This is a genomic window from Rahnella sp. 1L-D-7-B-C2 (assembly GCF_057290995.1).
The window spans coordinates 1-57208 of record NZ_JBXAVQ010000013.1 but is presented as its reverse complement, the minus strand read 5'-3'; the positions used below and the strand labels follow the sequence as shown (position 1 = coordinate 57208).

The 57208-nt window shown below is 53.6% G+C and carries 52 protein-coding genes (1 of these 52 cut by a window edge); 38 read left to right on the top strand and 14 right to left on the bottom strand.

The genetic code is table 11. The annotated features are described in order from the left end of the window. On the top strand, positions 1-502 hold the 3' portion of the coding sequence (locus AC0Z7K_RS18275; RefSeq protein WP_485615419.1) for a LysR family transcriptional regulator. Its footprint begins 410 nt before the window's first position; 502 of the gene's 912 nt are visible here — the last part of the coding sequence; its start codon lies off the left edge, out of view; the stop codon is at positions 500-502. Between the two features lie 65 nt (positions 503-567). On the opposite strand, the gene AC0Z7K_RS18270 is transcribed toward AC0Z7K_RS18275, so the two are convergent. Further along, complete coding sequence (locus tag AC0Z7K_RS18270; RefSeq protein ID WP_413529101.1) at positions 568-840, bottom strand: hypothetical protein; 273 nt, start codon at positions 838-840, stop codon at positions 568-570. Positions 841-931: 91 nt separating this feature from the next. Beyond that, a complete protein-coding gene (locus AC0Z7K_RS18265; RefSeq protein WP_413529102.1) occupies positions 932-1657 on the bottom strand; it encodes a DUF3053 domain-containing protein in 726 nt (241 codons plus the stop codon). 134 nt (positions 1658-1791) lie between these two features. On the opposite strand from AC0Z7K_RS18265, the gene AC0Z7K_RS18260 reads away from it, so the two are divergent. The 3 genes from AC0Z7K_RS18260 (at position 1792) to AC0Z7K_RS18250 (ending at position 4122) form a co-directional block, all read left to right on the top strand. Then, on the top strand, positions 1792-2907 hold the full coding sequence (locus AC0Z7K_RS18260; protein WP_485615418.1) for a DUF1615 domain-containing protein: 1116 nt from the start codon (positions 1792-1794) through the stop codon (positions 2905-2907). A 374-nt stretch (positions 2908-3281) separates the two neighbouring features. After that, positions 3282-3494: a transcription antiterminator/RNA stability regulator CspE gene (gene cspE, locus AC0Z7K_RS18255; protein WP_101076387.1), complete on the top strand. Its 213-nt coding sequence runs from the start codon at positions 3282-3284 to the stop codon at positions 3492-3494. Positions 3495-3900: 406 nt separating this feature from the next. After that, on the top strand, positions 3901-4122 hold the full coding sequence (locus AC0Z7K_RS18250; RefSeq protein WP_485615416.1) for a hypothetical protein: 222 nt from the start codon (positions 3901-3903) through the stop codon (positions 4120-4122). 23 nt (positions 4123-4145) lie between these two features. On the opposite strand, the gene AC0Z7K_RS18245 is transcribed toward AC0Z7K_RS18250, so the two are convergent. Further along, positions 4146-4283: a hypothetical protein gene (locus AC0Z7K_RS18245; protein WP_167457518.1), complete on the bottom strand. Its 138-nt coding sequence runs from the start codon at positions 4281-4283 to the stop codon at positions 4146-4148. 689 nt (positions 4284-4972) lie between these two features. On the opposite strand from AC0Z7K_RS18245, the gene AC0Z7K_RS18240 reads away from it, so the two are divergent. Together AC0Z7K_RS18240 and AC0Z7K_RS18235 are read left to right on the top strand one after the other, a co-directional pair. After that, positions 4973-6310, top strand: coding sequence for an MFS transporter (locus tag AC0Z7K_RS18240; protein WP_485615415.1), 1338 nt, complete (start codon positions 4973-4975; stop codon positions 6308-6310). Beyond that, positions 6303-7649, top strand: a complete 1347-nt coding sequence (locus tag AC0Z7K_RS18235; protein ID WP_485615413.1) for an enolase C-terminal domain-like protein — start codon at positions 6303-6305, stop codon at positions 7647-7649. The genes AC0Z7K_RS18240 and AC0Z7K_RS18235 overlap by 8 nt, the downstream gene beginning before the upstream one ends. Here the strand turns inward: AC0Z7K_RS18235 and AC0Z7K_RS18230 are convergent, their stop codons facing one another. From AC0Z7K_RS18230 to AC0Z7K_RS18220, 3 genes are all read right to left on the bottom strand, one after another. Then, positions 7650-7850, bottom strand: coding sequence for a hypothetical protein (locus AC0Z7K_RS18230; protein ID WP_213052066.1), 201 nt, complete (start codon positions 7848-7850; stop codon positions 7650-7652). It lies immediately after the preceding gene. A 135-nt stretch (positions 7851-7985) separates the two neighbouring features. After that, a complete protein-coding gene (locus AC0Z7K_RS18225) occupies positions 7986-9236 on the bottom strand; it encodes an L-lactate MFS transporter (RefSeq protein WP_413529106.1) in 1251 nt (416 codons plus the stop codon). A gap of 316 nt (positions 9237-9552) precedes the next feature. Next, positions 9553-10329 carry an alpha/beta fold hydrolase gene (locus AC0Z7K_RS18220; protein ID WP_485615412.1) on the bottom strand — a complete coding sequence of 259 codons (777 nt, stop codon included), beginning with the start codon at positions 10327-10329 and terminating at the stop codon, positions 9553-9555. A gap of 191 nt (positions 10330-10520) precedes the next feature. Between AC0Z7K_RS18220 and AC0Z7K_RS18215 the strand changes: the two genes are divergently transcribed. The 6 genes from AC0Z7K_RS18215 (at position 10521) to glnB (ending at position 17698) form a co-directional block, all read left to right on the top strand. Further along, the gene (locus AC0Z7K_RS18215; RefSeq protein WP_413529108.1) at positions 10521-10919 is read left to right on the top strand and encodes a hypothetical protein; all 399 of its coding nucleotides are present in this window, start codon (positions 10521-10523) and stop codon (positions 10917-10919) included. A gap of 222 nt (positions 10920-11141) precedes the next feature. Further along, complete coding sequence (gene mrdA, locus AC0Z7K_RS18210) at positions 11142-13088, top strand: penicillin-binding protein 2 (RefSeq protein ID WP_485615411.1); 1947 nt, start codon at positions 11142-11144, stop codon at positions 13086-13088. Between the two features lie 566 nt (positions 13089-13654). Further along, a complete protein-coding gene (locus AC0Z7K_RS18205) occupies positions 13655-15094 on the top strand; it encodes a sensor histidine kinase (RefSeq protein ID WP_485615410.1) in 1440 nt (479 codons plus the stop codon). Between the two features lie 28 nt (positions 15095-15122). Next, positions 15123-15869 carry a two-component system QseEF-associated lipoprotein QseG gene (gene qseG, locus AC0Z7K_RS18200; protein WP_485615408.1) on the top strand — a complete coding sequence of 249 codons (747 nt, stop codon included), beginning with the start codon at positions 15123-15125 and terminating at the stop codon, positions 15867-15869. Then, positions 15866-17203 (top strand): two-component system response regulator GlrR, encoded by a 1338-nt coding sequence (gene glrR / locus AC0Z7K_RS18195; RefSeq protein ID WP_485615407.1) that lies wholly within the window; start codon positions 15866-15868, stop codon positions 17201-17203. Before qseG ends, glrR begins: the two co-directional genes overlap by 4 nt. Before the next feature lie 156 nt (positions 17204-17359). Continuing rightward, positions 17360-17698: a nitrogen regulatory protein P-II gene (glnB, locus tag AC0Z7K_RS18190; protein ID WP_013574351.1), complete on the top strand. Its 339-nt coding sequence runs from the start codon at positions 17360-17362 to the stop codon at positions 17696-17698. A gap of 70 nt (positions 17699-17768) precedes the next feature. On the opposite strand, the gene hmpA is transcribed toward glnB, so the two are convergent. Beyond that, positions 17769-18959 carry an NO-inducible flavohemoprotein gene (gene hmpA, locus AC0Z7K_RS18185; RefSeq protein ID WP_485615406.1) on the bottom strand — a complete coding sequence of 397 codons (1191 nt, stop codon included), beginning with the start codon at positions 18957-18959 and terminating at the stop codon, positions 17769-17771. 332 nt (positions 18960-19291) lie between these two features. On the opposite strand from hmpA, the gene glyA reads away from it, so the two are divergent. Both glyA and AC0Z7K_RS18175 read left to right on the top strand, forming a co-directional pair. Continuing rightward, positions 19292-20545: a serine hydroxymethyltransferase gene (gene glyA, locus AC0Z7K_RS18180; RefSeq protein WP_413529114.1), complete on the top strand. Its 1254-nt coding sequence runs from the start codon at positions 19292-19294 to the stop codon at positions 20543-20545. Between the two features lie 162 nt (positions 20546-20707). Next, positions 20708-21868 (top strand): 3-phenylpropionate MFS transporter, encoded by a 1161-nt coding sequence (locus tag AC0Z7K_RS18175; RefSeq protein WP_485615404.1) that lies wholly within the window; start codon positions 20708-20710, stop codon positions 21866-21868. Here AC0Z7K_RS18175 and csiE read toward each other — a convergent pair. Then, positions 21865-23160, bottom strand: a complete 1296-nt coding sequence (gene csiE, locus AC0Z7K_RS18170) for a stationary phase inducible protein CsiE (protein WP_485615402.1) — start codon at positions 23158-23160, stop codon at positions 21865-21867. The two genes, AC0Z7K_RS18175 and csiE, sit on opposite strands and share 4 nt — an antisense overlap. Positions 23161-23389: 229 nt before the next feature. Here csiE and AC0Z7K_RS18165 point away from each other — a divergent pair, with 229 nt between their 5' ends. Continuing rightward, a complete protein-coding gene (locus AC0Z7K_RS18165; RefSeq protein ID WP_485615457.1) occupies positions 23390-24013 on the top strand; it encodes a DUF1007 family protein in 624 nt (207 codons plus the stop codon). Next, complete coding sequence (locus AC0Z7K_RS18160) at positions 24004-25023, top strand: nickel/cobalt transporter (protein WP_485615401.1); 1020 nt, start codon at positions 24004-24006, stop codon at positions 25021-25023. The genes AC0Z7K_RS18165 and AC0Z7K_RS18160 overlap by 10 nt, the downstream gene beginning before the upstream one ends. 62 nt (positions 25024-25085) lie before the next feature. On the opposite strand, the gene suhB is transcribed toward AC0Z7K_RS18160, so the two are convergent. Continuing rightward, a complete protein-coding gene (gene suhB, locus AC0Z7K_RS18155) occupies positions 25086-25889 on the bottom strand; it encodes an inositol-1-monophosphatase (protein ID WP_112164805.1) in 804 nt (267 codons plus the stop codon). A 127-nt stretch (positions 25890-26016) separates the two neighbouring features. Between suhB and trmJ the strand changes: the two genes are divergently transcribed. The 16 genes from trmJ to AC0Z7K_RS18075 all read left to right on the top strand — a co-directional run bounded on the left by trmJ (position 26017) and on the right by AC0Z7K_RS18075 (position 42427). Continuing rightward, positions 26017-26754 (top strand): tRNA (cytosine(32)/uridine(32)-2'-O)-methyltransferase TrmJ, encoded by a 738-nt coding sequence (gene trmJ, locus AC0Z7K_RS18150; RefSeq protein ID WP_413529118.1) that lies wholly within the window; start codon positions 26017-26019, stop codon positions 26752-26754. A 202-nt stretch (positions 26755-26956) separates the two neighbouring features. Beyond that, on the top strand, positions 26957-27451 hold the full coding sequence (gene iscR / locus AC0Z7K_RS18145; protein WP_056781306.1) for a Fe-S cluster assembly transcriptional regulator IscR: 495 nt from the start codon (positions 26957-26959) through the stop codon (positions 27449-27451). 208 nt (positions 27452-27659) lie between these two features. Then, on the top strand, positions 27660-28829 hold the full coding sequence (locus AC0Z7K_RS18140; RefSeq protein WP_485615400.1) for an IscS subfamily cysteine desulfurase: 1170 nt from the start codon (positions 27660-27662) through the stop codon (positions 28827-28829). 66 nt (positions 28830-28895) lie between these two features. After that, positions 28896-30206 (top strand): aminopeptidase PepB, encoded by a 1311-nt coding sequence (pepB, locus tag AC0Z7K_RS18135; protein WP_485615399.1) that lies wholly within the window; start codon positions 28896-28898, stop codon positions 30204-30206. Between the two features lie 77 nt (positions 30207-30283). Continuing rightward, a complete protein-coding gene (gene sseB / locus AC0Z7K_RS18130) occupies positions 30284-31147 on the top strand; it encodes an enhanced serine sensitivity protein SseB (RefSeq protein WP_413529121.1) in 864 nt (287 codons plus the stop codon). A gap of 224 nt (positions 31148-31371) precedes the next feature. Then, entirely contained in the window at positions 31372-31797 is a 426-nt protein-coding gene (gene ndk / locus AC0Z7K_RS18125) for a nucleoside-diphosphate kinase (protein WP_112164814.1), read from the top strand. Positions 31798-32034: 237 nt separating this feature from the next. Next, positions 32035-33234 carry a dual-specificity RNA methyltransferase RlmN gene (rlmN, locus tag AC0Z7K_RS18120; protein WP_485615398.1) on the top strand — a complete coding sequence of 400 codons (1200 nt, stop codon included), beginning with the start codon at positions 32035-32037 and terminating at the stop codon, positions 33232-33234. Positions 33235-33342: 108 nt separating this feature from the next. After that, on the top strand, positions 33343-34080 hold the full coding sequence (gene pilW, locus AC0Z7K_RS18115) for a type IV pilus biogenesis/stability protein PilW (protein ID WP_485615456.1): 738 nt from the start codon (positions 33343-33345) through the stop codon (positions 34078-34080). After that, positions 34070-35068 carry a cytoskeleton protein RodZ gene (rodZ, locus tag AC0Z7K_RS18110; protein ID WP_485615397.1) on the top strand — a complete coding sequence of 333 codons (999 nt, stop codon included), beginning with the start codon at positions 34070-34072 and terminating at the stop codon, positions 35066-35068. Before pilW ends, rodZ begins: the two co-directional genes overlap by 11 nt. 42 nt (positions 35069-35110) lie before the next feature. Continuing rightward, entirely contained in the window at positions 35111-36232 is a 1122-nt protein-coding gene (gene ispG / locus AC0Z7K_RS18105) for a flavodoxin-dependent (E)-4-hydroxy-3-methylbut-2-enyl-diphosphate synthase (RefSeq protein ID WP_485615396.1), read from the top strand. A 133-nt stretch (positions 36233-36365) separates the two neighbouring features. Further along, positions 36366-37640, top strand: a complete 1275-nt coding sequence (hisS, locus tag AC0Z7K_RS18100; RefSeq protein WP_413529125.1) for a histidine--tRNA ligase — start codon at positions 36366-36368, stop codon at positions 37638-37640. 13 nt (positions 37641-37653) lie between these two features. Then, complete coding sequence (locus AC0Z7K_RS18095) at positions 37654-38274, top strand: YfgM family protein (RefSeq protein ID WP_413529126.1); 621 nt, start codon at positions 37654-37656, stop codon at positions 38272-38274. 11 nt (positions 38275-38285) lie between these two features. Beyond that, positions 38286-39467, top strand: coding sequence for an outer membrane protein assembly factor BamB (gene bamB / locus AC0Z7K_RS18090; protein WP_413529127.1), 1182 nt, complete (start codon positions 38286-38288; stop codon positions 39465-39467). A 209-nt stretch (positions 39468-39676) separates the two neighbouring features. Further along, a complete protein-coding gene (der, locus tag AC0Z7K_RS18085) occupies positions 39677-41161 on the top strand; it encodes a ribosome biogenesis GTPase Der (RefSeq protein ID WP_485615395.1) in 1485 nt (494 codons plus the stop codon). 66 nt (positions 41162-41227) lie between these two features. Further along, a complete protein-coding gene (locus AC0Z7K_RS18080; protein WP_413529128.1) occupies positions 41228-42184 on the top strand; it encodes an AEC family transporter in 957 nt (318 codons plus the stop codon). 12 nt (positions 42185-42196) lie between these two features. Then, positions 42197-42427, top strand: coding sequence for a zinc ribbon domain-containing protein (locus AC0Z7K_RS18075; protein ID WP_413529129.1), 231 nt, complete (start codon positions 42197-42199; stop codon positions 42425-42427). On the opposite strand, the gene AC0Z7K_RS18070 is transcribed toward AC0Z7K_RS18075, so the two are convergent. From AC0Z7K_RS18070 to AC0Z7K_RS18060, 3 genes are all read right to left on the bottom strand, one after another. Beyond that, positions 42412-42756 (bottom strand): protealysin inhibitor emfourin, encoded by a 345-nt coding sequence (locus AC0Z7K_RS18070; RefSeq protein ID WP_485615394.1) that lies wholly within the window; start codon positions 42754-42756, stop codon positions 42412-42414. The two genes, AC0Z7K_RS18075 and AC0Z7K_RS18070, sit on opposite strands and share 16 nt — an antisense overlap. Further along, the gene (locus AC0Z7K_RS18065; protein WP_485615455.1) at positions 42757-43797 is read right to left on the bottom strand and encodes a M4 family metallopeptidase; all 1041 of its coding nucleotides are present in this window, start codon (positions 43795-43797) and stop codon (positions 42757-42759) included. Between the two features lie 174 nt (positions 43798-43971). Further along, a complete protein-coding gene (locus tag AC0Z7K_RS18060; RefSeq protein WP_413529131.1) occupies positions 43972-45048 on the bottom strand; it encodes a LacI family DNA-binding transcriptional regulator in 1077 nt (358 codons plus the stop codon). Positions 45049-45263: 215 nt separating this feature from the next. Between AC0Z7K_RS18060 and AC0Z7K_RS18055 the strand changes: the two genes are divergently transcribed. Both AC0Z7K_RS18055 and AC0Z7K_RS18050 read left to right on the top strand, forming a co-directional pair. Next, on the top strand, positions 45264-46577 hold the full coding sequence (locus tag AC0Z7K_RS18055) for an MFS transporter (RefSeq protein WP_413529132.1): 1314 nt from the start codon (positions 45264-45266) through the stop codon (positions 46575-46577). Beyond that, a complete protein-coding gene (locus tag AC0Z7K_RS18050; RefSeq protein ID WP_485615393.1) occupies positions 46574-48937 on the top strand; it encodes a glycoside hydrolase family 31 protein in 2364 nt (787 codons plus the stop codon). Before AC0Z7K_RS18055 ends, AC0Z7K_RS18050 begins: the two co-directional genes overlap by 4 nt. A gap of 20 nt (positions 48938-48957) precedes the next feature. Here the strand turns inward: AC0Z7K_RS18050 and xseA are convergent, their stop codons facing one another. Beyond that, a complete protein-coding gene (gene xseA, locus AC0Z7K_RS18045) occupies positions 48958-50337 on the bottom strand; it encodes an exodeoxyribonuclease VII large subunit (RefSeq protein WP_485615392.1) in 1380 nt (459 codons plus the stop codon). A 168-nt stretch (positions 50338-50505) separates the two neighbouring features. Between xseA and guaB the strand changes: the two genes are divergently transcribed. The 3 genes from guaB (at position 50506) to AC0Z7K_RS18030 (ending at position 55240) form a co-directional block, all read left to right on the top strand. Next, positions 50506-51972 carry an IMP dehydrogenase gene (gene guaB / locus AC0Z7K_RS18040; RefSeq protein ID WP_413529135.1) on the top strand — a complete coding sequence of 489 codons (1467 nt, stop codon included), beginning with the start codon at positions 50506-50508 and terminating at the stop codon, positions 51970-51972. A gap of 105 nt (positions 51973-52077) precedes the next feature. Beyond that, complete coding sequence (guaA, locus tag AC0Z7K_RS18035) at positions 52078-53655, top strand: glutamine-hydrolyzing GMP synthase (protein ID WP_413529136.1); 1578 nt, start codon at positions 52078-52080, stop codon at positions 53653-53655. A 247-nt stretch (positions 53656-53902) separates the two neighbouring features. Continuing rightward, positions 53903-55240, top strand: coding sequence for a sensor domain-containing protein (locus AC0Z7K_RS18030; protein ID WP_413529137.1), 1338 nt, complete (start codon positions 53903-53905; stop codon positions 55238-55240). A 222-nt stretch (positions 55241-55462) separates the two neighbouring features. Here AC0Z7K_RS18030 and AC0Z7K_RS18025 read toward each other — a convergent pair whose 3' ends face one another. Then, complete coding sequence (locus AC0Z7K_RS18025) at positions 55463-56044, bottom strand: nuclear transport factor 2 family protein (protein ID WP_485615391.1); 582 nt, start codon at positions 56042-56044, stop codon at positions 55463-55465. 123 nt (positions 56045-56167) lie between these two features. Between AC0Z7K_RS18025 and AC0Z7K_RS18020 the strand changes: the two genes are divergently transcribed. Further along, positions 56168-57079: a LysR substrate-binding domain-containing protein gene (locus tag AC0Z7K_RS18020; protein ID WP_485615390.1), complete on the top strand. Its 912-nt coding sequence runs from the start codon at positions 56168-56170 to the stop codon at positions 57077-57079. Positions 57080-57208: the final 129 nt, after the last annotated feature.

Genomic DNA, 57208 nt, shown 5'->3' with positions numbered 1-57208 from the left:
TGATGCGGTAGTGCGCACCGGGCAGATGGTGGATTCACGGCTGTCGATGCGCAAGCTGGGCACGTTCCATCATCTGCTGGTCGGGTCTCCAGGCTATTTTGCAGAGCACGGCTGGCCGCGCGAGCCGCAGGATTTGCTTACGCATCGCTGCCTGCATTTTCGTTATCCCAACAGCGGTAAGCTGGAGCCGTGGCCGGTTCCGGCGCATGTAGATGTCGCGCTGCCAGTGTCGATGGTTTGCAATAACATTGAAACGCGTCTTTGTTTTTCGGTACAGGGACTGGGAATCACCTGCCTGCCGGATTTCAGCGTCCGCAAGGAACTGGCGCGCGGACAACTCGTGACCGTATTAGACGAGCACGTTAAACGCAGTGCAGATTTTTATATTCTGTGGCCGTCTGGCGGTTACATGACGCCGAAGCTTCGGGTCTTTATCGATTTTATCAGCGAAAGATTGTTCCCGGAAAAGGCGGAGCTGGCGCTGGTATGCCCGAATATCTAGAGGGGAGTCAGGGTGGGGGAATATAAGGCTCAGAGTGCGTCTGAGCCTTTTGATGTTTTCACCAATTAACGGCTGCCCGGCAGCAGAGATTCGGTGCATTTAAATACGTCTTCGCGGAATTTGCGGGAAGCGTCGTCCAGATCGGTCTGGTTTGCCACATCGGCGCGGTTAGCTTCAAGAGCCTGATTCACGGCTACCGTGAAGGCATTTTCCTGGCTGGCGTTCAGCACGTTGCCCACGCTGCCAAACAGCAGGCGCATGGCGGAAATTTGTACCAGAAGTTCACGGTTTACGCGCTCAAGCTGGTCCACGCGTTTGGCAAGAATTTCGTCACTCATCGGTGTCTCCTTAGTTAAGTGCCGCACACCATAACAAAAGCGCCGTCATGAAAAAACCGCCTTGCGGCGGTCTGAACGTTCGGCTGGTGGTTTAGCGTACCATTTGCTGCATCTGGCGGCTGAGCTGCATCAGCTGCGCATTCAGCGGCACCAGCTGTTGTTGGATCGCGTTGTATTTATCCAGTTGTTTCTGGTTGGAGAATTGCAGACGGTTTCCGGTAATGGTGACCTCTTTCCCCTGATTCTTGATGAAATCGGCTTTGGCGACGATTAGATTCAGCACCTGCGGCAGCAGATCGAAGACCTGTTCGGTGATTTCAGAGGGTTTGATCACTGTTTTCTCGTAAGCCTGATCGTAAACCTTTTTCAGATCATCCGGCTGTTTCAGCGCCGCGCGCTGGGTATCCGCCTGCGTTCTGAGCGTGATGATTTTCTCTTTCCAGTTCTGGCTGCTATCGGCCATCTTTTTGAGGTCATCGCGCTGTTCGACCAGCGCATTGACGCTGTTGACGCCGTTCATACCGGCAAACACGGGTACCAGCGAGGAATCGAGCTCAGTGTTCATCTGGTGATGGAAACCGGTGATGATCGCGTAATCTTTGCTGTAATCCCCGAACTGTTTTTTCTCCGCTTCCGACAGCTGCGGCACAGCCAGCACCTGTTTGTCGAGAATGCGCGACTGGAGGAAATCCATAAACGCTTTGCGCTGCGCAGGCTCTTTATCACCACAGCCGCTGACGGCAAAAATCATCATCAGCAGCATTAATGGCATCAGGAAAGTGCGGTTGAAGTGAGAGGTTTTGATCGCGTATTGCATAGATTCCTTGCTCCTTTTGCTCCATATTCAGAAGATTAACCTTAGCGTAAAAAGCTGAAATTTTAACTAGAAAGCCGCGCTTATCTTGGTTAACGTCACGAAAGTACACACGTAACTCCCTCTTCAGGAAATGTATGATTTTGAACGGTAAGCGATTTTCCACACCCTGCACGCTCGGTGCGTTAGCGATTTTGATCCTCGCCGGGTGTACGTCGAATAAAAAAAACGACGCGCCGGTGAAAAATCCGCAGGACACCAAAGCGGACATCATACGGCTGATGCCTTCCACAGCACCGGATCGCAAGGGCTGGGCGACGGATATTACCGCCGCGTTTTCTGCGCAGGGCATCGCGCCGACCACCGAGAATATCTGCTCTGTGCTGGCGGTGGCGCAGCAGGAATCTAACTTCAACGCCGACGCGCCGGTACCGGGGCTGGGTAAAATTGCGTGGAAAGAGATAGACCGCCGCGCAGATGCCGTCCATGTGCCGAATTTCCTGGTACACACCGCTCTGCTGCTGAAATCGCCGAACGGCAAATCCTACAGCGAGCGGCTGGATAATGTGAAAACAGAGAAGCAGCTGAGCGCGATTTTCGATGATTTCATCGATATGGTGCCGATGGGGCAGAAGCTGTTTGGCAATCTGAATCCGGTGCATACCGGCGGGCCGATGCAGGTCAGCATCGCGTTTGCCGAACAGAATGCCAAAGGGTATCCGTATCCGGTGGAGAGCTCGATTCGCAACGAAGTGTTTAGCCGTCGCGGCGGCGTCTATTTCGGCGTGAAACATCTGCTGGGATATCCGGCGAATTACACTCAGCCGCTGTATCGTTTCGCCGACTTCAATGCGGGCTGGTATGCCAGCCGTAATGCCGCGTTCCAGAGTGCGGTCAGTAAGGCCTCGGGTATTCCGCTGGCGCTCGATGGTGACCTTATCAACTATGGCACCGATAAGCCTGGCAGCACTGAGCTGGCGGTGCGCACGCTGAGCAAGCGTCTGGATATGAGCCACTCGGCAATCCGCAGGGCGCTGGAGAAGGGCGAACAGCTGGAATTCGAAGACACTAAACTCTACAAACAGGTGTTTACGCTGGCGGATAAAACCACCGGGAAGCGACAGCCGCGCGAGATGCTGCCGGGGATCACGCTGGAAAGTCCGAAGATTACCCGCACGCTGACCACCGCGTGGTTCGCCAAACGGGTAGACGGACGCCGCGCCGATTGTGTGAAAAGAGCCACGGCGCGCTGAGTTTGATTCATAACAAGGTGAGAATCGTCTTAATGCCTGCCTGAATTGGGCAGGCTTAATTATTGATTAATCAGGCTACAGCCGCCGCCCTGCGTGCCCTGCGGGTTATTCTTTTAACAAATATAAAGGCTATAAATAGAGTTGCTTTGAAATAAAGGCTTGCTTAATAAATCCTGCTGTGTGTAAATAGCGTCAACGGTTTGTGGTTAAGACCTATTTATGTAAGACATTTAGTAAAGCAGTTCCTGGTTCAAGTGATATAGCAAATCCTTTCTCCGACGAATTTCCTTCTCTGATGCATCCATAAGTATTTCAAATAAAAACAGACCTATATTGCCCTATGGCATCATAAAATAAAAAAGAAGGTATTTTCTATGTCTACTAAAATGACTGGTTTAGTAAAATGGTTCGACGCTGGTAAAGGTTTCGGTTTCATTAGCCCTGCAGACGGCAGCAAAGACGTGTTCGTACACTTCTCTGCAATCCAGAGCAATGATTTCAAAACCCTGGACGAAGGTCAGAACGTAGAGTTCACCATCGAACAAGGCCAGAAAGGCCCTTCAGCGGGTAACGTTGTCGTTCTGTAATGTCGCCTGATATTGAAGGCAAATCACCTGCAATAGCGAAGATGGGTTAAACCCGGAGCAGACAGGAATCGTTGTTTCAATATCGACATTATGAACCACAAAAATAAACCCTGGCCAACGCCGGGGTTTATTATTTAAAAGCTTCCAGAATTATTTCGGGAGCCACAACAGAAAAGCCGGTTTCTTTTTTCTCGTCATGTTTATCGAAATAAAAAAATAGATAATCAGGGAATAAAAAACTCAGCCGTTTTTTCTGTTGTGATAAGGCCGCGCTCAGGCCGCGTAATGTAGGAGTGTACGATGGACGCTTACGCCGCAATATGACGGCCGGGAAAGCACCGGCAAATTCCCTTCATACTTCGAGTTGCAGATGCGTTAGCTGCACTCAGTCACCCGAATCACTTTCTTGAGTAAGCTCATCGGGACTTTTTCCCTTGCCGCCTTCCTGCAACTCGAATTATTTCGGCAATTGGCTTCTGTGGACTTTTATCTGAAAAAAAACAAAAAAAAGCCCGCACGCGGCGGGCAAATAACAGGGTTCTACAGGGGTATTACACAGGGACATCACACAACATTTGATGGACTTACGATACCAAACGCTGTGTATGGTTTTGTCATCGCCCGGTAAGGTTACTCCAGCAGTTGTAAGCCTTATTTGTCTGCGTAATGACCAATCACCTGATCAATTTTGGCGTCCGCCATCGCAATTCCCTTCTTAATCAATGACTCCGAGCCGATGCTTGCCAGCAGAATAACGACAGCCACCACCAGTAATCCCTTGTATGTCATGTTTCTTATCTCAATAAGTGTGATGTTTGGATCAGGTTTTCAGGCAGGCATTATGCGGCGAGACCTTGTGTATCGCCACGGATTCTGAAGACAGGAAAACCTTAAACAGCCAGATGGCCGACGGTGAAGTAGGTCACCAGACCAACGATGACCAGCAGCGCAATGGCCGCAGCAGTATAAAGAATGATGCGCCTGGGGCTGTAAAATGCCATAGATATGTCCTTATCGAAAAGGGCGGAACGGCGTCAGACGTTACAATAGCTCCATCATCAGCGCCATCGCGTAGCCAATCGCTACGGAACCTCCGGCCATGATTAACCAAAATGCAGTTGCTTTCATTTCACACTCCTTGTGTCGGGACGGCGTGTCCCATTGATCAATTTCAAGGCGTAATTATAACAAACATATAAATCGCATGGATAATTACGTGTTCCTATTTTAAGCACTTTGTTTGAAAAAGACCTCCCGTAAACTGTGAACCGCCTCGCTATTCCATCTAAAAAGGGAAAAACCCCTTAATCATCAGTTGTGCTTATGCACATCATTCAATTCATTGATAATGTGAATTAATTGTTGTCGCCTGTCTTTGCGGGTGATCAAACATTGGGCGAGTGCACAATGGCAATTCACCGTGTTCGCTTCTTAAGTAGTGTTGCAGTTGTTCATTATTTCAACGCTAAGGGAACACCATGAACGGTCATGAAAACAAAGCGGTAAGAAGTGCAAACCGCAAATTCTTTGCCCGCACCATTCCGATGCTCATCCTGATGTTGATCATTAACCAAATCGATCGCACCAACGTCGGTTTCATCAAACACAGCCTGGAAACGGACGTCGGCATCAGTACCGCCGCCTTCGGTTTCGGTGCCGGTCTGTTTTTCGTCGGTTATGCGCTGTTTGAAATCCCCAGCAATATGCTGATGGATAAGTACGGCGCCCGCGTCTGGCTGACCCGCATTATGATCACCTGGGGCGCAGTGGTCTTTGCGATGGGTTTTGTTACCACACCAATGCAGTTCTACGTGCTGCGCTTTTTACTCGGCGTCGCCGAAGCAGGTTTCTTCCCGGGGATCTTATTTTATTTCCGCAAATGGGTGCCTAACGTCTATCGCGGGCGTGCCACAGCGCTGATCCTCACCGGTTCGGCGGCGGCCTATCTGTTATCCGGTCCGGTCACCGGCGGATTGCTGGAATTGCACGATTTTATGGGATTACCGGGCTGGCAGTGGGTGCTGTTCATTGAAGGCGCGCTGTCGGTGTTAGTTGGGATCGTGGCTGCATTTTTCCTGGTTTCAAAACCGGAGGAAGCCAAATGGCTGACCGTCGAAGAAAAGCAGGCGCTGAGCACCGCGCTGTTGGAAGAGGCGAGTTCGCGTGACGTCCATACGCAGGGACAGTCACGCTGGAAACTTATCACCGACGGCAAAATGGCCTATCTGTGCTTCCTGTTCTTCGTGATGTGCATGACCGGCTACACGCTGGTGTTCTGGCAGCCGGAAATCATCGGCCGCATTCCGGGGCTGTCATCGTTACAGATCGGCTTGCTGAATTCGGTACCGTGGATTTGCGCGATTATCGCCATCAATATACTTGGCCGCGTCAGCGACCGATTCCGTGGCAACCGGGAAACCCTTCTGGCGCTGGCGCTGATTGTCGCCGCCCTCGGTACCTGTTTGTGTACGCTCGGCAGCCCGTGGTTTGGCCTGTTTGCGCTGTGCGTGGTGTGCATCGGCACGAAATCCAGCGCTGTGCTGTTCTGGCCTATTCCGCAGAGCCAGCTGCCGTCTTCTATCGTCGCGCCGGGCATTGCGCTGATCAACTCGCTGGGTAATCTCGGCGGTTTCTTCGCACCTGCGGTGTTTGGCTATCTGCAACAGACGACCGGCAGTACGACTGCCGGGCTGTATATCCTCAGCGGCGCTTCCGTCTTCGCTGCAATCACACTGTTTTTCACCAAAAACCACCGCACGCCAACGCAACCTGACTATCATGCCCCGCAGGGATTGGAGCCAAAACGCCATGTCTGATACACCAAAAATTGTCGAAATGCAGGTCATCCCGGTTGCCGGTTACGACAGCATGTTGCTGAATATCGCCGGTGCGCATAATTGCTATTTCACCCGTATCCTGCTGGTGCTAAAAGACAGCCAAGGGCACATCGGCGTCGGCGAGTCGCCCGCAACAGGCGTCGTGCTGAAGATCCTCAATGAGGCGATCCCGCATATTGTCGGTCAGGAGATCGGCAAAATGAATCAGCTGGTCAGCGATTTGCATAAACGCGATCTGGAAGAAAACCGTGCGCCGCAGCCCGTCCTGCCCGGCTTTCGACCGTGGGATCTCGAGCGGCACCACAACGCGGTTGCCGTACTGGAAACGGCGCTGTTGGATCTGATGGGGCAACATCTTAATCAGCCGGTTGCACAGCTGCTTGGACCGGGTAAACAGCGCGATGAAGTGCCGGTACTCGGTTATCTGTTTTACATCGCCGACCGGCAAAAAACCGATCTGGCCTATCAGCAAGGGAAAGCACAGCCGGGGCAGCATCCGTGGTATCACCTGCGCCATCAGGAGGCGATGACACACGAGAAAGTTGTGCAACTGGCCGAAGCCGCGCAGGACAAATACGGTTTTAAGGATTTCAAACTCAAGGGGGGCGTGCTGGCAGGAGAAGCAGAGATTGATACCGTGCGGGCTCTGAAACAACGTTTTCCACAGGCGCGGATCACCGTTGATCCGAATGCGTCGTGGTCGCTGGATCAGGCGATTGCGCTGTGCAAAGACATGCACGGGATTTTGTCTTACGTCGAAGATCCGTGCGGAGCCGAGCAGGGATTTTCCGGGCGTGAAACGCTGGCTGAGTTTAAGCGCGCCACCGGATTACCGGTCGCGACGAATATGATCGCCAATGACTGGCGGCAGATGAGCCATGCGTTGCAGCTTAACGCCATCGATATTCCGCTGGCGGATCCGCATTACTGGTCGATGCGTGGCGCGAATACTATCGGAACGTTATGCAATGCGTGGGGGCTGACGCTCGGCTGTCATTCCAATAATCACTTTGACGTATCGCTGGCCATGCTGGCGCATCTCGGTGCGGCCGCGCCCGGTGACATTTCGCCGTTTGATACGCACTGGATCTGGCAGGAAGGCCAGCATCTGACGAAAAATCCGCTGCAAATTAAAGACGGTAAGCTGGCGCTTAACGAACTGCCGGGGCTCGGCGTGGAGCTGGATATGGACGCGGTAGGGATTGCCCATCAGCGCTACAACAATATGACGCAAAAAGACCGCGATGACGCGATCGCGATGCAGTATCTGATACAGGGATGGAAATTTGACGGCAAGCGCGCGACGCTGGTGCGCTGATTACAGGTAATCGCTGCCGGAAGTCAGCGTGCTGTGCGCGCTGGCATCAAGCGTCGTAGACGGCTGATTACTGCTTTCGCTGGCTTTACGGCTCAGTTCTGAAGCGACTTCCTGCGCACTGGAAGGATAGGCTACGGCAAAACTGTTAAAAGCGGTAAGGCTGAGCATCAGGCTGAAAAGAGCGAGGGTGGTGCGTTTCATGGTCGGGTGTCCGGTGTATTCACGTTTGGTCGTAAGTGTTGTGTGAATCAGCCACTGAACAGATATGCTTTACTCATAAGAAACGGGAGCTAATTACGCTCCCGTTCATCATTTATGATGCGCTCAAGTGCTGGTTTACACGTGCTGGAGCGTATTATGACCTGCTTCTGATTTATTCGGTAAGCGAATCGTGGCAGAAAGAACCAATGACACCATCAATAATACTGTGATGATACTGAAGGTCACTGCGAAACCACCGAACAGCGAAGCCACCAGAGAAGCGAAGATGCTGCCGATACCGAAACCGAGATACAGCAGACCGTAGTTTTTGGTCATGTTGTTCAGGCCGAAGAAATCGCTGACCAGTGACGGATACACGGTGATCGTCCCGCCGAAGCTGAAGGCGACACAGGCTACGGAGATAAAGAACATGGTTTCATTCATGTGAGTGAACAACATCATGCTCATCCCGGCCAGTGAGACGATCTGCGCGATGGAAATCACGCGGATACGCTGCATTTTGTCAGACAGTACGCCGAGCACCAGGCGGCCACTCAGGTTAGCAATCGCGATGACGGTGACGGCGTTGGCGGCGGTCAGGGCGTCCAGTTTCACCAGACTTTGTCCGATATCCTTTGCCACACCAATCACATACAAGCCGCTCATGCAGGCAGTCAGGAACATCAGCGCCAGCATCCAGTACTGCGGTGCGCGAACCGCTTCGGCCAGCGTGAATTCGCGGCTGTCTTTGCTGTTATCGTTCAGAGAGTTCTCTTCGCGAGTCACATCGGCGGTTTCCTGTTTTGGCGCATCTTTCATCATCAGTGCACCGGTAATCACCATCACCATCGCCACACCGCCCCAGATCATGAAGGTGTTTTGCAAACCTTCAGTCGCCAGCAGATGACCGCATACGAATTTGAACAGCAGGCTGCCTAAACCGTAGGCACCGATAGCGCAGGCTGAGATCATCCCTTTACGCTCAGGGAACCATTTTACGCAGTTGGAAAGCGTCAGCAGATAACCGGCACCGTCCGCCAGACCGACCAGCACACCGGCGCTGATATACAGCATGATGACGTTGTCAGAATGCGCAGTCAGGAAGAACCCGGCAGCCATCAGCACACCAGCGGCAATAGTGACGTTGCGAACGCCGAAACGTTCCTGAAGTTTCCCCGCGACGGAAGAAGAGATAGCCAGACACAGGCTGAGGATCCCGAAGGTCAGTGCGACGCGACTGACCGGCTCACCCAGTTTTTCAGAAAGCTGACCGTTGAACAGACTCCAGGTGTACACAGATCCCAGCGCGAGCTGAGTCAGAATTGTACCGGCCAGAGTCAGCCAGCGGGTACGGTTGTAGTTCGGCATACCAGATGTGTCACTCATAGTGGGTTCTCCCGAGCGAAGTAGATTCAATTAACTGTGGCTATGATAGTCCTCACGAATATGTGCGGTTCATTTGCGGCGTGAGATGCACGAGTTGCGGAATGAAATGCATTGCTGGCGGTATGAGACGCCATTTTTAACCCAAAAACGCCTCGAAATTCGACTTAAAACGCCTCTGCAGCCCTTGCGGGGCGCGGGGTTTAGTTGATCTGGATCACTAATCGGTTATTTAGTTTTTTGGGCAAGAACGTTCGGGGGGAAGAGGGGGCGCAAGGGGCAGGAAATTGCCCCCTGTTATTCATCCAAACTAAGTGACTCACACTACTTCGGCATTCAGCGCCGTGTTGATCGCCGCGGCCACGCCGGTTGGGTTTTCCCACATCATCGAATGGCCAGCCTGTGGGACAACCGCGGTGTGAATGCCGTGCTGCGGCAGAATCGCGACATCGGGCTCCGGCAGGGAGAACTCACCGAATAATACCGTGGCGGGCATTTCCAGCTGATAAAGCTGCTCACGCCACGAGCGTGCTTCTCCATTGACCAGACCGACGGCCTGACGATGGATTGCCAGCGGTGAAGCGACCGCCATCGAACCCGCCCAGACCTGATCATCACCACGCACCGCGATCTCAATCAGACGCGCATGCCCTTCGTCGAGATAGTCTTCTTCAGAATATTTCGCGACAGCGCGACTGAACGCGCCGCCACCGGCATCCAGATTTGGCTCGGCGACGATCAGCCGCTGAATGAGATCCGGACGCTGGGACGCGACCATGATCGCAATGCTGCCGCCCATGCTGTGGCCGATAAGATTCACCTGCGGTACGGCAAGATTTTCCAGCCAGGCGATTACGCAGTCAGCATGGGCCTGCAGGCTGTAGCTGAAACCCTGTGGTTTATCGCTGAAACCTGAACCGGCTAAATCGAGCAGGAAGGAACGGCGCGGGCGCAGTGATGCATCGGTCGCCACGCGTGGAAAATCGCAAGATGATGCGCAACCCAGACCGTGTATAAACACCAGCGGAACACCAAGCCCTGAGAGTTCGTGGTAACGCAAATAGAAGTTTGCCCCGGGTACTTTGAAAGATCTCATCTCAATCCTTTGTTTTTATAAGACAGTAATGTGCGGATTATAAGCAGGTTTTTTCTTAAACACTGTATAAAAAACGAGTCATTAGATGAGCGTTTAGAAACCCATTATTTATGAGAAGTAATTTGGCTTAAGACATTCTGCATATGAATATTTATTTGCAGGCTCTTCCCACTGGGCGGGCAAGTGTTAGCATGGCGTTCTTACTCACTTTATGGATTTATCTGATGGTCAGGTCAGGCGGTTGTGTGGCGGTGATGTTGGCGCTGGCGTCGTTTTCAGCATCGGCTGTTACGCAATATCAATGTGTTTTAACCCATCATACGCAGTCAGATGATGGCAGCGATGTCTCTGAAGTCGTGAATAAAAACGCGGCGGTTTATGATGCGGGCAATACGTTTAGCTTTTCACCGGATGGTAGCAAACTGATCACCAGCCCTGAACTGACCGACATTATCGGCCAAGACAATCAGCCGATGAAAGCGGGCGCGCAGGATAACCTGATGTATATCCACACGAAAGACAGCTTTGTCGTCGCTACCCAGACCGAAGGTTACGTCTACGGGGATTGTAAACTCAATACCGCCAAATAAATGGCGCTGGCTTTCAGGAAGCAAGTGCGTTGGCTGGATCCGCCACGCACTGCACGATGTCTGCAATAAGCCTGCAATAAATAGAAACACTCCTGCTACTTCATTAGCACACTTCTTATAGTCGCCTGTTGCAGGGCGGGCTATCCTTTCGCACTTTTCCAGACTCCACTCTTTTTCATTTCGCCCGCTTTAAAAGCAGACAATAAAGGTAGTTGCCCGATTATGGCCTTACTTAATGACGAAATTCGCGACCATACCGCCGAGTCCGTCCTTTTCGTCCGCCGCGCCGTGATTGCTTTTATGGTCGTGTTTCTGTTGTCCACCGTGCTGGTGCTCAATCTGTATCATTTACAGGTGGGAATGCATGATTTTTATCAGACCCGCTCCAATCAGAACGACATTAAAATGCTGCCGATTGCCCCCAGCCGCGGGCTGATTATGGATCGCAACGGCGTCATACTGGCGCAAAATATCACGCTGTATCAGTTGCAGATGATCCCCGGAAAAGTCCCGGATTTGCAGGCAACGCTGAATGCGCTTAAACCGATTGTCGATCTGACCCAGGACGATCTCGACAGTTTCCACGACGCGATGATCCACGGTCGCCGCTTTGCGCAGATCCCGCTGAAGCTGGCGCTGACCGATGTTGAAGTCGCGCGATTCTCAGTAAACCAGTTTAATTTCCCCGGCGTCTCGATCAGTACTTATCAGCAGCGACGTTATCCGTATGGCGCGGAACTGGCGCATGTGGTGGGTTATGTCTCGAAGATTAACGATAAAGATGAAAAGCGCCTCGACGCTGAAGGCATTTCCGAAAACTACGCGGCAGACCACGATATCGGCAAGCAGGGCGTGGAAAAGTATTACGAAAATATTTTGCATGGCCGAACCGGCTATCAGGAAGTGGAGGTCGATAACCACGGCCACGTGGTGCGTCTGCTGAAAGAAGTCCCTCCGCAGGCCGGGCAGAATATTTATCTGACGCTGGATCTCGGTTTGCAGCAGTACATCGAAAAAGTGCTGAAAGGCCAGCGTGCCGCGGTGGTGGTGATGGATCCACGCGACGGCGGCATCAAGGCGATGGTGTCCAGCCCAAGTTACGATCCGAATCCGTTTGTGAACGGTATCTCTCGTAAACAGTACAGCGCGCTGCTGAAAAATCCGGATCTGCCACTCATCAACCGCGTGACGCAGGGACTGTATCCACCGGCCTCGACGGTAAAACCGTTTATGGCGACGTCGGCGTTGTTTGAAGGTGTTATCACGCCACAAACCTCTTTCTTCGGCGCGCCGACCTGGACGCTGCCAGGCACGCAGCGCCATTACCGCGACTGGCTGAAAACCGGCCACGGTATGCTCAACGTCACCAAAGCTATTGAAGAATCAGCTGATACCTTCTTCTATCAGGTGGCATTTGAAATGGGCATCGACCGTATTCACACCTGGCTGTCCAAATTCGGCTACGGCAAATCTACCGGCATCGATCTGGACGAGCAATATAACGGCGTCCTGCCAAGCCGTGAGTGGAAAATGAAGGTTCACAAGAAGGGCTGGTATCAGGGCGATACGGTATCGGTGGGTATCGGGCAGGGTTATTGGGTCGCGACGCCGATTCAGATGGTGCGGGCGCTGAGTGCGCTGGTGAATAACGGTAAGCTGGAAACGCCACATCTGCTGTATTCGTCAAAAAGTGGCAAAACGATCACGCCGTATAAAATGCCGCCGACGCAGCAAATTGCCGATCCGAAATCGCCAATCTGGGGCATCGTCAAAAACGGCATGTTTGGTATGGCGAATCTGCCGAACGGCACTGGTTATAAGCTGTTCCACACCGCGCCTTATCAGATCGCAGCGAAATCCGGGACATCTCAGGTATTCAGCCTGCGCGAGAATCAGGTCTACAACGCCAAAATGACCCCGGTTCGACTGCGTGACCATATCTTCTATACCGCGTTCGCGCCGTATAAACATCCTTCGGTGGTGATGGCGCTGATTCTGGAAAATGGCGGAGGCGATGGCGTTGTCGCCGGGCCGACGGCGCGGGCGATCCTTGATCATATATTTATCCCGCAGCAGGCCACTCAGTGCGATCCGGCCAAAGTGGATAATCCGATCGACTGCGAACAGCCTGTGCCGACGCCAAACTCTCTCGGGTTTAGCGAACACTGATCCCAAACTGTCAGTAAATGACGACAATCGCGAAAAAGGGTGTCTCCATTTGGGGACATTTAAATCATTGATTTTAAATAAATATAATAATAAGTGTGGTTAGTGTTGTTTTCTGACGACACCTTGGTCGTTTTTACAACGACTTGCCGTGATTGCTTTTTAAGCATAAAAATCATTTTTAAATAAAAAACAATAATATTCAAAGTGATATGATTATTATTTAAATGTTGGCATGCTTCATGCTAGAATCATGTCAGTTGCTCATTCACCTGATTATGATTGGCTCACGCGAAAGCGTTGATATGCTCATAATGCCCGAATGACGCCTAAGAAACGGTGCCTATCGTTCACCAGACCGATAATCGTTGCGCAAGCACGTTATCAAGCATCGAACGACACGTTGAGTGAGGCACCACCTCTTCCGGTTTGCAGAACATCCTGATGGATGTTCTGCAATACCACCCCTCTGAAATTTCCTGTTTTCTTAAATCCTTAAAGACGATTCGCTGCGGCACTGGCTGTTCAAACCTTTGTCAGCTAGCATGACTTCATCTGTTGAAAATGAGATGAATGCGTTGAAAAGAGGACGTTTATTCCCCGGTTCTTTACGCCAGCTGGTATTGATGGCTTTCCTGTTAGTCCTGCTGCCATTGCTGGTGCTGGCTTATCAGGCCTATGACAGTCTCGACCAGCTCAGCCGTCAGGCTGCCCGGATTAACCGCACTACGCTAAGCGATGCCCGTCGCAGCGAAGCCATGTCCAGCATCGCGCTGGAAATGGAGCGCAGCTACCGTCAGTACTGTGTCCTAGACGATCCGACGCTTTCCCGCCTTTATCAAAATCAACGCAAACAATATTCGCAGTTACTGGATGCCCATTCTTCTGTGTTGCCGGATTTACGTTATTACCAGACGCTTCGCACGTTGCTGACCCAACTGACAACGCCGGTTTGCGACAACAACTCGCCGGATGACGATTCCTCAGCGCGGCTGGAGAATTTCTCGCGCACCAATGCTGAAATGGTACAGGCCACCCGCGAAGTGGTGTTTTCACGCGGTTTACAGTTGCAACGAGAAATTGCGGAGCGCGGCCAGTTCTTTGGTTGGCAGGCGCTGGTGTTATTCCTGCTCAGCGGCGCGCTGGTGGTGCTGTTTACCCGCATGATTATCGGTCCGGTGAAAGGGGTTGAACGTATGATCAACCGGCTGGGTGAGGGACGAAATTTGGGGGATGTTTCGCTTTTTAAAGGCCCGCGTGAAATCCGCTCGCTGGTGCAGCGTATTGTCTGGTTGAGTGAACGACTGGCGTGGCTGGAATCGCAGCGTCATGAATTCCTGCGCCATATCTCTCATGAGTTGAAAACCCCGCTCGCCAGTATGCGTGAAGGCACCGAACTGCTCGCCGATGAAGTCGCCGGACCGTTGACGCCGGATCAGAAAGAAGTGGTGGCGATCTTAAACAACAGCAGTCGCCATTTGCAGACGCTCATCGAACAGTTGCTCGATTACAACCGTAAACTGGCGGATGCGCCAACGCTCAGTGTGGCTGTCGATCTTAAAGCGCTGGTCACCGACGTGGTGGCAGCCAACAGTCTGCCTGCGCGCGCGAAGAAAATCCGCAGTGAAGTGATTATTGATGCGCCACAGTGTCTGGCCGAACCGACGCTGCTGCGGCGGGTGCTGGATAATCTCTATTCCAATGCGGTGCACTACGGGGCTGAATCCGGTACTATTTGGGTCCGCAGCCGGTATGGTGAAGAGCGGGTGATTATCGAGGTGGCGAACTCCGGAGCCCCGATCCCCGACGCCGAGCGCGCGATGATTTTTGAACCTTTTTATCAGGGTAGCCAGCAGAGAAAAGGGGCTGTAAAAGGCAGCGGTCTGGGGTTGAGCATTGCTCAGGACTGTATTCGTCGTATGCATGGAGAGCTGCAACTGGTTGCCGTTGAGGATGCGGACGTCTGTTTTCGTATCGAATTGCCCCTGACGGCTGAGAAGAAAAAATAATGACGATATTTGCTGGCGGGTGCGACCAATGAACGCATTCACCTTACTGACTAAATCTGTTCGCCGATTTTTGTCGATCGGTACCGCACTGGTACTGGCGGGCTGCGTGCAGCACACCGCCGACAACCGCTATTATCAGCAAGTTTCCAGTAGTGTTGTTCCTGAAAGCAAAGTGACTGATTTTCGTATTGCGCCCTGTGAGACCCTCTGGGCGTTGGACGATGACGACGCACTGACCAATTCACTCTACTGGTTGCGTGCGATGGATTGTGCCGATCGCTTGAGCGACGCGCAGGCGCGTTTTCAGGCGCAGCAGATCCCCGCCAGTAGCTGGGATCAGATTTTCAAGCAAAGCATTTTGTTAGCCAGTGCCGAACCTGATCTGCCGCAGCGCCGCGCCTTACTGAATAAAGTCAGTCAGAATCGCGGCCAGATGCCAGGATCGATCCGCCCGCTGGTACAGCTGTGGCGCGAACGTCAGAATTTGCAGGTGGTACTGGGGGATGAAAAAGCCCGCAATCTCCGCCAGCAGTCAGCAAATGAAGAAAAGCTTCAGGCGATGACTGCACAGCAGCAGACACTGGAAAATAGTCTGGCGGATACGCGTCGTAAGCTTGAAAACCTGACTGATATCGAACGTCAGCTCTCCTCGCGCAAACAAATTCAGGGTGATTTACCGGATAACGATCCCGCAACACCGGCGAAACCGGCTTCTGAATCCTCCGTAAAACCGGCTGAGACTTACACGCCGCCTAAGGATCCGAACGCAAAATGACGCTACGAAAAGCTGCCAGTTTATTGCTGGTCGATGACGATCCCAGCCTGTTAAAGCTGCTGGGCATGCGCCTGACCAGCGAGGGTTTCCGTGTCACCACCGCCGAAAGCGGTGCCGAAGCCCTGCGTGTGCTGCACCGTGAACGTATCGATCTGGTGCTGAGCGATTTGCGCATGGACGAAATGGACGGCATGGCACTGTTCGCGGAGATTCAAAAATTTCAGCCGGGTATGCCGGTGATCATTCTCACCGCGCACGGTTCGATCCCAGATGCGGTCGCCGCCACCCAGCAGGGCGTGTTCAGTTTCCTGACCAAGCCTGTCGATCGCGATGCGCTCTATAAAGCCATTGATGAGGCGCTGGCGCACTCCAGTCCGTCGGCGGATGAAAGCTGGCGGGAGGCAATTGTCACCCGCAGCCCGGTCATGCTGCGTCTGCTGGAACAGGCCAATATGGTCGCGCAGTCAGACGTGAGCGTGCTGATCAACGGCCAGAGCGGCACCGGAAAAGAAGTGCTGGCGCAGGCGATCCACGGTGCCAGCCCGCGCGGTAAGAAAGCGTTTATCGCCATCAACTGTGGTGCGCTGCCGGAACAGCTGCTGGAATCCGAGTTGTTCGGCCATGCCAAAGGCGCGTTTACCGGGGCGGTCAGCAGCCGGGAAGGGCTGTTTCAGGCGGCAACCGGCGGGACGTTATTTCTTGATGAAATTGGTGATATGCCGCTGTCATTACAGGTGAAATTGCTGCGCGTATTGCAGGAGCGCAAAGTGCGCCCGCTCGGCAGCAATCGTGATATTGATGTCGATGTCCGCATTATCTCTGCCACCCATCGTGATTTACCGAAAGCGATGGAGAAGGGCGAGTTTCGCGAAGATTTGTTTTACCGTCTGAATGTCGTCAGCCTGAAATTACCGACGCTCAGTGAAAGGGCGGAAGACATTCCGCTGCTCGCCAACCATTTGCTGCGCATCTCGGCGCAGCGGCACAAGCCGTTTGTGCGCAGTTTTTCCACCGATGCTCTGAGACGCCTGATGGCGGCCAGCTGGCCGGGGAACGTGCGTCAGTTGGTGAACGTGATCGAGCAATGTGTCGCGCTCACCTCTGCGCCGGTGATCAGTGAAGCGCTGGTTCAGCAGGCGCTTGAGGGGGAGAACACCGCATTGCCGACATTTGCCGATGCGCGTAATCAGTTCGAGCTGAATTATCTGCGTAAACTTTTACAGATCACCAAAGGTAACGTCACACAGGCGGCGCGTATCGCCGGGCGTAACCGCACCGAGTTCTATAAATTGCTGTCGCGCCACGAACTGGAAGCGACCGATTTTAAAGAGTAAAGACTGTAAAGAATATCAGCGCCATCGGGTACATCCCCGCCCCTGAACTATGATACCTTTAGCCCCTTCGTACGCCACGCGCCTGCGAAGCCAGATTGTGAACCATGCTGCCGCTCAGGAAGGCGGAGAGCAAACGAATGATAATAAGGGTCCGCCATGAAAAAGATCGATGCGATTATTAAGCCATTCAAACTCGACGACGTCCGTGAAGCACTGGCAGAAGTCGGGATTACCGGGATGACCGTCACCGAAGTGAAAGGTTTTGGCCGTCAGAAAGGTCACACCGAGCTGTACCGTGGTGCTGAATACATGGTCGATTTCCTGCCAAAAGTGAAAATCGAAATTGTGGTGGCGGATGACATCGTGGATACCTGCGTGGAAACCATCATGACTACCGCGCAGACCGGTAAAATCGGCGACGGTAAAATCTTCGTGTTTGACGTGGCGCGTGTGGTACGTATCCGTACCGGCGAGCAGGACGAAGAAGCGATCTGATCCGCCGTACGGAGCAGAAACGAAAAAGGCTGACATTGCGTCAGCCTTTTTGCTTTAAAGCCTTTCAGATTCAGATCACTTTGTGCGGGCCGAAACATTCATAGTGAATTCTGTCTTCGCTGATGTTCATCGCCAGCAACTGTTTCGCGGCGAATTGCATGAACCCGACCGGGCCGCACAGGTAAAAATGCATTGCCGGATCGGCCAGTTGCGCGCTGACTTTGCTTAAATCCATCAGTCCCCGATACTGGAAATCTTCGCCCGGGAGATCACTTTCCTGCGGCTGGTTATACCAGACGTGGTTTTCCAGCAGCGGCAGTCGCGCACCGGCACTTTTCACTTCACCGGCGAAAGCATGAACTGCGCCGTTTTCGGCAGCGTGCAGCCACTGGACAGAGGCGTTATGCCCGCGCAGCGCCAGTGTATTCAGCATTCCCAGCATCGGCGTCTGGCCGACACCGGCAGAAATCAGCGCGACCGGCGTGGTTTCGCCAATATCCATGAAGAAATCACCGTGCGGTGCGGCGAGGTGGATGATGTCACCAGGCTGAGCGTGGTTGTGCAGGAAGTTCGATACCGCGCCCTGATCTTCGCGTTTCACCGCGATACGATAGTTTTTTCTGTTTGGTGCCTGCGTCAGGGAATACTGACGAATTTCCTGATTCTCCAGCGAGGCGTCGCGGATATACACCGCCAGATATTGCCCCGGCTGGAAGTCAGCTACCGGCTGGCCATCGACCGGTTCGAGCAGGAAAGAGGTAATCAGACTGCTTTGCGGATGTTTCTCGGCGATACGGAATTCACGAGTGCCGCTCCATCCTCCGGTTTTCTCAGCGCTATCCTGATAGATTTCTGCTTCACGGTTGATGAACACGTTCGCCAGCACCCCGTAGGCTTTGCCCCACGCATCCAGCACTTCCTGACCCGGGCTGAACATTTCATCGAGCGTCGCCAGCAGATGTGTACCAACAATGTTGTACTGTTCCGGGCTGATAGTGAAACTGGTGTGCTTCTGCGCAATACGTTCTACCGCAGGCAGCAGTGCGGCGAGATTTTCGATGTTGGCGGCATAAGCGCAGATGGCGTCAAACAGCGCCTGACGCTGATCGCCATTGCGCTGATTGCTCATATTGAAGATGTCTTTCAGCTCAGGATTATGGGCGAACATACGATCATAGAAGTGCGTGGTGAGCTTCGGGCCGGTCGCGGCAAGCAAGGGAATTGTGGATTTAACGGTTGCGATAGTCTGGGCATCTAGCATAGTGAACTCCGTGTCATTTTGATTTAACTCTATAACATGCATTTTAAATGCATCTTATATAAACCCACAATTTCTGTAAACCCCCCTAAAGGAGTAGGTCTATTATCGGGTGAGGGATGGCTCACAAAGCTGAAATTTGTACATGATCATGTGAATAAAACTCCCTTGATTATGGACAGAGGTTCGCAGATCAAAGCCTTGCTGTATCTGGAGCCAATCGTTTGCCTAAAAACCTCAAACAGCCCCTATCCGAAGCCCGCTTAAACATTTACACTGTGGCGCAGAACCCGTGAGGGGCGTTTATTTTTAGTTTGTTGAGTCAGGAGATGCGGATGTTAAAGCGTGAAATGAACATTGCCGATTATGATGCTGAGCTGTGGGCAGCAATGGAAAAAGAAGTTGTTCGTCAGGAAGAACATATCGAGCTGATTGCGTCAGAAAACTACACCAGCCCGCGTGTTATGCAAGCTCAGGGCTCGCAGCTGACCAACAAATATGCCGAAGGTTACCCTGGCAAACGCTATTACGGCGGCTGTGAGTACGTCGATATCGTTGAACAACTGGCTATCGACCGTGCAAAAGAATTGTTCGGTGCTGATTTCGCTAACGTTCAGCCACACTCCGGCTCACAGGCGAACTTTGCGGTTTACACCGCACTGTTACAACCGGGCGACACCATTCTGGGGATGAACCTCGGTCACGGCGGTCACCTGACGCACGGCTCACCGGCAAACCTGTCCGGTAAACTGTACAACGTGGTGCCTTACGGTATCGACGAAAGTGGCGATATCGACTACGAAGATGTGAAACGTCAGGCCGAAGCGCACAAACCCAAAATGATCATCGGGGGCTTCTCCGCGTTCTCAGGTGTCGTTGACTGGGCCAAAATGCGTGAAATCGCTGACAGCGTTGGTGCCTATTTCTTCGTCGACATGGCACACGTTGCTGGTCTTATCGCCGCAGGCGTTTACCCTAATCCGCTTCCACACGCGCACATCGTCACCACAACCACACACAAAACGCTGGCTGGCCCACGCGGTGGTCTGATCCTGGCGAAAGGCGGCAGCGAAGAGTTCTATAAAAAACTGAACTCCGCCGTCTTCCCTGGTGGTCAGGGCGGCCCGCTGATGCACGTGATTGCCGGGAAAGCGGTAGCACTGAAAGAAGCGATGGAACCTGAATTCAAGGTCTACCAACAGCAGGTGGCGAAAAACGCACAGGCGATGGTTGCCGTGGTTCTGGAACGTGGTTACAAAGTGGTTTCCGGCGGTACGCACAACCACTTGTTCCTGATGGATCTGGTTGACAAAAACCTGACCGGTAAAGAAGCTGATGCCGCTCTGGGTCGCGCCAACATCACCGTGAACAAAAACAGCGTACCAAACGATCCGAAGAGCCCGTTTGTGACTTCTGGCGTACGCATCGGTACTCCGGCTGTGACCCGTCGCGGCTTCAAAGAAGCCGAAGTCCGTGAACTGGCTGGCTGGATCTGTGACGTGCTGGACAACGTGAACGATGAAGCAACTATCGAGCGCGTGAAAAACAAAGTTCTCGACATCTGTGCACGCTTCCCGGTTTACGCATAATATTGCGGTAACCGTCAGGTGCTAAAACCCGCTTCGGCGGGTTTTTTTATACGTATGAATCAGAATTTGTGAGCTGGCAGACATTCTTTTGTTATGGAGAGGTTTGCGGATTGCTAGCGATTGTGAGCTCTGTCAAAGTATTGGCCTCACACCGGAGGATCTATGGAATTGCGTTCCACACGCTGGCTGTCACTCAGTTATTTCACCTATTTTTTCAGTTACGGTATTTTTCTTCCCTTCTGGGGGTTATGGCTTAAAGGCGAGGGGATTTCTTCCGAAAATATCGGCCTGCTGCTCGGCGCAGGATTAGTCGCACGCTTCCTTGGCACGTTAATCATTTCTCCTTCCATCAAAGACCCCTCTCATTTGATAACCGGGCTGCGCATTCTGGCCTTGCTCACACTGGCTTTCGCCGTCGGCTTCTGGTTCGGCAACGGCTGGGCGTGGCTGATGATCAACATCGCCGGTTTCAGCCTGTTCTTCGGGCCGCTGGTGCCGCTGACCGACGCGCTGGCGGGCACGCTGCAACGTCAGATCAATATGGATTACGGCAAAGTGCGCGTCTGGGGCTCGATTGCGTTTGTGATTGGCTCGGCGCTGACCGGAAAACTGGTAGAAGTCTACGGCCATAACGCAATTTTATACACGCTGACCGCAGGCGTGGCGGCGATGCTGCTCGGGATGTTACTGCGTCCGAGCGTGAAGCCGGTGGGGGAGCCGCGCCAGAGCGGCGCGGCGACCATCACCTGGAAAGCGCTGCTGGGCGAAACGCCGGTCTGGCGATTCCTGCTATGCGTCACATTGTTGCAGGGGGCGCATGCAGCCTATTACGGCTTCAGCGCCATCTACTGGCAGGACGTCGGCTATTCTTCGACGACTATCGGCTATTTATGGTCGCTTGGCGTGGTGGCGGAAGTGCTGGTGTTTACCTTTAGCAAACAACTGTTCAGCCGCTGGTCGGCGCGCGATCTGCTGCTGCTGTCGGCGGTGTGCGGCGTGGTACGCTGGGGGCTGATGGGCGAATTTACCGCGCTGCCGTGGCTGATTGTGATTCAAATCCTGCACTGCGGCACGTTCACTGTCTGTCATCTGGCGGGAATGCGTTTTATTGCAGCACGGCCGCGCGATCAGGTGATTCGCTTACAGTCGGTGTATTCTGCACTGGCAATGGGCGGCGGGGTGGCGATTATGACGATGGTGTCCGGCTTCCTGTTTGAACACCTGCATGCCGGATTGTTCTGGGTGATGGCACTGCTGGCGGTGCCGGCGATTTTCCTGCGCCCTAAAGTCACGCCTTCCGCACCGGCCGCACCTGTCCGTTAAGGCGCTTCGAGCAGCGAGCGAATACGTTTTCGCTGCTCTTTCGCCAGCGGCAGCTGGGTGTGGATCACCAGCGGATCGGCGTCGGTGCTGCGGGTGGCGTAGGGGGTGACAATCATCGCCACGCCGCTCGGAGCACCGAATTTATAGAAATCAGCCAGCGTCTGATATTTGATGTTCAGCGGCAGCAGCGTTGCCTCACGGATTTGCTGCTCGACCGCCTCTTCCAGCGCCGGATTATCGTGCGTCAGTAACAGGATCTGCTTTTCCTGCAACGCATTACCCTGCATCAGCCAGGCACCAAACGTGATCGCGACCAGCCCGATTTCATCTTCAGAGAGCTGAATCAGATATTCCTGCTCAAACCCTTCCAGCGCTTCGCGGGTGGTTCGTACCAGACGCGGATACATCCGGTTCACTTCTTCCTGCATTAAATTGTCGATACCAATACCGAAATGACAGCGCTCGATGGCCGGGCCGAGATGGGCGAAAAGCTGGCCGACCAGACCTTCGTGACTGCTAAACTTCATGCCAGCGACATCCTGAAAGCGCGCCACCAGATTTTCGATTTGCAGCAGCAATCTCCGATCTTCAGTCGAGCCGGAACTCTGGTAGCTGTGCGTTTTCAGCATGCGTAGCATCAGCGTGAAAAACTCACACTCGCTGTCATCGAGCAGGCCGTGACTCAGGGTTTGCAACTGCGTAAACAGCGTTCGCGCCGCCGGATACTCCGCTTTTTCGCGCAGCCACCGACGCTGTTGTTCGGTGAACCGTAGGCCGCTGGACGGCGCGCTTTGCCATGCACCGTTCTGCCACAGACAATATTGCAAACAAATGCGTATCAGCTGGCAATCGTGCTCGCTCAGCCCTTTCGGCAACAGCGAGGCGCAATCTTCGATCATGATCCCCAGAATATCGGTGCGCAGTACCACCTTTGGGCAAGGCTGGCCTTCGAACGCAATATGTAACCAGGGCAGAAAATGACGCGGCACAAAATCTGGGGAAATCCGCAGGGTGCGGCGTAATCCCTGAAACAGACACAGGCGCTGGGCGAGGGTGTCACCCTGAATGCGGCACTCTTTTTCGCTGTATTGCAGCACGTCCAGCCGGTGTATCCGCTGGATCTCGCAGGTGACTTCCGCCAGATCGTCCCACGTCGTTTGCAGGTCAACCCGGTTGATTTCGCTGATAATCTCCAGTTGCACAGCCGTCAGCGGCGCGTACAGCATCAGCAACACGTGGCAGCGACGTTGCGAAGCGGAAAGCGCGGGAGCAGGTTGTGGATCCAGAGTCATATCACCTTCTGTAATGGTGTCACTTGAAATTATTAGTCAAGCATAGCAAACCGCCCGCCCGCGACAGGTCGCGGCCATCGGGTTTTACTCCGGCTTACAACTCAGATCACAGATATTTTTGACGACCGCTTAAATGCACAGCAAAATACTGTTACTAAGTAACAATTTAATGATGCTTTACAGGAGAGTGACGTTGCAAAAAACCAGGGACAGGCTCTCAGGACTCAGTATGCGCTGGCTGGCGCTGGCGCTTTTTTGCCTGCCGGGCACGGCGTCTGCGCACCCGCACAGCTTTATTGATATGCAGACTACGCTGGTCGCCGACGAGACTTCGTTAACCGGTCTGAAAATGGTCTGGACGATGGATGAAATCACCTCGGCAGATTTGTTGTATGACGCGCAAAATGCCAAAACCGGTTCAGATATCTGGAAGAAGCTGGCAGCAGAAGTGATGGCGCGCGTGCTCAGTCAGCATTATTTCACCAACTTTTATCGTGAGGGAAAACCGGTGAAATATCTGGACTTACCGAGTGAATATCAGCTTTCCCGAAAAGGCGATCAGGCGGTGCTCGAGTTTGTTCTCCCGCTCGCCCGACCTCAGCCACTGACCGGGAAACCGATGGAGTTTATGACGTTTGACCCGTCCTATTTTGTCGATATGACCTACAAAGATAAAACCGCGCTGCATTTGCCGCCGGCGCTGGAAAATCGCTGCACGCTGGTGCTGTTTACGCCAAAGCCAAATGCCTCGCTGCAAAGCTACGCGCTGTCGCTCGATAAAGCCGATGCGCCGCCGGAAAGCATGGATCTCGGTCAGCAGTTCGCTCAGAAGGTCACGCTGGAATGTCATTGATCTCAACGTCGTCGAAAACGATTTCCTGGCGCGATCTGTGGCCGCTGGCGGTCTTTCTGATTCTGCTGGCGGCAGGCGGTTTCCTGCTGATGCATTACTGGCCGCGCATATTGCTCAGCAGCATTATGTGGCAGCGGGATTTACATCAGGAACTGGCGGGGCTATTGCGCCAGGTAAAAGAAAATCCGATGCGGGCGGGTTTGACACTGGCGGGCTTTAGCCTGATTTACGGCGTTGTCCACGCCATCGGGCCGGGGCACGGAAAAATCGTCATCACCACCTATCTTGCCACCCATCCTTCCCGGCTGAAAAGTAGCCTGAAACTGACCTTCGCTTCGGCGATAGTGCAGGGACTGGTGGCGATATTGCTGGTCAGCGTGGTGCTCGGCGTGTTGCAACTCTCTTCCCGTCAACTGCATCAGAGTAGTTTCTGGATGGAGCAGGGGAGTTTCATTCTGGTGATCCTGCTCGGTCTTTTGCTGTGCTGGCGGTCGCTGAAAGGCGTTTATCACACGCTGAAAAGTCTGCGGCCAGTACCCGCGATGAAGATACGCCGTATTTCATCGCCGGGCGCGCTGCCGCATGTTCATGACGATCATTGTGGTTGCGGGCATCAGCATGTGCCGAGTGATAAACAGTTGCAGGCGGGTGGCGATCTGCGTACACAAATTGCGATCGTGCTGGCGATGGGGCTGCGGCCATGCTCAGGTGCGATCATGGTGCTGTTGTTTGCCAAGGTGATCGGCGTATACAGCTGGGGCGTGATTTCTGCTATCGCGATGGCCATCGGCACCTCGCTTACCGTTTCCCTGATTGGCGTGCTGGTATTTTACAGCCGGGCGCTGGCGGTGAAGCTGAGCGCCAGTCGGACGCCAGCGGTCTGGCAACGCATTACGTGGTCTCTGCTGGCACTGGGCGGAGGAGTTGTGCTGCTGGTGGCAGGCATCCTGCTTTACTGCGCGGGGGGCGGAGAGGCTTCATCGGGGCTGGGCGGCCCGTTCGGTCGCTAAAACCATAAAAAAACGGACGCCCGCAATGGACGTCCGTTTTTTTTAACTGATAAGCAGCGGAATTAACGCTTCAGCGCTTCGCTCAGTTCTTCACGCATGGTATTGAGAATACCTTTAACAACGCGCGGGTTACCGGCAACGATGTTGCCAGAAGAGTAATGGTTGTGGCCGCCAACGAAGTCAGTCACTACGCCGCCTGATTCACGTACCAGCAGCTCACCACCGGCGAAATCCCATGGTTTCAGGGCCACTTCGAAGAAACCGTCAACGCGACCCGCGGCGACATACGCCAGGTCCAGCGCAGCAGAACCGGTGCGACGGAAATCCGCACACTCGGTGAACAGCTTGCCGATCACATTGATGTAGCTTTTTGCGTGCTGTTTGGCTTTGAACGGGAAGCCGGTCGCCAGAATGGTGCCGTCGAGGTCTTTGGCGTTGGTGCCGCGCAGGCGATAGCCGTTCAGCTGTGCGCCCTGACCGCGGGTCGCGGTGAACAGTTCGTTACGCATTGGATCGTAAACTACCGCGACTTCAGTGCGGCCTTTGATGCGCACGGCGATAGATACAGCGAAATGTGGGAAGCGTTTAACGAAGTTGGTGGTGCCATCCAGCGGGTCGATAATCCATTGTACATCTTTGTCTTCGCCTTCCAGTTCGCCACACTCTTCACTGATGATGGTGTGTTTTGGATAGGACTTGCGAATGACGTCGATAATCATGTGCTCGGCTTCGCGGTCTACATTGGTAACAAAATCATTGGTACCTTTTTGAGTCGCTTCTACAGAATCTGGCGTTTCGTAATGTTTGGCAATCAGGTTACCGGCCTTGCGCGCAGCGCGCACGGCGATGGTGAGCATCGGATGCATGGATATCTTCCAACTAGGATGTTAAAGAACGGGAATACGGGAAACGGCGCGCAGTATAGCAGGGGTTCTGAAAATTAACTACCGTTGTGATAGGCTGTTGTGATTTTCCGCCACGCTCAGAGTTTGTATGCTGCCCAATATCCGTATTGTATTAGTTGAAACCTCCCACACTGGCAATATGGGCTCTACCGCCCGTGCCATGAAAACCATGGGATTATCCAGCCTGTATCTGGTCAATCCGCTGGTGAAACCTGACTCTCAGGCCATCTCTTTGTCTGCCGGTGCCAGTGATGTTATCGGGAATGCGAAGATCGTTGATACGCTGGACGAAGCCCTGGCGGGCTGCAGTCTGGTGATCGGCACCAGCGCCCGTTCGCGCACGTTGCCATGGCCGATGCTGGAACCGCGTGAATGCGGCGAGCACAGCGCCATCGCGGCACAAACCGCGCCGGTCGCACTGGTGTTTGGTCGTGAACGCGTTGGTCTGACCAATGAAGAACTGCAAAAGTGTAACTACCACGTCTGCATCCCGGCGAACCCTGAATACAGCTCGCTGAATCTGGCGATGGCTGTACAGATCATCGCGTATGAAGTGCGCGTGGCGCACCTTGCCTTACTGGAAGCTGCGAAGCCGCAGGTAGAGTATGAAGAGTCACCGTATCCGCTGGTCGATGACCTCGAGCGTTTCTATCAGCATCTGGAACATACGCTGCTGGAAACCGGCTTTATCCGACAGGCACATCCCGGTCAGGTAATGAGCAAATTGCGTCGGTTATTTACCCGTGCGCGACCTGAATCTCAGGAGTTGAACATCCTGCGCGGCATCCTGACGTCGATCGAAAAGACTAAGAACAGCAAGGAATAAGCCTCGCTTTCTGATAATAAAGGCAGTTTTTAGTCTGATTATCATGGGGTTGCGTTTTCTCTTCTACATCGTTCTTACGGCTCTGTAATACTTGAGTAAATTACTAGGTTAAATAGTTGACTGTTTTACTCGGGAATGGCAGACTCATTTGCATATTCCGAACCATTGTATTTTTAAGTAATTCAACACAGGTAACCATGCTATGAGACTGACATCCAAAGGCCGTTATGCCGTGACCGCTATGCTTGACGTAGCGCTGCATTCACAGGAAGGACCGGTACCACTGGCTGACATTTCTGAGCGCCAGGGCATCTCCCTTTCTTATCTGGAGCAGCTGTTCTCGCGTCTGCGTAAAAACGGTCTGGTTGCCAGCGTTCGTGGTCCGGGCGGTGGTTATCTGTTAGGTAAAGATTCAGCGGATATCGCTGTTGGCGCAGTCATCACTGCCGTTGATGAATCCGTTGACGCAACCCGTTGTCAGGGTAAAGAAGGGTGCCAGAACGGCGAACGCTGTCTGACTCATACTCTGTGGCGTGATCTGAGCGAGCGCATCAGCGGTTTCCTCAACAACATTACGCTGGCAGAGCTGGTCAACAACCAGGAAATCCTGGAAGTGGCCGACCGTCAGAATGGTGAAGTCCGTCGTCAGCCAAATGGCCGTCAGATGGAAACGATCAATGTGAATTTAAGAGCGTAATCTCTTTTTCCACTGATGATCGACGCTTAAAAAAGCCCTCGGGAAATTAATTTCCGCGGGCTTTTTTCTTTTACTGACGTCAATTCTTACCGATTAGTGCCCGCAAAACGTCATTTCCCTTTTAAGAATCCGTGAAGCCGTTTTAAACTGGCTGTCGTTTTTAATTCTTTCGTTCGATAACGAACGCGCAGTCCGGAGCTTGCCTGCCATGAAATTACCTATCTATCTCGATTATTCCGCCACCACGCCGGTCGATCCGCGTGTTGCGCAGATGATGATGCAGTGTCTGACACTGGACGGTACTTTCGGCAATCCGGCCTCCCGCTCGCACCGCTTTGGCTGGCAGGCCGAAGAGGCCGTGGACGTGGCGCGTAACCAGATAGCTGATCTGATCAATGCCGATCCGCGTGAGATTGTCTTCACCTCGGGCGCGACAGAATCTGACAATCTGGCTATCAAAGGCGCAGCCCATGCGCAGCGTGCGAAAGGCAACCACATCATCACCAGCCAGACCGAACACAAAGCGGTGCTCGATACCTGTATTCAGCTGGAAAGTGAAGGTTTCGAAGTCACTTATCTGGCTCCGCGCAAAGACGGTGTGATCACTCCAGCGGCAGTGGAAGCGGCGATGCGTCCGGAGACGATTCTGGTGTCAATCATGCAGGTGAACAACGAAATCGGCGTAATTCAGGACATCGCGACGCTGGGCGAACTTTGCCGCAGTCGCGGCGTTTTATTCCATGTCGATGCGACCCAGAGCGTGGGCAAGATAGCTATCGATCTCAGCGAGTTGCCGGTCGATCTGATGTCGTTCTCCGCACATAAGATTTATGGCCCGAAAGGCATCGGCGCGCTGTACGTGTGTCGCAAACCGAAAGTGCGTATCGACGCACAAATTCACGGCGGCGGCCACGAGCGCGGTATGCGTTCCGGGACGCTGCCGGTGCATCAGATTGTCGGCATGGGCGAAGCGTACCGCATTGCCAAAGAAGAGATGATCGCTGAAGCAGAACGTCTGACCGTACTACGGGATCGCCTGTGGAAGGGCATTCAGCAACTGGATCAGGTGCATCTGAACGGATCGCCGCAGCACGCGGCACCCAACATCCTCAACGTCAGCTTTGCCGCCGTGGAAGGGGAGTCTCTGATCATGGCGCTCAAAGATCTGGCAGTGTCTTCCGGTTCCGCTTGTACCTCCGCCAGCCTTGAACCTTCCTACGTTTTGCGTGCCATAGGATTGAGCGAAGAATTGGCACACGGTTCCATCCGCTTCTCGCTGGGGCGCTGGACCACCGAAGACGAAATTGATTATGCCATTGCGCTGGTGGTGAAATCTGTCCGCCGCCTGCGTGAACTGCCACCGGTTTATACGAAATGAAGTAACCCCTATAAAAGGGCGATTTACCTGTCATCATTGAAGATAAAAACAATCAGGAGTGCTGTTATGAGTTCCGAAGTAACGACCAATGAAGCCATGCCCGTTTTCCTTTCTACTCAGCCAGCCGATGCGCGCTGGGGCGAAAAAGCCGCACTGAGCACCGATTCTGCGGGCATGACCATTCATCTGAATGGCGGCGACGCGCTGACGGCAATCTCCCGCGCGGCACGTCGTATCGACGGTCAGGGCGTTAAAAATGTTAAACTGGCCGGTGAAGGCTGGGATCTCGAAAACAGCTGGGCATTCTGGCAAGGCTTCCGTGGCCCGAAAGGCACCCGTAACGTCGAATGGGCCGAATTATCAGATGATGATTCGAACACGCTGAAACAGCGCCTGAAAATCATCGACTGGGTGCGCAACACGATCAATACCCCAGCAGAAGACTTGTCACCAGAGCAACTGGCAACGCGCGCTGTGGATCTGATGTGCGAATTTGGTAACGACAAAGTCAGCTACCGCATCACCAAAGGTGACGATCTTCGCCAGCAAAATTATAACGGTCTGCACATTGTTGGCCGTGGTTCAGATCGCGCTCCGGTTCTGCTGGCGCTTGATTACAACCCAAGCGGCGACGCAGAAGCGCCGGTTTACGCCTGCCTGGTCGGCAAAGGTATTACTTTCGACACCGGCGGTTACAGCCTCAAACCGAGCGGCTCTATGGATTCCATGAAAGCCGACATGGGCGGCGCAGCCACCCTGACCGGTGCGCTGGCGCTGGCCGCGGCCAACGGCCTGAATAAACGCGTGAAGCTTTATCTGTGCTGCGCGGACAACATGGTCAGCGGCAATGCGCTCAAACTGGGTGATATCATTCGCTACCGCAATGGCAAAACCGTTGAAGTGATGAACACCGACGCGGAAGGCCGTCTGGTGCTGGCCGATGGCCTGATCGACGCCTCTGCACAGAATCCCGAACTGCTGATTGATGCGGCAACGCTGACCGGTGCGGCCAAAACGGCGCTGGGCAACGATTACCATGCGCTGTTCAGCTTTGATGATGCCCTGGCCGCCGAGTTGCTGGAAAGCGCCAAAGCCGAACACGAACCGTTCTGGCGTTTGCCGCTGGAAGAGTTCCACCGTTCCCATCTGCCGTCTAACTTCGCTGAACTCAATAACATCGCCGGTCCTTCCCACACCGCCGGTGCAAGTACGGCAGCGGCGTTTCTGTCTCACTTTGTGACGGATTACAAAAAAGGCTGGTTGCACATCGACTGTTCCGCAACTTACCGCAAAAGCGCGGCTGACCAGTGGTCTGCCGGTGCCACCGGTCTGGGCGTGCGTACTGTAGCTAATCTTTTGTTAAACAAAGCCAAATAATCCAATATTGTTTTCGTTGTAAGTTTACGGGGCGCTCACGGGCGCCCCGTTTTATACCTTTACCGGAGTAAAGAACCATGAGTGTCCCACACGATCATCTCCCTGCGGGTAGCGCTGCGACGGAGGGTGAAAACGAGCTGGAGCGACTGCTCCGTCTGTCCGTGACCGCTGCCGCCTGGCGTCCGGCGTTTTACCAGATGCTGCTGGATTCCACCGTGTTTGTTCTGGGTGATGCCGGTCAGGATAATGCGCAAACGCAGGGCAGTGTGGCGATCACTGCGGGCAGCGAACTGAATATCCTGCACTGGGAAAAACAGGACGGCAGCTCGATCATTCCTTTCTTTTCTTCCGTCGACGTGCTGGAAAAAGCCAGCGCCGGCGAAAGCCCGGATGAGCAGGCCTTTGTGGCACTGCCCGCCCGCGTGCTGTTTGAAATGACGCAGGGCGAGGAGCTGTTTCTAAATCCCAAGTCTGAATACGGAAAAGAGTTTTACCCGAGCGAAGTGACGCAGTTGCTGAGCAACGGCGGGCTGAATGCGCCATCAGAACTGGTGCTGGATAAAGAAAGCCAACTGCTGATCGGCCAGCCGGAAGAGTATCCGTCGGCGATGATTGACGCACTGACCACGCTGTTCACGCAGAAAAAACCGGTGCGCAGGGCATTCATGGCACTGATCCACGATAAAACTGTCGACGATCAGCCCAACTTGTTGATCGGCGTGGAAGCCGACGGTGATGAACACGAAATTGATGCGTTGATCCGCGAAGCGGGCAACGTGGCCGCCGAAACCTCACCGGACGACCGTCCTGTGGATTTCTGTATTGTTTCTGAAAAGGAACGTGGCATCAGTCATTATCTGATCAGTCACACGCAGCCGTTCTATCAGCGTAAGTGGGGAAGCTGGCTGCGTAATATTATTCCTTCGTCCGGACAGGCCTAAAACCGCAAGGGGATCTCGACGTTAATCCCCTTATTGCCCCTGTTTTGTTTAAGGGGAATAGGCAGTTTGTGCATGATCGTGAATCAATGCCGCATTTTTTTAATTAAATGTTGTGATTCGGGTAGGCAATCTTAACTTCGCTCCCTATAATCACCGCCATTTTACGGCAGGTATAACATTAAATTAACCGGCCCTACCTATAAAAGTCAGACAGAGGTTTTTCCATGACTATCCAACGTACTTTCTCCATCATCAAGCCAAACTCCGTTGCTAACAATGACATTGGCGCTATCTACGCTCGTTTCGAACGCGCAGGTTTCTCCATCATTGCTTCTAAAATGCTGAAACTGACCAAAGAGCAGGCTGAAGGTTTCTACGCTGAGCATAAAGGTCGTCCATTCTTTGACGGTCTGGTTGAGTTCATGACTTCTGGTCCGATCGTTGTTCAGGTGCTGGAAGGCGAAAACGCAGTTCAGCGTAACCGTGACATCATGGGGGCAACTAACCCGGAAAACGCACTGGCCGGTACCCTGCGTGCAGACTTCGCTGACAGCTTCACTGCCAACGCCGTTCACGGTTCTGATGCAGTAGAATCCGCACAACGCGAAATCGCTTACTTCTTCGACGAAAGCGAAATCTGCCCGCGTTAAGATTTTCGGGCGTCATTGCCGGAAGACAGACCGCAAATTCGCAAGAATTTTGTCAGCGTCACCTTCCAAACATGGCAACTCTGCCCTAAAATTTGTACAATGTTGCGCCCCGAATGAGCCAGCCTCTTCGGGGCGCAATTTATTGCAGGCCACCTGAATGCCGCTTGTGCGGGCAGACAGTGACGGTTCTGCACTTCCCTGGCGCCATAACGTGTAACAACGAGGCCATATTTCATTATGTTAGAATCAACAACTCCCGAGCAAAACGTGTCTGAAACCTTCCCGATTTCTGCAGAGGAAGTGAAAACTGTTGCTCCTGCTGCCGCAAAAATTAACCTTCTTGATCTTAACCGCAAACAAATGCGTGAGTTCTTTATCAACATGGGCGAGAAACCGTTCCGTGCTGATCAGGTCATGAAGTGGATGTACCACTATTGCAGCGATGATTTCGAGCAAATGACCGATATCAATAAACCGCTGCGTGACAAGCTGGCGCGCGTGGCTGAAATCCGCGCTCCGGAAGTCGCTTCCGAACAACGTTCTACCGATGGCACTATCAAATGGGCGATTCAGGTCGGCGGGCAACTGGTCGAAACCGTGTATATCCCGGACGGCGACCGCGCCACGCTTTGCGTCTCCTCCCAGGTCGGCTGCGCGCTGGAATGTACTTTCTGTTCCACGGCTCAACAGGGCTTTAACCGTAACCTGCGCGTGTCCGAAATCATTGGTCAGGTCTGGCGTGCGGCGAAAATCATCGGTGCTGCCAAAATTACGGGCATCCGTCCCATCACTAACGTCGTGATGATGGGCATGGGCGAACCCTTGCTGAACCTGACCAACGTCGTTCCGGCGATGGAAATCATGCTTGATGACTTCGGGTTTGGCCTGTCTAAACGCCGCGTGACGTTGTCTACCTCTGGCGTCGTGCCTGCGCTCGATAAGCTGGGCGACATGATTGACGTTGCGCTGGCTATCTCCCTGCACGCGCCGAACGACACTATCCGCGATGAAATCGTGCCGATTAACCGCAAGTACAATATCGATACGTTCCTGGCCGCCGTTGAACGTTACATCAGCAAATCCAACGCCAATCAGGGCCGCGTGACCATTGAGTACGTTATGCTCGACCATATCAACGATGGCACCGAGCACGCGCATGAGCTGGCTGAGCGTCTGAAAAATACGCCGTGCAAAATCAACCTGATCCCATGGAACCCGTTCCCTGGCGCGCCGTATGGCCGCAGCTCAAACAGCCGTATTGATCGTTTTTCTAAAGTGCTGATGGAGTATGGTTTTACCGTCATCGTGCGTAAAACCCGTGGTGATGACATTGATGCCGCCTGTGGCCAGCTGGCCGGTGACGTCATTGACCGCACCAAACGTACGTTGAAGAAAAAGATGGCGGCTGAGCAGCAGATTTCCGTTAAAGCCGTTTAATCGTCAGAAGGTCAGCGCAGGGCCTGGAGGTATCCCTCAAAGCCCTGCGTTTTATTGTCGGTGGCAGAATAAAGGGAATTAAGCATGGCAATGAAAGACAGTACGAAAATGCTGATGGCTGCCGGTTTGGCGGTTTCTCTGTTGACGGGGTGTTCAAGCTCCCCGAAAGAGACGCAGGCAGCAACCGGTGCATCCCAAACGCGTCTTGAACTGGGAATGGCGTATCTTTCTCAGGGGAATATGGATGCGGCGAAACAAAATCTGCAAAAAGCCTCAGACAGTGCGCCGGATGATTATCGTACTCAGTTGGGCATGGCACTTTACGAGCAAAAAACCGGCGATCAGAAAGCTGCTGAAAGCCGCTATCAGCAAGCGCTGAAGCTGGCTCCTCAAAATGGGACCGTCTTAAATAATTACGGTGCGTTTTTGTGTAGTTTAGGGCAGTATGTACCGGCACAACAGCAGTTTAGCGCCGCAGCCAATGCGCCTGATTACGGTCAGGTGGCAGACAGTCTCGAAAATGCAGGCTACTGTTTTCTGAAGGCAAATCAGAATGAGGAAGCGCGAGTGTTACTGAGCCGGGCATTAAAAACCGATCCCGATAAAGGCGCACCCTTGCTGACAGAGGCAACCAAAGAATTTGAAGAAGGGAATCGCGCTCAGGCGAAACTTCTACTGGATATCTACCAGCATGTCCTGCCAGCCACGGCTGACAGCATTATGTTACAAATTCGATTCGCTGCGTTAGCGGGCAATCCGGACAGCGTTCAACGCTTCGGTAAGCAGCTTGCGCGAAGTTATCCACAATCCAAACAGTACCAGCAGTTCTTAGCTAATGAATACTGAAGCCTCCCAAGAAAATAAAGTTAAATTGACCGCAGGCCAACGCCTGGGTCAGGCACGTGAAGAGTTAGGGCTCAGCCATCAGGCCGTTGCAGAACGCCTGTGTCTGAAAGTCTCTACGATTCGCCAAATTGAAGAAGATGCGACGCCGGCCGATCTCGCGCCGACTTTCCTGCGTGGTTATCTTCGTTCCTATGCCAAACTGGTTCATATCCCGGAAGAAGAGCTCTTAAACCTGATTGGTAAGCAAGCCCCGATTAAAGTGCCGAAAGTCGCTTCTATGCAGGGTTTCTCTCTCGGTAAGTCTCGCAAAAAACGCGATGGCTGGCTGATGGGCTTTACCTGGCTGGTGGTATTTGTGGTGATTGGCCTGACCGGTGCATGGTGGTGGCAAAACCATCAGGCGCAGCAGGAAGAAATCGCGACAATGGCCGATCAGTCTACGGCCCAACTGAATCAGGATAACGGCCAGGGGCAAACTATACCTCTGGGCGGTGGTGACAACGCTAATTCTGCACCGACGACAGAAGATCCCTCTTCTGCGCCTGACGCAGCAGCGACGGCACCACAATCACAGAACTCAATTCCTTTGAACACGGCGCAAACGCCAACGGATAACAGCGCACCGGCTTCCTCCGGAACGCCTGCAGCACAAGCACCTGCTGCGGTATCCACCAGCCAGCCAGCAACGGCTGAGAATGGTCTGCCAACCGGTGATGCACAAACTGCTGCTGCAGGTGCTGATCCGCAAGCTGTCGCTTTGACATTCAAAGCCGATTGCTGGTTACAGATCGATGACGCGTCAGGTAAAACCTTGTTCAGCGGCATCAAAAAAGGCGGCGAAACCCTGAGCGTGAAGGGAACTGCACCTTATAAGCTGAAAATCGGCGCACCGGGTGCAGTGGATATTCAATTCCAGGGCAAGCCGGTTGATTTAAGTCGTTTTGTAAAATCAAGCCGTGTTGCGCGCCTGACTATCGCTGCCGAGTAATCGGCAGCTTGTCGGACGATTGCAACGATGGAGAGTGAAGTAATGCATAACCAAGCACCCATTACCCGTCGCAAATCAACCCGGATTTATGTCGGCAAGGTGCCTGTAGGTGATGGCGCGCCGATTGCTGTGCAATCGATGACCAACACCCGCACCACAGATGTCGAGGCGACGGTCGCCCAGATCAAATCGCTGGAACGCGTGGGCGTCGATATTGTCCGCGTTTCTGTGCCTACCATGGATGCCGCTGAGGCGTTCAAGCTTATCAAGCAGCAGGTGGATGTTCCGCTCGTTGCTGATATCCATTTTGACTACCGTATCGCGCTGAAAGTGGCTGAATACGGAGTTGATTGCCTGCGCATTAATCCGGGCAACATCGGTAATGAATCACGCATCCGCTCCGTGGTGGACTGCGCCCGTCACTACAATATTCCTATCCGTATCGGTGTGAACGGTGGCTCTCTGGAAAAAGATATCCAGGAAAAGTTCGGCGAACCTACGCCGGAAGCGCTGCTGGAATCTGCGATGCGCCATGTCGATATTCTCGACAGACTTAACTTTGATCAGTTCAAAGTCAGCGTAAAAGCCTCTGATGTGTTTCTTGCCGTCGAGTCTTATCGTCTTTTGGCGAAGCGTATCGATCAGCCTTTGCATTTGGGCATCACGGAAGCCGGCGGTTTACGCGCCGGTTCGGTGAAATCTGCCATCGGTCTCGGCCTGCTGTTGTCTGAAGGTATCGGCGACACGTTGCGTATCTCGCTTGCCGCCGATCCGGTCGAAGAAGTCAAAGTCGGTTTTGATATTCTGAAATCGTTACGCATACGTTCCCGTGGGATCAACTTTATTGCCTGTCCGACCTGTTCGCGCCAGGAGTTTGATGTCATCGGCACCGTCAATGCATTAGAGCAGCGTCTGGAAGATTTGATCACGCCAATGGATGTTTCCATCATCGGTTGCGTGGTGAACGGTCCGGGCGAAGCGCTGGTTTCTACGATTGGCGTCACTGGCGGTCATAATAAAAGCGGTTTCTATGAAGACGGCGTTCGTCAGAGAGATCGTTTTGATAACGAACAGATGATCGATCAGTTAGAAGCCAAGATCCGCGCCAAAGCGGCGATTATGGATGAGAGTAAACGTATCGTTATCAATCATCTTGAAAAGTAACATCGGTTGCGGGCGTCAGAGTAAGCCCGCATTATATTGAACCCGACAGGGGTGATGGCGTCTGTGCGTTGAACCGCAGACCACAAACCCCCTATAATCGGGTTCATTTTTTATAAAACGATAGAGAACTGACGTGGCAAAGAATATCCAGGCCATTCGCGGCATGAACGACTACCTGCCGGAAGACACCGCGCTGTGGCAGCGTATCGAAGGTACTTTGAAACAGGTACTCGGCGGTTACGGCTACAGCGAAATCCGTATGCCGATTGTAGAGCAGACCCCATTGTTTAAACGCGCTATCGGTGAAGTGACCGATGTCGTGGAAAAAGAAATGTACACCTTTGAGGATCGCAACGGTGAAAGCCTGACGCTGCGCCCTGAAGGGACGGCTGGCTGTGTGCGCGCCGGTATCGAGCATGGTCTGCTGTACAATCAGGAACAACGTCTGTGGTACATCGGCCCGATGTTCCGCTACGAGCGTCCGCAAAAAGGACGCTATCGTCAGTTTAATCAGTTGGGTGTCGAAGTCTTCGGTCTGCAAGGCCCGGATATTGATGCGGAACTGATCCTGCTGAGCGCCCGCTGGTGGCGTGCGTTGGGCATCTCCGAGCACGTAACGCTGGAACTGAACTCTATCGGTTCACTGGAAGCCCGCGCGAACTATCGTGACGCACTGGTGGCTTTCCTTGAGCAGCATAAAGACAAGCTGGATGAAGACTGCAAACGTCGTATGTACAGTAATCCTCTGCGTGTTCTGGATTCCAAAAATCCGGACATTCAGACGTTATTGAACGATGCGCCAGAGCTCGGTGACTATCTTGATGATGAATCAAGAGAACACTTTGCAGGTCTGTGTGAACTTTTAGAGCAGTCTGGTATCCCATATACGATTAATCAGCGACTTGTGCGCGGTCTAGATTATTACAACCGCACCGTGTTCGAGTGGGTAACCAGCAGTCTGGGCTCACAGGGTACCGTGTGTGCGGGTGGCCGTTACGACGGGCTGGTAGAACAATTGGGCGGTCGTGCGACACCTGCCGTCGGTTTTGCGATGGGGCTTGAGCGTCTGGTATTACTGGTTCAGGCCGTAAACCCGGACTTCAAAGCACCTGCGACGGTAGATGCTTACGTTATTTCTTCCGGCGCGGGTACACAAGGTGTAGCCATGAAACTGGCTGAAACGCTGCGTGATGCCATGCCGGAACTGAAAGTGATGACGAATTACGGTGGCGGCAACTTCAAGAAGCAATTCGCCCGTGCTGATAAATGGGGTGCGCGCGTTGCCCTGGTATTAGGCGAAGATGAAGTCGCTAACCAGCAGGTTGTAGTCAAAGACCTGCAAACTGGAACACAAGAAACGCTGACGCACAGTGAAGTTGCTGGGCGTCTGGCTTCGATGTTGGGTTAAGGAGAAGGACACTGTGGAAGTCTATACCACTGAGAATGAACAGGTTGATGCTGTACGTCGCTTCTTTGCCGAAAACGGTAAAGCGCTGGCCATTGGCGTTGTTCTGGGTATTGTAGCTCTGGGCGGCTGGCGTTTCTGGCAGAGCCATCAGGACTCTGCCCTGACGGAAGCTTCTGCGTCTTTCCAGAAAGCTAATCAGGCAATGGCCAGCAAAAATGCGCAAGGCGTGGCCGAGCTCGAGAAGTTTGCTCAGAGCAATGACAACAATTACGGTGTGTTTGCCGCTCTGCAACTGGCCGATCACTTTGTCGAAACGAAAGATTTCGCCAATGCTGAAAAGCAGTTAACGCAGGCGCAGGGGCAGGCCAAAGAAGACAATTTACGTTCGCTGGTGAATTTACGTCTGGCACGTGTCCAGATGCAGCAAGGCAAATTTGATGATGCACTCAAAACGTTAGACGGCGTGAAGGGTGAAGGCTGGGCAGCAATGCAGCAAGGCATCCGTGGTGATGTTCTGCTCGCTAAAGGCGATGCGAAAGGGGCTCGTGATGCCTTCAGCAAAGGTCTGGAATCTAAACCCTCTCAAACGCTGCAAACGATGCTGCGTATGAAATTGAACAACTTAGCCAGCTAAGGGGAACCCCGATGCAATTGCGTAAAACACTCTTGGTAGGATGGGTTTCTGTTGCCCTGCTGAGTGGCTGTTCATTGTTTAACAGCGAAGAAGATGTCGTCAAAATGTCCCCGCTGCCAAAAGTTGAGAATCAATTTACTCCGACGAAAGTCTGGAGCAAATCCGTAGGCGATGGCGTAGGTGATTTTTACTCCCATCTGCGTCCGGCCTGGCAGGACAGCACCATTTACGCAGCCGATCGTTTTGGCATCGTGAAAGCGCTGGATGCTGACAGCGGTAAAGAAAAATGGAGTGTTAACCTGTCTGAAAAAACTGGTTTCCTCTCCAGCAATCGTTCGGCACAGCTTTCCGGCGGCCTGACCGTTTCCGGCGGCCATGTGTACGTCGGCAGTGAAAAAGCGGTGGTTTATGCGCTGAATACTGAAGATGGCACCGTGGCATGGCAGACCAAAGTGGCGGGCGAAGCATTGTCCCGTCCTGTGGTCAGCGATGGTTTAGTGCTGGTACACACTGGCAACGGTATGTTGCAGGGTCTGAGCGAGTCTGATGGTAAAATCCAGTGGACCGCTAACCTCGATATGCCGACGCTGTCTCTGCGCGGTGAATCTGCCCCGGCGGTTGCCTTCGGTGCAGCCATTGTCGGCGGTGATAACGGCCGCGTCAGCGCCGTGCTGATGAAAGAAGGTCAGCTGATCTGGCAGCAGCGTATTTCACAAACCACCGGTACGACTGAAATCGACCGTCTGAGTGATGTGGATACCACACCGGTTATCGTTGATGGCGTTGTTTATGCGCTGGCTTACAACGGCAATCTGGTGGCGATGGATCTGCGTTCTGGTCAGGTGATGTGGAAACGTGATGTCGGCTCTGTGAATGACATCATCGTCGATGCGGGTCGTATCTACATGGTCGATCAGGATGACCGTGTGATGGCGCTGGATACGCAGGGCGGCGTGAGCCTGTGGCGTCAAAGCGATCTGTTGCACCGCAATCTTACCGCGCCAGTGCTGTATAATGGGTATATCGTAGTCGGTGATTCAGAAGGCTATCTGCACTGGATCAACACCACGGACGGTCGTTTCGTTGCTCAGCAGAAAGTCGACAGTGATGGCTTCCTGAGTGCGCCGATTGTGGCAAGCGACAAGCTGGTGGTACAAGCGAAAGGTGGCGAAGTCTACTCCTTCACCCGCTAAAACCGCGCCCGGCGTCTGGCCCTGAGATCGTTTGATCGCGGGCTTAAAAACGGCTCCTGAATTGCTCAGGGGCCGTTTCGTATTCTGAAAACCGTGCAATTTGAAATCTGGATTGCGCTGTAACAAATTGAATTATAGCTGTTTGTCCGAAACAGAAGGGCAACAGACTATTTGCGTTTAGCTATAAATAAAAACACTGAGGCTTCAAAATGATACCTGTCGTTGCGCTTGTTGGGCGCCCGAATGTGGGTAAATCCACTTTATTTAACCGTTTGACCAAGACGCGTGACGCGCTGGTTGCGGATTTCCCGGGGCTAACGCGTGACCGCAAGTATGGTCGTGCTGAGATTGAGGGTAATGAATTCATCATCGTGGATACCGGCGGTATCGACGGTACCGAAGATGGTGTTGAAACCCGTATGGCTGGCCAGTCTCTGCTGGCTATCGAAGAAGCGGACATCGTTCTGTTCATGGTCGATGCGCGCGCGGGCCTGATGCCTGCCGATCAGGGCATTGCCCAGCATCTTCGCAGCCGTGAAAAAGCGACTTTCCTGGTGGCGAACAAAACTGACGGTATTGACCCCGACAGCGCCATCGGTGACTTCTACTCACTCGGTTTAGGCGAAGTCTACCCTATCGCGGCCTCGCATGGCCGTGGTGTGGCACAATTGATTGAGCACGTACTGGTACCGTTCGTTGGGGCTAAACCTGAAGAAGTCGAACTGACCGAAGAAGAGGCTAACGCCGCTTACTGGGCAGAGCAGGAAGCCACCGGTGATGAAATCCCGGAAGATGAAGAAGACGATTTCGATCCGCAATCTCTGCCAATCAAACTGGCTATTGTCGGGCGTCCGAACGTGGGTAAGTCCACACTGACTAACCGCATTTTGGGCGAAGAGCGCGTCGTGGTTTACGACATGCCAGGCACCACCCGCGACAGTATTTATATCCCGATGGTGCGCGACGAACGTGAATACGTTCTGATCGACACCGCTGGTGTGCGTAAGCGCGGTAAAGTTACTGAAACTGTTGAAAAATTCTCCGTCATTAAAACCCTGAAGGCAATTGAAGACGCGAACGTCGTGATGCTGGTGATTGATGCCCGCGACGGTATCTCCGATCAGGATCTTTCGCTGTTAGGCTTCATCCTCAACAGCGGGCGCTCACTGCTGATTGTGGTGAATAAGTGGGATGGCATGAGTGAAGAAGCGCGTGCTCAGGTGAAAGATCAGCTGGATCTGCGCCTTGGCTTCGTCGACTTCGCGCGTATTCACTTCATCTCTGCTCTGCACGGCAGCGGCGTGGGTAACCTGTTCGAATCCGTGATTGAAGCCTACACTTGCGCGACCACGCGCGTCAGCACTTCTATGCTGACCCGTATCATGCAGATGGCTGCTGACGATCACCAGCCTCCGCTGGTAAACGGTCGTCGTGTGAAGCTGAAATATGCCCACGCCGGGGGTTATAACCCGCCAATCGTGGTGATCCACGGAAATCAGGTGAAAGATCTGGCTGATTCTTACAAGCGCTATCTGATGAACTACTTCCGTCGTTCACTGAAAGTGATGGGTACGCCGATCCGCATCCAGTTCAAAGAGGGTGAGAACCCTTATGAAGGCAAGAAAAACACGCTGTCACCACATCAGCAGCGTAAGCGCAGACGCCTGCTGCAGCACCTGAAAAACAAATCCTAAAACTGATGGGGTGCATGAAAATGTACCCCATTTTTTTGTCTCAATTTTGCGCGAGGAGTTGGCTGGATGTTCTGGCAGACCTGGAGTTTTGCATTTGGCGTCACGGTACCTAATTTATTAATTTTGTTGTTGGGCATGGTGCTGCGCCGTACTGGCCTGATGGACGATAGTTTTAATGAGAAAGCCAGCCGGTTAGTTTTCAATATCGCGTTACCTTGCCTGCTCTTTTTCAGCGTGGCGCAGGGGCATGATTCTTCAGGTTCCAATCTGCCGCTGGCCATTTACGGTGGTGTCGCGACGGTTATTTCTTTCCTGCTGCTGGAACTGGTGGCGCTAAAACTTGTGAAAGATCCGCGTGAGCGTGGCATTTTTGTTCAGGGAGGATTTCGCGCTAATACCGGAATTGCGGGGCTGGCTTACGCTTCGCTGGCGTTTGGCAGCGAAGGGATCGCGCTCGGTTCGATGTACCTGGCGGTGACGGTGATTCTGTTTAACGTCCTGTCGGTGATCACGCTGACGCGCAGCCTGAAGGGCGGGCAGGGCAAACGTATCGGGATAAAGCCGATTTTATATGGCGTAGTAACCAATCCGCTGATCATTGGTCTGGTGCTCGGGCTGATCTTCCAGCATAGCCATTTGCCGATGCCAGCTACCCTTGCCAGCACTGGCGCGTTTATCTCCGGCATGGCTCTGCCGCTGGCGATGTTGTGCGCGGGTGCCAGCCTCGACTGGCGGGCAATGTTTCGCAGTTCAAACGTCGCAGCCTGGTCATCGGCTTCGCGTGTGATATTCGTTCCGGCGCTGATGACTGCCGGCGCCTGGGCGTTTGGTTTTCGCGATGCGGCGCTTGGCGTCATCTTTCTGTTTTCCTGCACACCAACGGCGGCGGGCAGTTATGTCATGACCCGCGCGATGGGCGGCAACGCGACGCTGGCGGCGAACATTATTGCCGTCACCACGCTGGGATCATTTTTCACCACCGCGCTCGGCCTGTATTTATTGCGAACGCTGGGCGTTATTTAGAGGAGAAATACGATGGATGCCTGTTGTCCGGTTTGCGACCAGCCGATGAGCTGGGTGAGCGGTCACTTTCGATGTGAAACATGTCAGACAGAGTATCAGCAAACAGCGTTATGCCCGGATTGTCAGCAGCCGTTGCAGGAACTAAAAGCCTGTGGTGCGGTGGATTATATCTGCCAAAACGGGCATGGGATGATTTCTAAAAAGCGGGTGATATTTACGTACACCCCTTACTCAGAAGGGTGATCGTCGGGCCGGGCCTGTTTCCATAAATTCACCAGTTCTTCCGGCGCTTCGGTTTCCGGAATGATCACCACCAGACTGGCCGTATGCTCCGCCGACGCAAAGTAAATCTCGATGCGGAAATAACGCTGGTCTCCATGACCGGCGTTTTCTTTTTCCTGGGCATAGGGCATCGCCTGGTTGATAAGTTGACAGAGTTGCTGCCGCTTATCATCGCTCATGTCTGAAAGCTCAACCCTTCGCGGCCCGCTGAGTTTAGGAATAAACGCGATACCACCTTCACGGTAAATCTCGATAACCGCATTACTTTCCAGCGACTCTAAAGGTTTCATTTACATCACTCCGACTTGCTCCCAGGCTTCACGGACGGCCTGCGCGACGGAGGCATCAAACCGTTTTTCGGCATGCTGAACCGTCAGTTGGGCAAACGTCACAAAGTCTGCATTTTTAGGCAACGATTTGTCACACACCGTATCGTACCAGGCATATCCTGCGCGTTCCCAGGCGTTACCGCCCAGTTTAGTCGCGGCAAGGTAAAAGGCACGGTTCGGGATGCCGGAATTGATGTGGACACCGCCGTTGTCATCGCGGGTATTCACATAACCGCTCATGTCAGCGGGCTGCGGATCTTTGCCGAGCAGCGGATCGTCGTACGCAGTGCCGGGGTGCGACATTGAGCGCAGTCCGGTGCCGTGAATGCCTTTGGCCAGCAAGCCCTCGCCGATGACCCAGTCCGCTTTCTCGGCAGTTTGTTTCAGGTGGAACTGTTTGACCAGCGAGCCGAATACGTCAGACAGTGATTCGTTCAGCGCACCGGATTGAGCATTATATTCCAGCCCGGCTTCGCTTTCCGTCACACCGTGCGAAAGCTCATGACCGACCACGTCGATGGCAATCGTAAAGCGGTTGAAGATCTCGCCGTCACCGTCACCGTCGCCAAACACCATCTGCTGACCGTTCCAGAAGGCGTTCTGATAGCCTTTGTCATAGTGAACGGTGCCGGCCAGCGCCAGACCTTTTCCGTCGAGAGAATTACGCTGGTACGCTTGCCAGAAGAAATCATAGGTGACGCCGAGATAATCATAGGCTTCATCCACTGAGATATCGCCGTTACTTTTCTGGCCCTCTTTACGCACCGATTCGCCCGGCAGACGGGTAGTGTTTTTCGCATCATAAATATTGCGCTCCACCTGTCCGGCTTTGGCGGTTACGATCTTTTGCGGTTTGGCGTAAGGCTGTGCCATCAGGATGTTTACATGCACCAGCGTTTGCCGGGCACATTTGCGCTGAGGTTCTGAGCCGTGTTCGATAATGCGGTTGAGCATGTAGGGTGGAATGACGCTGTTGTAACGCTTCGCTGAACTGTGATTCATCATGAATCTCCTTATCAAGGGTCACCCGCAGGTGAAAGAAAGGTGTTCTGAATGTCTGATACTGAAAAGCGGCTAATGAATAGTCGTCACAACTCAGTATAGAACCGCGTCACGTTCCTCCCGTCAAAGATGAGATTTATCTGTCCAGCTGCCGCTCTTACAACGTGTGATTCATCAGATTTGTTGATCATAAAGCTGATGGGCGCGGGGCGTGACTGCCCGGCCAGAAGCCTTACGTACCGAATCCCGCACCACTAGTTTTCCCTGAAGGAGCTGGTTAGTGCAGGGGGCGTCAGGGCGCAGCATACGCCGTTGCAACAGCGCGATGGCTTCGGTTCCCAACTCATCACGCGGCACGTGGACAGCGGTCAGCGGCACGTCGTGGATTTCCGCCAGATTAAACCCGTCGGTACTGAGCACGCTGATATCGCCCGGCACTGAGAAGCCTTTTTTGCTGAGCGCCGCCACGACACCGGAGGCCATAAAATCACCGCCCGCCAGAATTGCCGTTGGCAGCGGCTGACCCGCAGGCAAGGCATCCAGATAGTTGAGCATTGCCTGCTCGCTTTCCTGCGCGCCAAAACCCGAGGTGTTCAGCAGATGATGGCTGTCGCTGAAGGTCTGATGATGACGGGCGAATGCCTGTCTGATGCCACTCAGACGTAGTTCCATGGTATGACGACGCAGACATTGCAACGTCACGATGTGCTGATGCCCCTGAGCGAACAGATAATCGCAGGCGAAATCGCCCATGGTCTGATGATCGGGGCTGACGCTGTCGTGGCGCATATACCGGTCATGGCAGTTCACCAGCACGCAGGGCTTGCCCATTTCGGCGGCGAGCTGATGGATATGTGGATCGTCGATGCCAACCAGCAGCGCGGCTTCGGTCAGCGGGTCGGTCATTTTGGCGATAAAGAGTGCGGCGTCGGCGTTCTCTTCTTCCATCGCGCAATAGCGCACGCGCACTTCATGATGGGCGGTTGCCGCCAGAATCCCCTGCACCACTTTGTAATAGAAAATATCGCTGCGAACATCGAAGGCGCGGGCCGGGGCGAAAATCATGATGTTATTGAGCATCAGGCGGCCGGTCGAAAGTCCGGTGAAAATGCCCTGCGATTTGGCACATTCCATCACCCGCTCGCGGGCCCTGGTGCTGGTATTATTTTTCCCCGCCAGAACCCGTGAAACGGTGCTGATCGACAGCCCTGTCTGGTCGGCAATTTGCTGGATATTTAACTTTCCTTTCAAACTGTGATCTCCTTCAAAATCGCCTGTGCAAAATTTTTCACCTCATAAGATGAAGAGCGCACAAGCTTCTGCCTGCCGTGATGCCGCTAAGCAGTTATAGCGTGAAAGCTTTTGCAAAAAATCACGTTTCGCTCACAGATCCGTCTGCCTACTCTGCCGAAGTACCTTACATAACACATCATCTGCGGCAATGGCCGACGGGTGGGAGAACAGGCATGACAATTCAAATCAGCACTGAGAAGACTGCGGTAACAGGGCGCAGGAAAATAAAAGCGTTACGCTGGTGGATGCTGGCGCTGTTTTTACTCGGCGTGACGGTGAACTACATCACCCGTAACTCGCTGGGATTACTGGCTGCGGAACTCAAAACCAGCCTGAACATGACCACCGAACAATATTCTTACATCGTCGCGGCCTTTCAGGCGGCGTACACCATTTTCCAGCCGCTGTGTGGCTGGCTGATCGACGTGATCGGCCTGAAGCTCGGTTTCCTGATCTGTGCTTCTGTCTGGGCAGTCGTGTGTATGCTGCACGCCGGTGCAGGAAGCTGGATCCAGCTGGCGATTTTGCGCTTTTTCATGGGCAGCGCAGAAGCGGCGGCCACACCGGCCAACGCCAAAGCGATTTCCGACTGGTTCCCGCGTAAAGAGCGGCCGGTCGCCGCAGGCTGGGCGGGTGTGGGTTTCTCGATTGGCGCGATGCTGGCACCCCCGATTATTCTGGTGGCACATCTGTCTTTCGGCTGGCGCGGGGCGTTCCTGTTCTGCGGTGTGCTCTCGATGCTGTGGGTTTTGCTGTGGTGGAAGTTTTACCATTCACCGGAAACCCACCCTAATCTGAGCAAAGATGAACTGGCGCTGATCCGTCAGGACAATGAACCGCAGCAAACGCGTCTGCCGTTTATTCAGTCGCTGAAAATCGTCTGCAAAAACAAAAAATTCTACGGTATCGCCATCCCCGCCTTTCTGGCCGAACCCGCGTGGGCGGTGTTCAGCTTCTGGGTACCGCTGTATCTGGCCAACGAACGCGGGATGGATTTGAAACACATCGTGATGTTCGCCTGGCTTCCGTTCCTGGCCGCCGATCTCGGCAGTATCGCCAGCGGCTATCTCACCACGCTGTATCGCAAAGTTTTCGGCTGCACCCGTATCAACTCCATCGTCGCCAGCTCCGTCACCGGCGCATTCATGATGCTGTCGCTGGCGCTGGTAGCGCTCACGCAAAGCCCGTACGCAGCGATTGCGCTGATCTCCATCGGCGGCTTCGGCCATCAGGTAATTTCCTGCATGTTGAGCGCAGTGGTCGTGGAGACCTTCGATAAAAATCAGGTAGCGACAGTAAACGGAATGCGCGGTTCTTCCGCGTGGATCGCAAGCTTCCTGTTTTCTCTGCTGATCGGCGCCGTTGCCGACACAATCGGTTTTAACCCGTTGTTTATCGCCATGGGATTCTTTGATTTGATCGGAGCGGTCTTCCTGATTGCTTTGATCGCTGAACGCCGCAATCCGGCAAAAAGGGAGCACGTATGAAGACGTTGAAATACTGGGAGCTGGCCGGGCAAAATGACGCAGGTGTGGATCTGTGTGTCGAAGGTAAACATCTGTTTTGTCTGCGGGTGCTGGAGCACGGCTTAATCCGCGTGTTTATTCAGCGTCACGGCAAGCTGGCACTGGATCGCACCTGGAGCATCGCACCGCAAAATGATGTGCCGTGGGAAGGGCGCGACCGTCTGAGCAATGAAGGGTTTACGCTTCCGGGTTATCAGATGACGCAGGGCGAAAATACCCTGATCGTTACGACCGAAGCCCTGCGCGTGACCGTCCATCAGCCTCTCTGGCTGGAATGGGAACATAAAAACGCGGCGGGTGACTGGTTGCCTTTGGTCAGCGACCGTAAAACCGGTGCCTATATGCTCTCGGTGCAAGGCGACGCGTCGGCGCACTATCAGCGGCGTGAGGCGCAGGACGGCGTTTACGGACTGGGCGAAAAAGCCGGTGATCTCAACCGCAGCGGCCGCCGCTTCGAAATGCGCAATCTGGATGCAATGGGATACAACGCGGCCAGCACCGATCCGTTGTACAAACATATTCCGTTCACGATGACCCGCCGTAACGACGTCAGTTTTGGCCTGTTCTACGATAATCTCAGCAATGTCTGGCTGGATCTTGGCAAGGAACTGGATAATTACCATCTGCCATATTGTCGTTTCAGCGCCGAAGCGGGCGATCTGGATTACTATCTGTTTATTGGCCCGACCTCACTGGACGTCACTAAAAAGCTGGTCAGGCTGACCGGTAAAACCCTGTTTGGTCCGAAATGGAGCCTGGGTTACAGCGGCTCGACCATGTATTACACCGATGCACCTGACGCCCAGCAGCAGCTGATGAAATTCATCACACTGTGCCAGCAACACGAGATCCCCTGCGATTCTTTCCAGCTTTCGTCGGGTTATACGTCGATTGGCAATAAACGCTACGTCTTCAACTGGAATTACGAAAAAGTGCCACAGCCGGAAGTGATGTCACAGGCGTTCCTCGACGCCGGTATCCGTCTGGCCGCTAACATCAAGCCGTGCCTGTTGCAGGATCACCCGCAGTATCAGCAGGTGGCGGAGCAGGGGCTCTTTATCCGCGACAGCGAAAATAATGTGCCTGAACGATCGGTGTTCTGGGATGACGAAGGTTCACACCTCGATTTCACCCATCCGGCCGCCGTACGCTGGTGGCAGAAAGGCGTCACGCAGCAGTTGCTGGAAAAAGGCATTGGTTCGACGTGGAACGACAATAACGAATACGAAGTCTGGGACAGCGACGCGCGCTGCCACGGATTCGGTAAATCTATCGCCATTAAACACATTCGACCGGTGATGCCGTTGCTGATGATGCGTGCGTCGTTCGAAGCGCAGCAAAGCTTTGCACCGGAAATCCGCCCGTATCTGATTTCACGATCCGGCTGTGCGGGCATGCAGCGCTATGTACAGACGTGGAGCGGCGATAACCGCACTAACTGGCAGACGCTGCGCTACAACACGCGTATGGGTATTGGCATGAGCTTATCGGGGCTGTACAACGTCGGGCACGACGTCGGCGGTTTCTCCGGCGATAAACCCGACGCCGAACTGTTTGTACGCTGGGTGCAAAACGGCGTGATGCATCCGCGCTTTACCATTCACTCGTGGAATGACGATCACACCGTCAACGAACCGTGGATGTACCCGCAGGTGACGCCGCTTATCCGCGATGCCATCCGTCTGCGCTACCGTCTGCTGCCGTACTTCTACACGCTGCTCTGGCAGGCACACGCCGATGACGAACCGATGCTCAGGCCAACGTTCCTCGATCACGAGCATGATAAAAACACCTTCGCCGAAACCGACGATTTCCTGATGGGCCGGGATTTACTGGTTGCCAGCGTGGTCGATGAGGGGCAGCGCGAGCGCGCGGTCTATCTTCCGGACAACGGCATCGGCTGGTGCGATTTCTATAGCGGAGAATGGTTCGCAGGCGGTCAGACGATTATCCTCGATGCGCCGCTCGATCGCCTGCCGCTGCTGGTTCGCGCCGGTGCTGCATTACCGCAGTCTGCGCGTCTGGCATACGTGGACAGCAACAAGGACATGGCGCGCGAGTTGCACGTTTATCCGGCGCCAGGAGCGGTGACATCAGCAGGCATGTTGTTCGAGGATGACGGCGAAAGCCACCGCTGGCAGCAAAATCAGGCGCTGTGGCTCAACTGGGACATTGTCAGCGGCACGCAACGTATCGATATCACGATCACTCAGCGTGGCGAATTCAAACCAGCGTGGAAATCTCTGGATATCGTTCTGCCGGAAGGTGAAGCGCGTGAGGTGTGGATAAACGGGGAACGGACAAAAAGTTACTTAATCTGATAGTAAACCAGGGGCCTGTTTCAGGCCCCTTTCACTGCCCGTTTACGCGCCTTCTTTTCCACCACGATCGATTTCACTTCGCTTTCAATCCAGCCATCGGCCAGACGTGTTTTGAGCGTATCGCCCGGTGCGGTCTGCGTGGTTTTCTTCAACAATGCACCCTGCGGCGTCGTCGTCACGCTATACCCACGAGCCAGCGTCGCCAGCGGGCTGACGCCCTCAAGCTGCGCACAAGCTTTGCCGAAACGTTCACGGTGTTCACCCAGTTGCTCAGACATCGCCTGTTGCAGACGGTATTGCAACTGCTGAACCCGCTGTTGCGCACGGTGAATGCGCGGCTGTGGTTGTTGTTGTGTCAGACGTTGCTGCAGCCGGTCGGTATGGCGAAGGATCTGGCGCAGCTGATTTTGCATCGCTTCATCCAGACGGCGGCGCAGTTTGAACAGCGCCGTCTGCTGACGCGCCAGGCGCAAATGCGGATGCTGCTGTTGCAGACGATGGTTGAGACGGCTAAAGCGCTGCGCGAGTTGCGCGAGGTAATAGTCCATCGCCATTTCAAGACGCTGCTGCTGAGACTGGATCTGACGCAATAATTCCAGCTGATTGCGGCTGATAAGTTCTGCGGCGGCTGATGGCGTGGGGGCGCGCAAATCCGCAACAAAATCGGCAATAGTGACGTCGGTTTCGTGGCCGACAGCGCTGACGATAGGAATGCGGCTGGCGAAAATGGCCCGCGCCACGCGCTCGTCGTTAAAGCTCCATAAATCTTCCAGCGAACCGCCGCCGCGCCCGACGATCAGGACATCCACCTCTTCGCGAGTATTCGCCAGCTCAATAGCCCGGACGATTTGCATTGGCGCATCCACACCCTGAACGGAGGTGGGATAGATAATCACCGGGAGTGATGGATCGCGTCGCTTTAATACGTTTAACACATCATGCAATGCCGCACCGCTGGCGGAGGTGATCACTCCGACGCATTTCGCAGGCGAGGGTAGCGCTTGTTTGAACTGAGTATCGAACAGACCTTCGGCCGCCAGCTGTTGCTTAAGCAAATCGAATTTTTGCTGCAACAGACCGTCACCGGCTTCCTGCATACTTTCGGCAATCAGCTGATAATCACCGCGCGGTTCATACAGCGTAATGGTCGCGCGCACTAAAACCTGCTGGCCGTTTTGCGGGCGGAACGTCGTGCGGCGGTTGGTATTGCGGAACATGGCGCATTTGACCTGCGCGCGGTCATCTTTGAGGGTGAAATACCAGTGGCCGGAAGAGGGCTGAGAGAAATTTGAGATCTCACCGGAGAGCCAGACCTGACCCATTTCGTTTTCCAGCAACTGTCGGACCGTCTGATTCAGGCGGCTTACGGTAAAAATAGGAGGCGAAGAAGGGAGCGACATGTGATCCAGATCAAATTCAAAAACAGAGACTTAATCGGACGATACTACATGCCCGAAAAAGGTAATCAAGAAGTTTTTGAAATAGTTCTGGTCGGAATACCTACTCACCTGTATACTCCCGCTGCAATATTTTATCTTTTCCGCATCCACCTTGGTGAGATATTGCCCATGCTACGTATCGCAAAAGAAGCACTAACGTTCGACGACGTTCTCCTTGTTCCAGCCCACTCCACAGTTCTGCCTAATACTGCCGATCTCGGTACTCAACTGACCGCTAAAATCCGTCTGAATATCCCTATGCTGTCCGCAGCGATGGATACCGTGACTGAAGCGAATCTGGCGATTGCTCTGGCGCAGGAAGGCGGCCTCGGATTCATCCACAAGAACATGTCTATTGAGCGTCAGGCGGAAGAAGTCCGTCGCGTGAAGAAGCATGAAAGCGGCGTTGTTGCTGACCCTAAAACGGTTACGCCACAAACCACTCTGCGTCAGGTTAAAGAACTCACTGAAATTAACGGTTTTGCCGGTTATCCGGTTGTGACCGAAGAGAACGAACTGGTCGGTATTATCACCGGTCGTGACGTGCGCTTCGTGACCGATCTGGAACAGCCTGTCACCGCAGTCATGACGCCGAAAGAACGTCTGGTTACCGTGAAAGAAGGCGAAGCCCGCGAAATCGTGTTGCAGAAAATGCACGAAAAACGCGTAGAAAAAGCGCTGGTTGTTGACGCGCAATTCCATCTTCTCGGTATGATCACCGTCAAAGACTTCCAGAAAGCCGAACGTAAACCTAACGCATGTAAAGATGAGCAGGGCAGCCTGCGCGTCGGTGCTGCGGTTGGCGCGGGTGCTGGCAACGAAGAACGTATCGACGCACTGGTTGCGGCGGGCGTTGACGTCCTGTTGATCGACTCCTCTCATGGCCACTCCGAAGGCGTTCTGGAACGTATCCGCGCTACCCGCGCAAAATACCCGGATCTGCAAATCATCGGCGGTAACGTCGCAACTGGCGCAGGTGCTCTGGCACTGGCGAAAGCGGGCGTGAGCGCGGTGAAAGTCGGTATCGGTCCAGGCTCAATCTGTACCACGCGTATTGTGACCGGCGTAGGTGTTCCACAGATCACTGCCGTTTCTGACGCGGTTGAAGCGCTGGAAGGCACCGGTATTCCGGTTATCGCCGACGGTGGTATCCGCTTCTCCGGCGACATCGCTAAAGCTATCGCTGCCGGCGCAAGCTGCGTGATGGTCGGCGGGATGCTGGCAGGGACTGAAGAATCACCGGGCGAAATCGAACTCTATCAGGGCCGCTCGTTCAAATCCTACCGTGGTATGGGCTCTCTGGGCGCGATGTCCAAAGGCTCTTCTGACCGTTACTTCCAGACCGATAACGCCGCTGACAAACTGGTGCCGGAAGGTATCGAAGGCCGCGTTGCTTACAAAGGTCGTCTGAAAGAGATCGTTCACCAGCAAATGGGCGGTCTGCGCTCCTGTATGGGTCTGACCGGTTGTGCTACCATCGACGACCTCCGCACCAAGGCTGAGTTTGTTCGTATCAGCGGTGCCGGGATCCAGGAAAGCCACGTACATGACGTGACCATCACCAAAGAGTCACCGAACTACCGCATGGGTTCCTAATCCCTTAAGACAGCGAGCAACGAGCTCGCTGTCTGCTTTTAGTGCATTAAGAAAAAATTAACCTGTTGTTTTAACGCTTTTATTGCTTTCTGGAAAACGCCCCTCATGAGCGAAAATATTCACAAGCACCGTATCCTGATCCTCGATTTCGGCTCCCAGTACACTCAACTTGTTGCACGCCGCGTGCGCGAGCTCGGTGTCTATTGCGAACTCTGGGCCTGGGACGTAACCGAAGCCCAAATCCGCGAATTCAACCCGAACGGGATCATCCTGTCCGGTGGTCCTGAAAGTACCACCGAGCATGACAGCCCGCGTGCGCCCGACTACGTCTTCGAAGCCGGTGTGCCGGTGCTGGGCGTGTGCTATGGCATGCAAACCATGGCAATGCAATTAGGCGGCCATGTTGAAGGTTCTAACGAACGCGAGTTTGGTTATGCACAGGTTGAAGTTCAGACTGAAAGCGCGCTTATCCGCGACATTCAGGACGCCCTGAGCGATAACAGCAAGCCGCTGCTCGACGTCTGGATGAGCCACGGCGATAAAGTAACGGCCATTCCGTCTGACTTCGTCACCGTTGCCAGCACCGATACCTGTCCGTTTGCCATTATGGCGAACGAAGAAAAACGCTTCTACGGCGTGCAGTTCCACCCAGAAGTGACGCACACCCGTCAGGGCCTGCGCATTCTGGAACGTTTCGTGATGGACATCTGCCAGTGCGAAGCGTTGTGGACTCCGGCTAAAATCATCGAAGACGCCATTGATCGCCTGCGCGTACAGATTGGCGACGATCATGTGATCCTCGGCCTGTCCGGCGGTGTGGATTCTTCCGTGACCGCGATGCTGCTGCACCGCGCCATCGGCGACCGTCTGACCTGTGTCTTCGTTGATAACGGTTTGCTGCGTTTGCACGAAGCCGATCAGGTGCTGGAAATGTTTGGCGACCGTTTCGGTCTGAACATCGTTCACGTGGCAGCGGAAGAGCGTTTTCTCTCTGCGCTGGCGGGTGTTGATGAGCCGGAAGCGAAACGTAAAATCATTGGCCGCGTGTTTGTTGAAGTCTTCGATGAAGAAGCCTGCAAGCAGGATGCGGTGAAATGGCTGGCGCAGGGCACCATCTACCCTGACGTGATCGAATCCGCTGCTTCTGCGACTGGTAAAGCGCACGTGATCAAGTCCCACCACAACGTGGGCGGTCTGCCAAAAGAAATGAAACTGGGTCTGGTTGAGCCGCTGAAAGAGCTGTTCAAAGACGAAGTGCGTAAAATCGGTCTGGAACTCGGCCTGCCGTACGACATGCTGTACCGTCACCCGTTCCCTGGGCCAGGGCTGGGCGTGCGCGTGCTGGGCGAAGTGAAGAAAGAGTACTGCGACCTGCTGCGTCGTGCGGATGCTATCTTCATCGAAGAACTGCATAAAGCCGACCTGTACAACAAAGTCAGCCAGGCGTTCACCGTCTTCCTGCCTGTCCGCTCCGTTGGCGTGATGGGTGATGGCCGCAAATACGACTGGGTTGTTTCACTGCGCGCAGTTGAAACTATCGACTTCATGACCGCGCATTGGGCGCACCTGCCGTACGATTTCCTCGGCCGCTGCTCCAACCGTATTATCAACGAAGTTGATGGCATTTCCCGCGTAGTGTATGACATCAGCGGTAAACCACCGGCGACGATTGAGTGGGAATGATTTGACGTCTGGCACTGGCTGCTACCACAAATACAGACCTTATAAGCCCGCGTAATCGCGGGTTTTTTTATTTTAACTCCCCTCTGCTGGCAGGCGTTTTTCAGCATCGCCAAATCTCCCTTTTCCGTGATATGTTCATCTGTATTATTTGTAAGCGTTAATGCAAAACAATGTGGTGCTAATGGGCGGCGGATATCTCTCAGGAACGCGGTCGTACTCCCTTTTCTCTTCAGGCCTTAATTTCTCTATGGAACCGAATCCTCACGCGCCGTTGGCCAGTTTTATTGACCTCATGATGGATGCTGTTTTTGCAGTGGATGCCGAAGCCCATATCGTTTTTGCGAGCGCTTCGTGCGAACGTATTTTCGGGTATACGCCGAAAGAAATGATCGGCAAAAATATGTTCGACCTGATGCTGCCTGAAGATCGCGAACTGACCCGTAACTCGGTGGTGGCGGTGATGGCAGGCCAGCCTCAGCTGCATTTTGAGAACCGCTATCTGCACAAGAACGGGCACGTCGTCCACATCATGTGGTCAGCGCGCTGGTCACCGGCCGACCAGTTACGTATTGGGGTTGCGCGCGACATCACCGAACGCAAGCGATCCGAGTCCTTGCAGTCTGCGCTCTATTCTATATCCGAAGCCGCGCATACCGCCGAAGATCTTCTCAAGTTATTTCAGCGTATCCATCAGATCGTCGGCACACTTCTGCCAGTAGAGAATTTTTCCGTAACGCTCTACGACGATGAAACAGACCAGCTCAGCTTTCCCTATCACGTGGATGAATATCTGCAAACGCCAGAACCTTTCAAACTGATCCCGGGGACGCTCTACGCAGAGATTATTCATTCCGGTCAGCCGCTGCTGCTGACGCCTGAGACGATGGTCGATCGTCTGAAAGCGCTGCGCGTCTCCTTTGGCATGAACCCCTTTTCCTGGCTGGGTGTCCCGCTCAAATCCCACAAAGGCACGATCGGCGTGCTGATGGTCAAAAGCTATCCCGGAGGAGTCTGCTACAGCGAACAGGATCAGGAGTTACTGCAGTTCGTCTCAACGCAAATTGCCACCGTCATTGAGCGTCAGCAAATGCAAGTCCGACTGCAATACATGGCACAGTATGATCAGCTTACCGCGTTGCCTAATCGTGGTTTTTTGCACGATCGTCTGAACGTTGCGCTGGCGGCTGCACGACGAGATCATGGGCAATTGTCTTTGCTTTATCTTGATCTGGATAAATTTAAACAGGTGAACGATACGCTGGGTCATGGGATCGGAGATTTATTGCTGCAAGAGGTCGCCGCTCGCCTGAAGCAGTGCGTACGTGAATCGGATACTGTCGCGCGCGTTGGTGGTGATGAGTTTGTTGTTCTGCTCCGCGGCACGTCATTGTCAGAATACGTCGCGCGGGTGGCGGAAAAAATGCGTGACGCTTTTCATCATCCTTTTATCCTCGACGGCCACAGTCTGCACATCGTGCCCAGTATTGGGATTGCGCTTTACCCTGAGCATGGTGAAGACGAACGTCAGCTTCTCGAACATGCCGACAAAGCCATGTATTTTGCCAAGAACATCAAAGGGCATTGACGGGAAAATACAGTAGCTTTCGTTGAGCATGATGAAATGCAGCATTTGGGATGACTAAGTGCTTACCATTTTTGGATGAAGTCTGAGAGCCGGATCCATGAAAACGCCAGTGGGATAGCGATATCCACTGGCTTTTTTTATGCGATTTTCTCTTTGTCCGCCAGGCAAATTGGCGCATTTCATTAAGTGTGCGGGTTACCCCGGTGAGTCAGAGAGGGATAATCAGGCCATTAACCAGGCAACGCCGGCGGCTTTCATGTCTTTTTCTAACTCGCTCCCGCGGGTGGCAAAAATACGTTTGACCGGGAAACCGCTTTTTTCCAGCATATAGGCCAGCGCGGCATATTCACGTGGATATTTCGCCACGACGACGCTATCGATCTCGACCGGCCCCATCGGGAAGGTGAAAGTCGCCATATCGTAAATGCTTTGGCGGTGCAGGAGTTTCCAAATACCTTCACGCTTTTCCACCAAATCGTAAAAACGGTTATGGCCGACACAGCCTACATCCAGTGTGACGTTCTCGCCGATGATCATGGCATTGGTCTCAACGATCGCTTTCGTCGCTGTCTGATTGAAGGTCACAACGGGTGTGCCGATCAGGTGTTTAGTGCGGGCATCTGACGCACCCATTTTCATCGATCCATCAATAAACTCGCTGGCGAGTCCTTCAAACCACGTCACTTCGATAGTGCCGTCAGGGTGAAAAAGCTCGCGAAGGGCATCCCACTGGCCCAGATCGCGATGGATCCAGCCGGTCATCAGGTCGGTTATCTGGAGACGATCTTCAAGATGATGTTGCATGGCAAAGTCCTTAAGCAGAAGGCATCACATGTGCCGATGGAACAGAGCATCCTCTTTAACTTTAATAAATTCCAATGTGTTAATATTACCGATTAATCATTTAAAATGATTAATGAGGGTGTGATGGAATTGCGTCATCTGAGGTATTTTCTGGCGGTTGCTGAAGAGAAGCATTTTGGGCGAGCCGCAGAGCGCCTTCATATCGTGCAACCGGCCTTGAGTATGCAGATCCGTGCGTTGGAGGAAGAGTTAGGTGGACCGCTGTTTGAGCGTACCAGCCGCCGGGTAGAGCTGACCGAAGCGGGCCACTTACTGCTTGCCCAGGCACGTAACACGCTCGCTCAGGCTGAACATGCCAAATTGACTGTCCAGCGCGCCATACGTGGTGAGCTGGGGAGCATACGGGTGGGGTTTGCCGGGAACGCCGTTTTTAGCGGCAAGCTGATGCGCGATTTACGTGCCTTCCACAAAGCCTATCCTGATGTCGAATTGATCGTTCGGGAACTCCCCCCGCAGCAGCAGGCCGACGCGATTCTGGCAGGGCAGTTGGACATTGGGTATACCCCCGATCACGGCAAGTTGCACGATCGGGCGCTGTTGGCTGAACGAATCGGTTACTGGGAAAGACGGGTGGCCATGGCTGACGATCATCCTCTGGCCAATATTCCCCGGCTCAAAGTGGCGATGCTCGCGACAGAACCCCTAATTTTCTACGATGCACACGATGCGGATGAGTATTTACTTCACAGGCTTATCGAGATGCTGGGGCATCCACCTAATATCGCTCATCGTACCTCCAGTACACTGAGCGTTCTGGCTTTGGCAGCGGCCGGACTGGGTATTGCATTAGTGCCTGAGCCTTTGGAACAGGTACATATACCGGGTCTGGTATACCGCGTGCTGGATGAACCCGATCTGGCTGCCAACCTGATGCTGGTGAGCCGCGCCGGTGAAACCAATGGCGCCGCCTGTGCTTTTCTTGCAATGGCGCGAGAGGATGAGGGTAGTGATAAGTCTATGAGTCAAGAGGTATGAGTCAGCGGGAAGGAAAGAAAAAAGGCAGCCCTCTGGCTAATGCCGGTCACTTAAGGTGACCGGCATTGTTTTTTAAGGGATATTTCGACCTTTTTTCTCTCACTTCCCTTGTATATTCCCGCTCGCGCC

What these genes read in the sequence shown, in the direction of transcription:
- AC0Z7K_RS18165 (WP_485615457.1), top strand. Translation starts at nt 23,390, where the DNA reads ATGCGCTGGCTGGCGCTGGCGCTTTTTTGCCTGCCGGGCACGGCGTCT.
- bamB (WP_413529127.1), top strand. Translation starts at nt 38,286, where the DNA reads ATGCAATTGCGTAAAACACTCTTGGTAGGATGGGTTTCTGTTGCCCTG.
- guaA (WP_413529136.1), top strand. Translation starts at nt 52,078, where the DNA reads ATGAGCGAAAATATTCACAAGCACCGTATCCTGATCCTCGATTTCGGC.
- ndk (WP_112164814.1), top strand. Translation starts at nt 31,372, where the DNA reads ATGACTATCCAACGTACTTTCTCCATCATCAAGCCAAACTCCGTTGCT.
- AC0Z7K_RS18225 (WP_413529106.1), bottom strand. Translation starts at nt 9,236, where the DNA reads ATGAGTGACACATCTGGTATGCCGAACTACAACCGTACCCGCTGGCTG.
- qseG (WP_485615408.1), top strand. Translation starts at nt 15,123, where the DNA reads ATGAACGCATTCACCTTACTGACTAAATCTGTTCGCCGATTTTTGTCG.
- AC0Z7K_RS18230 (WP_213052066.1), bottom strand. Translation starts at nt 7,850, where the DNA reads ATGAAACGCACCACCCTCGCTCTTTTCAGCCTGATGCTCAGCCTTACC.
- AC0Z7K_RS18235 (WP_485615413.1), top strand. Translation starts at nt 6,303, where the DNA reads ATGTCTGATACACCAAAAATTGTCGAAATGCAGGTCATCCCGGTTGCC.
- ispG (WP_485615396.1), top strand. Translation starts at nt 35,111, where the DNA reads ATGCATAACCAAGCACCCATTACCCGTCGCAAATCAACCCGGATTTAT.
- AC0Z7K_RS18240 (WP_485615415.1), top strand. Translation starts at nt 4,973, where the DNA reads ATGAACGGTCATGAAAACAAAGCGGTAAGAAGTGCAAACCGCAAATTC.
- trmJ (WP_413529118.1), top strand. Translation starts at nt 26,017, where the DNA reads ATGCTGCCCAATATCCGTATTGTATTAGTTGAAACCTCCCACACTGGC.
- AC0Z7K_RS18260 (WP_485615418.1), top strand. Translation starts at nt 1,792, where the DNA reads ATGATTTTGAACGGTAAGCGATTTTCCACACCCTGCACGCTCGGTGCG.
- cspE (WP_101076387.1), top strand. Translation starts at nt 3,282, where the DNA reads ATGTCTACTAAAATGACTGGTTTAGTAAAATGGTTCGACGCTGGTAAA.
- AC0Z7K_RS18245 (WP_167457518.1), bottom strand. Translation starts at nt 4,283, where the DNA reads ATGACATACAAGGGATTACTGGTGGTGGCTGTCGTTATTCTGCTGGCA.
- AC0Z7K_RS18265 (WP_413529102.1), bottom strand. Translation starts at nt 1,657, where the DNA reads ATGCAATACGCGATCAAAACCTCTCACTTCAACCGCACTTTCCTGATG.
- AC0Z7K_RS18055 (WP_413529132.1), top strand. Translation starts at nt 45,264, where the DNA reads ATGACAATTCAAATCAGCACTGAGAAGACTGCGGTAACAGGGCGCAGG.
- AC0Z7K_RS18070 (WP_485615394.1), bottom strand. Translation starts at nt 42,756, where the DNA reads ATGAAACCTTTAGAGTCGCTGGAAAGTAATGCGGTTATCGAGATTTAC.
- glnB (WP_013574351.1), top strand. Translation starts at nt 17,360, where the DNA reads ATGAAAAAGATCGATGCGATTATTAAGCCATTCAAACTCGACGACGTC.
- AC0Z7K_RS18020 (WP_485615390.1), top strand. Translation starts at nt 56,168, where the DNA reads ATGGAATTGCGTCATCTGAGGTATTTTCTGGCGGTTGCTGAAGAGAAG.
- AC0Z7K_RS18205 (WP_485615410.1), top strand. Translation starts at nt 13,655, where the DNA reads ATGAATGCGTTGAAAAGAGGACGTTTATTCCCCGGTTCTTTACGCCAG.
- rlmN (WP_485615398.1), top strand. Translation starts at nt 32,035, where the DNA reads ATGTTAGAATCAACAACTCCCGAGCAAAACGTGTCTGAAACCTTCCCG.
- AC0Z7K_RS18140 (WP_485615400.1), top strand. Translation starts at nt 27,660, where the DNA reads ATGAAATTACCTATCTATCTCGATTATTCCGCCACCACGCCGGTCGAT.
- AC0Z7K_RS18065 (WP_485615455.1), bottom strand. Translation starts at nt 43,797, where the DNA reads ATGAATCACAGTTCAGCGAAGCGTTACAACAGCGTCATTCCACCCTAC.
- glrR (WP_485615407.1), top strand. Translation starts at nt 15,866, where the DNA reads ATGACGCTACGAAAAGCTGCCAGTTTATTGCTGGTCGATGACGATCCC.
- hmpA (WP_485615406.1), bottom strand. Translation starts at nt 18,959, where the DNA reads ATGCTAGATGCCCAGACTATCGCAACCGTTAAATCCACAATTCCCTTG.
- rodZ (WP_485615397.1), top strand. Translation starts at nt 34,070, where the DNA reads ATGAATACTGAAGCCTCCCAAGAAAATAAAGTTAAATTGACCGCAGGC.
- AC0Z7K_RS18025 (WP_485615391.1), bottom strand. Translation starts at nt 56,044, where the DNA reads ATGCAACATCATCTTGAAGATCGTCTCCAGATAACCGACCTGATGACC.
- xseA (WP_485615392.1), bottom strand. Translation starts at nt 50,337, where the DNA reads ATGTCGCTCCCTTCTTCGCCTCCTATTTTTACCGTAAGCCGCCTGAAT.
- iscR (WP_056781306.1), top strand. Translation starts at nt 26,957, where the DNA reads ATGAGACTGACATCCAAAGGCCGTTATGCCGTGACCGCTATGCTTGAC.
- AC0Z7K_RS18080 (WP_413529128.1), top strand. Translation starts at nt 41,228, where the DNA reads ATGTTCTGGCAGACCTGGAGTTTTGCATTTGGCGTCACGGTACCTAAT.
- AC0Z7K_RS18075 (WP_413529129.1), top strand. Translation starts at nt 42,197, where the DNA reads ATGGATGCCTGTTGTCCGGTTTGCGACCAGCCGATGAGCTGGGTGAGC.
- guaB (WP_413529135.1), top strand. Translation starts at nt 50,506, where the DNA reads ATGCTACGTATCGCAAAAGAAGCACTAACGTTCGACGACGTTCTCCTT.
- AC0Z7K_RS18270 (WP_413529101.1), bottom strand. Translation starts at nt 840, where the DNA reads ATGAGTGACGAAATTCTTGCCAAACGCGTGGACCAGCTTGAGCGCGTA.
- AC0Z7K_RS18220 (WP_485615412.1), bottom strand. Translation starts at nt 10,329, where the DNA reads ATGAGATCTTTCAAAGTACCCGGGGCAAACTTCTATTTGCGTTACCAC.
- pilW (WP_485615456.1), top strand. Translation starts at nt 33,343, where the DNA reads ATGCTGATGGCTGCCGGTTTGGCGGTTTCTCTGTTGACGGGGTGTTCA.
- pepB (WP_485615399.1), top strand. Translation starts at nt 28,896, where the DNA reads ATGAGTTCCGAAGTAACGACCAATGAAGCCATGCCCGTTTTCCTTTCT.
- sseB (WP_413529121.1), top strand. Translation starts at nt 30,284, where the DNA reads ATGAGTGTCCCACACGATCATCTCCCTGCGGGTAGCGCTGCGACGGAG.
- AC0Z7K_RS18175 (WP_485615404.1), top strand. Translation starts at nt 20,708, where the DNA reads ATGGAATTGCGTTCCACACGCTGGCTGTCACTCAGTTATTTCACCTAT.
- glyA (WP_413529114.1), top strand. Translation starts at nt 19,292, where the DNA reads ATGTTAAAGCGTGAAATGAACATTGCCGATTATGATGCTGAGCTGTGG.
- csiE (WP_485615402.1), bottom strand. Translation starts at nt 23,160, where the DNA reads ATGACTCTGGATCCACAACCTGCTCCCGCGCTTTCCGCTTCGCAACGT.
- AC0Z7K_RS18160 (WP_485615401.1), top strand. Translation starts at nt 24,004, where the DNA reads ATGTCATTGATCTCAACGTCGTCGAAAACGATTTCCTGGCGCGATCTG.
- AC0Z7K_RS18215 (WP_413529108.1), top strand. Translation starts at nt 10,521, where the DNA reads ATGGCGTTCTTACTCACTTTATGGATTTATCTGATGGTCAGGTCAGGC.
- der (WP_485615395.1), top strand. Translation starts at nt 39,677, where the DNA reads ATGATACCTGTCGTTGCGCTTGTTGGGCGCCCGAATGTGGGTAAATCC.
- AC0Z7K_RS18050 (WP_485615393.1), top strand. Translation starts at nt 46,574, where the DNA reads ATGAAGACGTTGAAATACTGGGAGCTGGCCGGGCAAAATGACGCAGGT.
- AC0Z7K_RS18030 (WP_413529137.1), top strand. Translation starts at nt 53,903, where the DNA reads ATGGAACCGAATCCTCACGCGCCGTTGGCCAGTTTTATTGACCTCATG.
- suhB (WP_112164805.1), bottom strand. Translation starts at nt 25,889, where the DNA reads ATGCATCCGATGCTCACCATCGCCGTGCGCGCTGCGCGCAAGGCCGGT.
- mrdA (WP_485615411.1), top strand. Translation starts at nt 11,142, where the DNA reads ATGGCCTTACTTAATGACGAAATTCGCGACCATACCGCCGAGTCCGTC.